Below are 57,671 nucleotides of genomic sequence, written 5' to 3'. Positions count from 1 at the left end.
AAGCGCAGAATATTTTCACTGCGCTCGGTATAGCGCCCAAACCAATAGAGATTCTCAGCGGCGCGACTGGTCACTAAGCGCTTACGCATCATTTTTTCAGGGGCTTGAATCGGATGCTGTAAATGTTGTCCTTGCTCTTGTGAGGGTTGCGGGCTTCGAACCCATACATCCGCACTACTACCGCCTCGTTGCATAGAAGCAATACCTGAATCAGTGCTTGCGATACGGGCAAGTCCACCAGGCAATACTTGCCAGCTATTAGAACCATCACTCAGGGCAAAGACTCGCAACATATACGAGTGGGGCTCAATCAAAGACGCATCATTGAGGTTAAAGGCATTTGACCAGGTTGGCATTTGTGCCAAGGGAATGTAGGTTTGCACAGTGTGCTCATCAGGCTGTCTGGTAATACGCCCAACCCATTCATCTAACTGAGCCTGATTTAGATCGCAGCCTAAAGCGGATTCGTAACTTTGATGACCTGTGCCATTCGGAAAGGTCGGCTTAATGGCGCTATGCCCTAAATTCGGAATGGCAGCCTCAAGTGCAGCGCGTTCACCACACCACCAGGTATCCATTGCTGGAAGCTGCACTTTTTCATTTAAAAGTCTCTCGCTAATCGACGGCAAGAATCCCAGTAGAGCGGGGGATTCTAGGAAAGCTGAGCCAGGAGCATTTGCCAGTACAACATTACCAGCGCGTATCACTTGCAATAGACCGGGGACGCCTAGAGTGGAATCAGAGCGCAGTTCTAATGGATCTAAAAACTCATCATCCAAACGCTTAAGCAAAATATGTACAGGCTCTAAACCGCGTACCGTTTTCAAAAACAAATGTTGGTCGCGTACGGTTAAGTCACCACCCTCAACCAAAGTTAGGCCGAGATAACGAGCGAGATAGGCGTGCTCAAAGTAGGTCTCGTTATAAGGTCCCGGGGTAAGGAGGGCGATATGAGCATTAGCACCTGCCGGACTTTCAAGCTTTAATGCATCGATTAAGTCTCTATAGGCATTGGCTAGTGGGGCAATCTGCATGAGCTCATATGCTTTGGGAAATTGCCTTGCAATCAGATTGCGATTTTCCAAAAGATACCCAAGACCAGAAGGTGCTTGGGTACGTTGCGACAGAACTGACCATGATCCATCGGGCGCTCTGGCTAAATCAAAAGCCATGATATGAAGATATTTTCTATTCTTAAGATCGACACCATGCATGGAACGCAAGTAACCAGGATGCCCATGAATTAATGCTGGTGGAATCCATCCTTCCTTCAACAAATTTTGTGGGCCATACACATCCGCCATGATTGCTTCAAGTAAACGCGCTCGCTGCAAAACTCCAGACTGAATTTTTTGCCAAGAATCAGGGCTAATGAGGAGCGGGAATAAATCTACTGACCAAGGGCGCTGCGGACCAAACTCATCGGCATAGACGTTATATGTAATTCCGTTATCCCGAATCTGCCTGTTGAGCTCTTGGGTCCGTTGATCAAGATCGCTTAACCCAGAGGGGCCAAGGGATTCAAAAAAAGTTTGCCATTCGGGCAGTAGCGCCCCCGATTTCCCTCGTAACTCATCAAAGTGTCCCTCTTTGGGTGTGGGTGATAGGCGGTTGATATCCTCCAACAGCGAAGGGTTGCTGGCGTCTTTCAAAGAATGGGTCTGAGCGTTATCCACAAACTATTGTCTCACCGCCGCATATCCAGCGTAAATGGAAATTCCTTACTAGCCGGGAGGTCAATGTTCGCCAGAGCCCCTTCAACAGTTCCAGGGGTATGACCCATCCTAAAGAAGCGGGAAAGGCGGCGACTCTCTGCCTCATAGGCATTGATAGGGAAGTTGTCGTAGTTTCGGCCACCAGGGTGGGCAACGTGATATTGGCAACCTCCAACAGAACGTTTATTCCAGGTATCAATCACATCAAAAATCAATGGAACATGAATACCAATACTCGGGTGCAGACTAGACGGAGGATTCCAGGCCTTATAACGAACGCCTGCTACATACTCTCCCGCAACACCTGTTGGTTGGAGTGGCAAAGGCTCGCCATTGCAGGTGATGGTGTAGCGACTTTGATTTAAGCCGGTAACACGTAATTCAATTCTCTCTAATGAGGAGTCAACATAGCGTGCGGTACCTCCTGCAGCATTTTCCTCGCCCATAACATGCCATGGTTCAAGTGCATTGCGTAAGGTAATTTCTGTGCCCATTGTTTGCACTTGTCCAATGAGCGGGAAGCGGAACTCAAGGTGAGGTGCAAACCACTCAGGCTTAAAGTCGTAACCGTGCTTTTGCATCTCTTGAATGACATCATCAAAGTCCATTTTGATAAATGTTGGCAAGAGACAGCGGTCATGGAGTTCAGTTCCCCAGCGCGTCATTGGTGCCTCATAAGGCTTATCCCAGAAACGAGCTATCAAGGCGCGAATGAGTAATTGCTGAACAATGCTCATATGCGCATGTGGAGGCATTTCAAAAGCACGTAATTCTAGTAGGCCTAAGCGACCCGTTTGACTATCTGGTGAATACATCTTATCAATACAGAACTCGCTGCGATGCGTATTACCGGTGACGTCAATCAGGATATTGCGTAGAGTTCTATCGACCAGCCACGGCGGCATGCTTTGGCCAAACTTCTTGCGATTCTCATGAATTTCTTTCAATGCGATTTCTAATTCGTAGATTTGGTCATTGCGTGCTTCATCCACGCGAGGTGCTTGACTGGTTGGTCCAATAAACATACCACTAAAGAGATAGCTCAGGCTCGGGTGGTTGTGCCAATACAAAATCAGGCTGGCCAAGAGCTCAGGTTTGCGTAAGAACGGACTATCGATCGGTGTTGCACCACCCATCACAAAGTGATTGCCACCACCTGTGCCGGTATGGCGGCCATCTGCCATAAATTTCTCAGCAGAAAGACGAGATTCAAAAGCGGCTTGATATAAGAATTCCGTATGCTCAACTAGCTCGCCCCAGTTATGGGCTGGATGAATATTGACTTCAATAACGCCTGGATCTGGTGTCACCTGTAACAACTTCAAGCGTGGGTCGCGTGGTGGGGTGTATCCCTCCAGCACAATTTGAAACTGCAGCTCTTCAGCAGTAGCTTCTACCGCCTCCAGTAAATTGAGATAGTCTTCAAGACGAGCGAGTGGGGGCATAAAGACATACAGCACGCCTGACTTACCGCCATGCTCATTCTCAGCCTTAGGTCCATTGGAGCGCATTGGATCACGCGCTTCTACGCACATCGCTGTTCTGGTAACCCATGCAGCTGATTCTTGACGTTTTGGATGTCTTACTTCTTGCGACTGACTCCAAATCGTTTTGCCAGACGCTGTAAATTCTTTGGGAGTTGGTTGTTGTTGGTGAACAATTGACGCTTGACTATTTAATGGCGGTCTGGGAGCAAATGGATCTTGCTCAATGAGATAAGGGTAGTCGGCTTTACTAACCCAGGGTAGGGACTCCAGGGGGAGTCGATAGCCCATGGGGGAGTCACCTGGTAGCAGATAGAGACGATCATCACGATATTCCCAGGGACCCGTTTTCCAAGCGGTGTCTAGATAGTTCTTTCCTTCATTCGCTTCGATAGGGAGGACGTAGCCCACCACGGAATCTAATTTCTGGGTGAAGACCCGCTTTAAGCGAGTGCGCTCCATCTCATCGTCTAGGTTTGATTTGAAGGGGTCAACGTTGACAGGTAGCTTGGATTCCCGCCAGAGGTAATAAAAAACATCCTCATAAGCGGGTTCGATAAATTTATCTGCTAAACCTAATTTTTTGGAAAGTGTGTAGACAAATTTTTCAGCATCTTTACTGGTGTACTTCGTAGGCTGGCGTTCATCGGCGAAGAGTTTGGGATTTTTCCAAATAGGCTGTCCATCAGCCCTCCAGTAGATTGACAAGGCCCAACGAGGGAGTTGCTCTCCTGGATACCATTTGCCTTGACCAAAATGAAGGAAGCCACCATCGCCATATTCTTTGCGCAGTTTTTCTACTAAATCGGTTGCGTAACCCCGCTTCGTTGGTCCTAATGCATCTACATTCCATTCGCGTTCATCACGTCCATTAACAGAAACAAAGGTAGGCTCACCACCCATGGTCAAGCGAACGTCGCCCGCAACCAATTGCTTATCAACTTGATGACCCAGATCGACAATCGCTTGCCACTGTTCTTCGGTATATGGTTTGGTTACTCGAGGCGCTTCATAAATGCGAGTAACCTCCATGGAGTGAGCAAATTGCACTTCACATTCGTCAACACCACCTTCAATCGGGGCTGCGCCTGAAGGTTCGGGGGTACAGGCAACAGGAATATGGCCTTCGCCAGCAAATAGGCCGGAAGTCGGGTCTAAGCCAATCCATCCTGCACCTGGCAAATACACCTCGCACCAGGCGTGTAAGTCCGTGAAATCTACCTCTGTTCCACTCGGTCCATCAAGTGCTTTGACATCTGGCTTGAGCTGAATGAGATAGCCTGAAACAAAGCGCGACGCGAGTCCGCAAAGACGCAAGAGATTCACCATTAACCAAGCAGAATCGCGACAAGAACCACTGCGAAGTTTTAATGTCTCTTCTGGGGTCTGAACTCCAGGCTCCATTCGAATGGTGTAGCTAATATCCTTGTGAACTTTTTGATTGAGCGCAACCAAAAAATCGATCGTGCGCATCTTGCTGCGATCAACCGTTTTAAAGTATTTGTTGATGCCGTCATTTCGCTTTTTACCTAGGTAAGGGCGCAACTCTTTCTTCAGATCTTGGCTGTAGGTAAAGGGGTAGTCTTCAGCATCTGGCTCTAAAAAGAAATCAAATGGGTTGTATACGGCCATCTCCGTAACAAGATCGACCGTTACTTTAAAGCGTGTCGTTGGTTCAGGAAAAACCAAACGCGCTTGATAGTTTGAAAATGGATCCTGTTGCCAGTTAATGAAATGACCTTCAGGCTCAATCTTGAGAGAGTAAGAAAGAATATGGCTGCGGCAATGAGGTGCCGGTCGTAGACGTATTACCTGCGGTCCCAGTTTTACTGGGCGGTCATATATGTATTCGGTGACGTGGTGTAGGGCGGCGTGTATAGACATGACTCAAAGTCTATAAGTTCACCACAAGGGTGCATTATTACGACGCACAAGATGGGTGCGTAAAGGTGAGGTATGCCCAGATTTGGGCAGAACACGTCAAAAACAGGGCATTTAGCTAACTATCGCTGTTTGAGGAGGAATAAGTTGTAGTTGTACCTCATTTGAAAGCTCTTATGCCTAAGCAGACTACCTTGACGATTAGTAGCAAAAATTACTCTTCATGGTCATTACGCGGTTGGTTGATGCTCAAGCTTTCTGGCCTCCCTTTCCAGGAAGTGCAGGTGCATCCGGATGATGTGGATAACCGGGCTGAACTCTTACTCTTGTCACCATCCATTCTGGTTCCTCGTTTAGATCATGACGGCTGCAAAGTATGGGACACCATGGCCATTGGCGAGTATCTTAATGAATTAAACCCTAAAGCCCAATTGTTACCCAAGGATCCGGCAGCAAGAGCGCATTGTCGATCTATCTGTGGCGAGATGCATTCCGGCTTCTCTGCTTTGCGCGCTTCTTTACCCATGAATGTCAAAGCAAAGTTTGAGTCATTCAAGGTTTGGTCAAAAGCGCAAATTGATATTAATCGTGTTCTAGTCATCTGGCAGGACTGCTTAACAACATACGGCGGGCCTTTCTTATTTGGCCAGGAGCCCACATTAGCTGACGCCATGTTTGCGCCAGTGGTCACAAGATTCTTGACGTATCACGTAGAGCTGGACAAGGCGAGCAGGGATTACTGCACGCACATCATGGCGATGCCTGAGATGAAGGAATGGGTGATGGGCGCCCTCGAAGAACCCGATGACATTGAAGAACTTGAAGTGGAGTTTTAAAAATGAACGCACCCGTAAACTTTAAAAGTGATACCGAGTTTTCTCATGTAAAACCCGCTGATACTCAGTTTTTACCAGGCGGCCTAAGAGATTTTTTTCTCTATAAAGATTTGGGTGTCGCTAAGGCCACTAAGGGCAAGGTTATTGCTCATCTTGTGAAGGCCAATAAGCCACCAGAGAATGGTACTGGTTGGCACTATCACGTAGCAGAGTTCCAAATTGTCATTATGACTAAAGGTTGGGCCAAGTTTATGTATGAAGATAAGGTCACCTTAGTTGAGGCGGGCGATGTTGTTCATCAAATGCCGGGCATCACCCATTTCCTCTTTGACTATTCGCCCGATATGGAATATCTCGAGATAGTGGGCCCTGCGGACTTTGGAACCATCCCAGTTTCTGTTGCTCCAGCCGAGGTGCCAGGGGTAACCCCATGGAAGTAGTCAAAAACAATGTGCTGGCATCAGACTTTGCGGTCTTGTTTCAGCGGATTATGACGATTGCTGAGGAGCTCGATGGTATGAAGAGTTACTACCGCGAGCTTTATCAAAAGATAGAGGCTGGCGAAGTTGCCTCAGAGGACGAAGAGTTGCCAGACCTTCTCAAAACTTTTAATGTTGCTGGTTTCGTGAATTTATCCATCGTTGCAGCACGTGCAGCACAAACCGCAGCCATTATTGCCAATGATGTGTCTTTGAGTAGGGTATTTGACCCAGCACTCAAAACTACAGAACGAGCATTGCGTCATATAGAAAGCGGTGCCCATAGATGATGTACAAAGCTTATCAAACCTTTGCTAATTTGCATAATCCGGTTCGAATGTTTGCAAAAGCGTCAGAGCGCGTCTCTACTAATTGGTTTGGAAACTTTTCTCTTAACCCTATGCAGCGATTAGCTGCGCACTACGAGCAAATTTCTTTGCTTGGGTTTACGCACACAAGACCTGATTTTAAAATTCAATCTGTCATAGATTCATTTGGGGTGGAGCAGCCTGTTACAGAGGAATTAATTTACTCAACGCATTTTTGTAACTTGATTCGATTTTCAAAGCCCAACATTTCTGGTCAACCGAAAATCCTCTTAGTCGCTCCAATGTCAGGACACTTTGCTACTTTGTTAGCGGGAACCATTAAGACACTTCTAACTGATCATGAAGTTTATGTAACTGATTGGTTGAACATTCGTGACATTCCATTGAGCTGTGGTGACTTTGACTTTGATGCTTATGTCGAGCATATCATTAACTTCTTGCAGGTGATCGGACCGCAAACCCACCTGATGGCGGTATGTCAGCCAACAGTAGCCTGCTTAGCAGCCACAGCCATCATGTCTGAAGACAAGAGTCCCTATGTCCCGGCAAGCTTGACCTTGATGGCTGGGCCGATTGATGTCAGTCAAAGCCCAACAAAGGTCAATGAATTAGCTACCAGCAAACCCATGTCTTGGTTTGAAGAAAAGCTCATCGGGGTTATTCCAAATCAATTCAATGGCACTGGTCGAAAAGTCTATCCAGGTTTCTTGCAGCTTATGGCATTTATGAGTATGAATCCTGATCGCCATGCAGAATCCTTCAGAAAGCTATATGAGTATCGCGTTAATGGTGAGGATGAGAAGGCGGATGTGATTCATGATTTTTATGAAGAATATTTTGCAATTATGGATTTGTCGGGGCCTTTCTATTTAGAAACCATTAAAAAAGTATTTATGGATCGCGATCTAGCTAATGGAACTTTGACATACCAAGGCAGGCTAGTGAATCCAAAGCTGATTAAGAAAACCTTTTTGCTCACCGTTGAAGGTGAGCGAGACGATATCTGTGGCATTGGACAAACTTTAGCGGCGCAAGATCTCTGTTCTGGCCTGCCTGGATACAGGAAGTCACATCACTTACAAGCGGGCGTCGGCCATTACGGGGTATTCAATGGGAAGCGCTGGGAAAGCCAGATTTATCCAGTAGTTCGCAACCACATTCAGTCAGCACTTTAATCAGGAGGAAATATGGTCGTCTATATCACTCGAAATATCATTGCCAGAATGCGTCGCAATGATGGTACGGATAATGGCTGCAAACCTCTCAATCCTGGAAAGTATGAAGCCAACAAGACCAATGATGGGGCGCTGGAAATTCTTCAGGATGCTGGTGAGCCAGTTTATCTTTTACCCTTTATCTGGTGGGAAAAGATGGAGCTGGGTGATATTTTGATTGCAGCCTAAAAAGACGTAAACATAAACTTAGAGGCAGCGCATTGAACTATCAATACATCAAAACAGAGCAGGCTGATTTAATCGCCACAATTCGGTTTAATCACTACGAAAAGCGTAATGCATTAAGTGAGCGCTTGATAGAAGAGATGCATCATGCTTTAGAAGAGTTTGGTAAGCAAGATGTGCGGGTCTTGGTGCTGAGATCAGATCAAAAGAATAAAGTTTGGTCTGCAGGCCATGATGTGATGGAATTGCCTAGATCAGAGCGGGATCCTTTGCCCGCTGATGACCCAGTTATGGTCTTGCTTCAATCCATCAGAGCCTTTAGGGCGCCGGTGATAGCCATGGTAGATGGGTCAGTATGGGGCGCTTCGACTGATTTAATCATGAGTTGCGATATTGCCATTGGTGACCATGACTCCACCTTTGCAATTACACCGGCCAAGTTAGGGCTCCCCTATACCGCGAGCGGAATTCTGCATTTCATGTCACGCATGCCCTTGAATGTCGTCAAAGAGATGTTTCTGACTGCTGACCCTATTGGCGCTGATCGTGCCTTGCAGATTGGCATCCTGAATCATCTCTACGTCTCCGGTGAATTAGAGCTAAAAACTTACCAAATGGCTCGAACCATTGCTTCGCGTTCACCCCAGGCTAACTCTGTGCTCAAAGCCCAAGCGCAAATGCTCTCTGATGCTGCAGTCATGAATCCTGCCGTATTTGAACACCTACAATCCTTGCGCAAGAATGTGTATATGGGAAGTGATTACCGAGAGGGTATTACCGCCTTCCTAGAAAAGCGCGACCCAGTATTTGGTCAGGCCAAATAAAGCAACGCTAATAACACTCAGGGAAAAGCTTAAAATAGGGCTCCTATCTATGGGGCGCTATGAGCACACAAGTTAATTCAGAGGGAGTCTCAGCATCGCGGGTGTATTTGCCTGCAGATCAAACTCATCTGAATTTGCTGGCATTTTTTGTTGCTCAGTTTCCGCACATTAGCGAAGTAGAGTGGATCGATCGCTTTCATGAAGGGCTTGTTCTCGACCAAGAAGGCCATGCCCTTAATGCAAGTGACGCCTATATGCCCAATACTCACTTGCTGTACTTCAGGCGACTAGCTCGCGAGCCAGAGATCCCATTTGAAGAGCAGATCCTCTATCAAGATGAACATATTCTGGTTGCAGATAAACCCCATTTCTTGCCTGTAACGCCAAGCGGACTTTACTTACATCAAACTTTATTAAATCGACTTAAGAAAAAAACAGGCATCCAAACACTCAGCCCGATACATCGAATTGATCGTGATACTGCAGGGCTAGTTATCTTTTCAGTTAACCCAAGTGAAAGAGCTCAATACCAAAATTTATTCAGGGATAGGGCAGTCAAAAAGGTGTATGAAGCAATAGCACCGTATTCTGAAGAATTAGAAAAACAGCTTCCAATCACTTATCAAAGCCGCATTCAAGAATCGGAACATTTTCTGCAAATGCAAGAAATTGAAGGTGAGCCAAACTCAGATACCTTGATTGAGCTCATAGCAACAAACAGGCCATGGGCTAAGTATCGACTTACCCCGGGTAGCGGCAAAAAGCATCAACTGCGTTGCCATCTCAATTCCCTCAATATCCCCATGAAGCATGATCAGATCTACCCCATACTTACGCCTTACCAAGAATATGATTTGGACTTTTCAAAGCCATTACAACTGCTTGCCAAAGAGATAGGGTTTATTGATCCTATGGATGGGTCAAAAAGAGCTTTTAATAGTCTTCAAGACCTAGTACTTTAGTCCTAAATCCCTTGATTTTGGATGTTGGGGGTGCTTTAGGCACTAAAAATAGGCATAAAACCTAGCACGATATTAGCTCTCAAGCTAACATGTTACCCATGATGTCTAAACCTCGTTACCGCTGGCTATTAAATCGATTGAGGCACAAGCCAACCGGTCTGGAAGAGTGCAGCCCCGACCTCATTGTGGAATATGTAAAAGCAACCGGTGCAAAAGTCTTTTATCGTTCCAATGAATATCCACGCTGCCCGCAATTAAGTCGTGACTTTAGTAAGCTCGTCAAACATAAATTGGTAGCGCGTAAAAGATCGTTTCTATATGACCTCAATGGATTTATGGTGTCTCCAAGATCGACCTATGTGTATCGATTAACGCCTGCGGCTGCAAATTCGCTCACTTGGGTGGATCGAGAGTGACACAAGTGAATAACATCGAAAGTCTGTTCGGGATCAAGCCAAAAATTGCCGTGCTGCTTGGATTTGGTTTGCTGTTAGTGATTTTAATGATCGATGTCTTATCGCCCGATGATTACCGATTGGTTTTGCTCTACTTATTTCCTGCAGCAATCATTGCATTAAATGCGAAGTCAATGAAGGTAGTCATCGCAGCTCTGATTATCGCTACCTTATTTGAAAATTACTTTCTCTTTAGGGATGGGTATTTCCCCGTCTTCTTTACCAAGATAGAAGTATTAAACATTGCCATTCGTTTTCTGGCAACCCTATTAATCATGTGGCTTGCCAGGTCGCTCAGACGTAGTCAACTGCGCGTAAATCTTCTAGCGAATACCGATTCATTGACGGGTTTATGGAATAGGCGCTGGGCTCGCATCATGATAGAGCAGGCGATTGCAAGGCTAGAAGAGGCCCAGGAAGTATTTTCTGTCGCGCTGATTGACGTAAATGACTTCAAAAAAATTAATGATGTTCGAGGGCATTTGGTAGGCGATCAGGTTTTGACAAAGATCGCACATACCTTGATGGAATTTACAGTCGAGAATATTATGTTTTTCCGCTTGGGCGGCAATGAGTTTTTGATTGTTGCATCGAAGGAAGATGAGCAGCAAATGCATCAGATATGTGGCGATATTGTTAAAACAGTTGATCAGACGATGAGTGACTCCGGATACCCAGTTAGCTTAAGTATTGGCATGGCTACATATAGCGATACAGCCAGATCCGTCTCAGAAATCCTGCATGAAGTAGATCTAGAGATGTATCGCCATAAAACTGAAGGTAAAAAGCCTCAATAAAACCCTTCTGTAGGAATGCTGTAGACCTAGGCTTTCAGGGCAGAAAAGCTTTGGGCCTGGGAGCGATGCCAATACAGCTCAAATACTCTTGGTAGATTCAGACTCGGATCTATGTGCTCAGCCTTGAGTAGCAGGCCAGCAGGCATCTCAGGAAGCAGGAAAGAGAGAAGTCGAACTTCATGTTTGCTAATACGCCTGATGATATGAGGGGCATCAATTTCACCGGGATGATGTAATCCAGCGGCCTCCACCAGCTCCTTCAAAGTCTTCAGGGTTTCATTGTGGAAGTTGTATACGCGCTCAGCTTTATTTGGCACTACCAATGCTTTCTGACGCAATGCATTCTGAGTGGTGACGCCAGTAGGGCAGTTACCCGTATTGCAAACCTGAGCCTGTATACAGCCAATGGAGAACATAAATCCACGAGCACTATTACACCAATCAGCGCCTAAAGCAAAAACCACAGCCATATCAAAGGCGCTAATGATCTTGCCAGCGCAACCAATTTTGATGTGATCTCGCAGGTTCACGCCTACTAAGGTGTTATGAACTAAGCGAAGACCTTCTTGAAGCGGTGTACCCACGTGATTAGTAAACTCTACTGGCGATGCGCCAGTTCCACCTTCAGAGCCGTCTACTACGATAAAGTCTGGATGAACGCCAGTCTCCAGCATGGCTTTGACAATGCCAAACCATTCCCAGGGGTGACCAACGCAGAACTTAAAGCCAACTGGCTTACCTCCTGAGAGGTCACGTAGTTTCTTCACAAAGTAAATGAGCTCAAGCGGTGTAGAGAAGGCACTATGTGATGCGGGGGAGATGCAGGCTTCCCCTTCCTTGACGCCACGTGCTGCAGCTATTTCAGCTGTTACCTTGGAACCTGGCAGGATGCCACCATGACCAGGCTTAGCACCTTGGCTCAATTTGATCTCGATCATCTTGACCTGAGAATCTAAAGCATTCTCTTCATACTTTTTTTCATTAAAACTTCCGTCGGTATTACGGCAGCCAAAGTAACCGGAGCCAATTTCCCAAATGAGATCGCCACCATGAACGCGATGATATTGAGAGATCGAGCCTTCCCCGGTGTCATGAGCAAAGCCACCCATTTTGGCACCAAGATTTAAAGCCAAAATAGCGTTGGCACTAAGTGATCCAAAGCTCATGGCTGAGATATTAAAGATGCTGGCTGAATATTTTTGTTTGCAATCTTTGCCGCCAATCTCGACCCGGAAATCATGGCTAGGTAAACGGGTAGGGGCTAATGATTGATTAATCCACTGATAGCCAGGGGCCATTACATCCAGAGTGGTACCAAAAGGAATTTGATCCGGTACAGCTTTAGCGCGTGAATAGACTAATGTGCGCTGCTCTTTTGAAAAAGGGGTCTCATCATTGTCACCCTCGATAAAGTACTGGCGAATTTCAGGTCGAATGAATTCAAGCATGAAACGCAAATGACCAATAACAGGGTAGTTCCGAAGAATGGCTACTTTGGTTTGTGAGACGTCATACATGCCCACGAATGATAAAAAGCCAAATAGTAGGAAGAAATTCCAAGCCTGTGGATGCAACTGTAAAGAGACAAAGCTGACAATGGCCCCCAGGATGCAGAGGGAAAATGGAATATATCGGATGGGTAGGTATTTATTGGGTGACATGGCCATAATTAGCTTAAATGTGAATGGTCTGAGTATACGAATTTAATACTAATACAAACAATTTGACATAAATCAAGCCTAATAGCGCTTCTTTAGTGATTTTCAGTAATCCTTAAGCATTGCAGGAGTATTCTGAAAGAGTAGTTAATACTAATCATAGGAAGAATATGTCACTAAACCATGCGGTAATTTGGATTGACCATAAAGAAGCTCACGTAATGTTCTTGAGTGAAGAGGCTAGCGAAGCTGAAGTGATTCGCAGCAAAAGTACCCACACTCATCTGCATCACAAAGCCAATGAAGTTGGTAGTGGAAAAGTCGCTTTAGATTCCAAATATTTGCATTCAGTTATTAATGCCGTGAATGAATCCAAAGAAATTTTGATTCTTGGCCCAGGTTCTGCAAAACTAGAACTCATCAAGCACGCGCACAAACATGATGCCAATATCGCAGAAAAAATTGTTGGTGTAGAAACGGTTGATCATCCTACTGATAAAGAAATTCTTGCTTATGCACGCAAGTTTTTCTATAAAGTAGATCAAATGATTTAAAAAACGAATCAAGGAAATTGAAAATGAAAGAAACTCAAGAACCTTTAGGTCCAGATGGCCTCCCTGGACATGATTATTTTCTAGATGCAGTAAATCATATTGATGAAGCTGTAGCAAACAATACGATTGCTGCTGGCGCTGCCAAAGGCTTGGTATTCAGTTTGGTTGAAACCTTAGGTGCAATGGTAGGTGATCCGGATTTACCGAATCATCTGAAGTCCGGCTATATGGGCGCTTTGGATCTGGCGGTTGAGTTAGAGGCGAAGCTTTCTAAATAAACTATCAAGAGCGTCTAGAGTAAAGGGCAACTTCGGTTGCCCTGTTGCATTTAAAATGGCGATCAATCGCAATTTAATCGAAGTTCATGATCAACACTCCAAAGAAACGCTTAGCAGTCGCCCCCATGGTGGATGGGGGCGATATAGCCATCTAAGCTATATAGATTAAGGCTCTAGATTTTCAAAAACCACTTTAGGGCAAATTTAGGACAAGAATTTAATGCCATATTTTGGTGTAAAAATTCCTTATATCTAGACATCCTAGGAGTTTTTATCAAATGACCCAAGGTCTGCTATTGGCCTTGTGCAGTCATATCCCAGAAGGCACCTAAAAGCATTATTTGCAGGATTTTTATACAAATCCACTCAAATCTTTATAACTTTTTTACACACTTCTTTATAAGATCAAACCATCTAATTGGATAGAGGTGGATATGAGCTTACTGTTTCTCGGCTGCATTTTTATATTTCTTGCGCTGACCATTGGTCTGGCTAAGGGTTGTGCACGATTGAGGGGTGAAAAATGAACTTTATTCAGATCATTAGTGGCTTAGCCGCTGTATTACTTTTAATTTATTTAGTTGCTGCACTATTAAATCCAGAGGACTTCTCATGAGCACCCATGCTATTTTGACAATTGTTCTTTATGTTGGGGTCTTATTGCTTTTAGCGTATCCCCTTGGAGGCTTCATTAATAATGTGATGAGCGGACAAGCAATTGCCTCTAAGAAACCCTTTAGATCAATTGAAGGTTTCATATACAAGGTATGTGGCATTGATCCAGATGTTGAAATGAGCTGGTTAAGCTATGCAATTGGATTAATTACTTTCAATATCCTTGGTGTTTTATTTGTCTTTGGATTGCAGTTATTTCAGAGCGTCCTTCCTCTGAATCCCCAGGGCTTAGCGAGCATTTCCCCTGACTCATCCTTTAATACCGCCATTAGTTTTGCCACGAATACCAACTGGCAAGCCTATGTTGGGGAGGGAACAATGAGTTATCTCACCCAAATGCTGGGTCTCACAACACAAAACTTCCTATCTGCTGCAAGCGGCATTGTTGTCGTGATTGCACTTATTCGTGGCTTTGCTAGAAATAGCATTAAGACAATTGGCAATCTTTGGGTGGATTTAACCCGCATTACCTTATACGTGTTGGTACCCATGGCAGTTGTATATGCAATCTTTCTGGTTGGTCAAGGTTCCATTCAGAACTTTGATGCATACAAGGATGTCAAAACAGTTGAGGTAACTAAGTTTGATGCGCCTAGGCTTGATGCCGATGGTCAACCACTCAAAGATGAAAAGGGCGTAGTTTTAACAGAGCCAGCTTCGACAGATCAGCAAACTTTGCCTATGGGCCCAGTGGCCTCTCAAGAGGCAATCAAGATGTTGGGCACTAATGGCGGGGGTTTCTTTAATGCAAACTCTGCACATCCATACGAAAACCCAACACCTTTATCTAATTTCATTCAGATTCTGTCTATCTTTTTGATTCCAGCTGCATTGTGTTTTACCTTTGGTCGAATGGTTGGAGATAAACGACAAGGATGGGTAGTTTTAGTAACAATGCTGCTCATTTTCTTAACAGTGACTTTTACCGCCGTTCATTTCGAGTCTCAGGCCAATCCAGTTATCGCTAGCCTAGGTGTAGATGGCTCTATGGGAAATATGGAGGGCAAAGAAACTCGCTTTGGAATCGATGATTCCAGTATTTTTGCGAGCATTACAACGCTTGCCTCATGTGGTGCAGTCAATTCAATGCATGATTCTTTTATGCCAATGGGCGGCTTTGTTCCTCTTTGGAACATGATGCTTGGTGAGGTTGTATTTGGTGGCGTAGGGACAGGCCTGTACGGAATGCTGGTCTTTGCGATCCTAGCAGTATTTATTGCCGGGTTAATGATTGGTCGCACCCCTGAATATCTTGGCAAAAAGATTGAGTCCTACGAAATGAAGATGGTCGCAATTGCAATCTTAGTTACTCCTATCTTGGTATTGGTAGGCACAGCAATTGCGGTGATGAGTGCCGATGGGGTTGCGGGAATTGCTAATCCTGGCGCTCATGGTTTTTCTGAGATTTTGTATGCGTTTACCTCGGCCGCCAATAACAACGGTAGTGCCTTTGCGGGCCTCTCAGCAAATACGCCTTTCTACAACAGCTTGTTAGCGATTGCAATGTGGTTTGGTCGTTTCGGAGTCATCGTGCCAGTGCTTACGTTAGCTGGTGCATTTGCAGCCAAAAAGAAAATAGCGGTGAATGAGGGGACTATGCCTACGCACGGACCACTCTTTGTTGTCCTCTTGGCTGGCACCGTGATTTTGGTTGGAGCATTGAACTATGTGCCAGCCCTTGCTCTTGGCCCCATTGTTGAGCAATTAATGCTCCCAGTGATTCATTAATTAATCTCGGAGATAAAAATGACTAAAAGAAAATTAGGCATGTTTGATGCCGAGTTAGTTAAACCAGCCATTGTGGATAGCTTTAGAAAGTTAAGCCCGTCAACTCAATGGCGAAACCCAGTGATGTTTGTTGTCTATATCGGCAGCATCCTGACTACCTTATTGTGGATACAGTCTTTATATGGAGAAGGTGAGGCTTCCTCGAGTTTTATCCTAGGGGTCATGCTTTGGCTTTGGTTTACAGTGCTCTTTGCGAATTTTGCCGAAGCATTAGCAGAAGGTCGCAGCAAAGCTCAAGCAGCATCGCTGAGGGGCTTAAAGAAAGAGACATGGGCTAAGAAGGTAAAAGCGGCCAATATTCCTGAGAATTGGGATAACCGTCCAGCATCAGAGCTTGTCTCCGCAACACAGTTGCGTAAAGGCGATATTTTTATTGCTGAGGCAAATGATGTGATTGCTGCGGATGGTGAGGTTATTGCAGGTGTTGCTTCTGTTGATGAGTCTGCTATTACTGGGGAATCAGCTCCAGTGATTCGTGAGTCTGGCGGAGATTTCTCCTCTGTAACTGGAGGTACTCGTGTTCTATCGGATTGGATCGTTGTTCGTGTAACAGTGAATCCGGGCGAGACCTTCATTGATCGAATGATCTCGATGGTAGAAAACGCTAAGCGTCAAAAGACGCCAAATGAAATCGCTTTAACAATTTTATTGGTGGCGCTAACAATTGTTTTCTTGGTGGTGGTTGCAACTTTACTGCCATTTTCTATGTTTAGTGTTGCTGCAAGTGGCAGCGGATCACCAATTCAGATAACAGTTTTGATTGCGCTATTAGTTTGCTTGATTCCTACAACTATCGCGGGTTTGTTATCTGCAATTGGAGTTGCTGGTATGAGCCGTATGATGGCCGCCAATGTCATTGCAACCTCTGGCCGTGCTGTGGAAGCTGCAGGTGATGTCGATGTGCTCTTGCTAGATAAAACAGGCACTATCACCTTGGGCAATCGTCAGGCATCCAATTTTTTAGCTGCATCTGGAGTAACCGAGGCAGAACTTGCTGATATTGCCCAATTAGCATCATTGGCAGATGAAACCCCCGAGGGCAGAAGTATCGTTATCCTCGCCAAGCAGAAATTTAATATCAGAGAGCGGGAGATCAACTCCATTGGCGCTCAATTTGTGCCATTTACCGCTCAAACTCGTATGAGTGGCGTGGATATGAATGGAGAGCAAATCCGTAAAGGCGCTGCAAGTGCGATTCAAAAACATATTGAATCCTTGGGTGGCCAATTTCCTCAGGAAGTTCTGAAAGCGGTTGATGACGTATCTCGACGTGGCAGCACACCTTTAGTTGTATCGCAAGGTACACGTGTTATGGGCGTAGTTGAGCTCAAAGACATTGTTAAAGGCGGCATCAAGGAGCGCTTTAACGAACTGCGTCAGATGGGTATTCGTACCATCATGATTACTGGCGACAATAAATTGACTGCTGCTGCTATTGCTGCTGAAGCGGGGGTAGATGATTTCCTGGCTGAAGCAACGCCTGAAGACAAGTTAGCATTGATTCGTAAGCATCAGGCTGAAGGCCGTTTAGTGGCGATGACTGGAGACGGAACAAATGATGCTCCAGCGTTAGCGCAAGCAGACGTAGCTGTGGCGATGAACTCTGGTACTCAAGCTGCTAAAGAAGCGGGCAACATGGTCGATTTGGATTCGAACCCTACGAAGTTGATTGAAGTGGTTGAGACTGGTAAGCAAATGCTGATGACCCGGGGATCATTAACGACATTTAGTATTGCTAACGACGTAGCAAAATACTTTGCCATTATTCCAGCGGCTTTTGTGGCGACATATCCGCAGCTTGAGGCATTAAATGTAATGCATCTCTCAAGTCCGTCATCGGCTATTTTGTCTGCGGTGATCTTTAACGCCTTAATCATTATTTTCTTGATTCCATTGGCGCTAAAGGGAGTTGCGTATAAGCCCTTAGGCGCAGCCGCACTCTTGCGCAGAAATATGACGATTTATGGCTTAGGCGGTCTTATCGCTCCATTTATTGGCATCAAGATCATTGATTTAATTATTTCAATCATTTGATCGCTAGACGATATATTAAGGATAGAAAATGAAATCCATCATGAGAAGTTGTTTAGGACTATTTGTTTTGTTAACTGTGATTACTGGTGTTATCTATCCAGTATTTGTCACGGGATTAGCGAAGACGCTTTTTCCAAGTAAGGCGGTAGGAAGCATTGTTTATCAAGGCGATCAGGCTATTGGTTCAGAGTTGATTGGGCAAAACTTTACTGATGTTAAGTACTTTTGGGGTAGGCCATCAGCTACTGGGCCCCAACCCTACAATGCCACCGCATCTAGTGGATCAAATCAAGGCCCATTAAATCCAGCCTTGGCAGATGCTGTTAAAGGACGAATTGAAGCATTGCAGAGCGCTGATCCAGGCAATACATTGCCAATACCTATGGACTTAGTAACCGCATCCGCAAGTGGCTTGGACCCTGAAATTAGTCCCCAGGCTGCGCAATACCAAGCATCACGTGTAGCGAAGGTGCGCAAAATGAGTATTGATCATGTCAATCAACTCATAGCAGCAAATACACAAGACCGCCAATGGGGAATTTTCGGAGAGCCTCGTGTTAATGTATTAAAGCTTAATCTTGCTTTAGATGGAAATTAAACTGCATGCCTGAGTCACGACCAGACCCCGATCAATTACTTGCTCGTATACAGAGCCAAGAAGTTCAGTCTGGTCGAGGTAAATTAAAGATCTTCTTTGGAGCGAATGCTGGGGTAGGTAAAACCTATGCAATGCTTTCTGCCGCTCATGAGCAAAGCAAAAACAAGCGAGTGATTGCTGGTGTCGTAGAGACACACGGTCGAAAAGACACTATAGCAATGCTTGATGGCATAGAAGTTCTACCCTTAAAGGAAATTGACTATAGGGGCAAGAAGCTCAAGGAATTTGATCTTGACCAAGCCCTGATTGAAAAGCCTGATTTAATCCTCATGGATGAGCTTGCTCATTCAAATGCAGCAGGCTCAAGGCATCCGAAGCGCTGGCAAGATGTTGAAGAGCTCTTGGCAGCTGGTATCGACGTCTACTCCACAATCAATGTGCAACATATTGAAACTCTGAACGATATTGTTGGCGGAATTACGGGTGTTAGGGTTTGGGAAACAGTCCCAGACCATATATTTGACTCTGCGGACGAAGTTGTTATAGTTGATCTACCTCCCGACGAGCTGCTGCAAAGGCTTAAAGATGGGAAAGTTTACCTTCCCCAGCAAGCCGAAAGAGCTACGCAAAACTTTTTCCGCAAAGGAAATCTAATTGCGCTACGAGAATTAGCGCTACGTCGCTCGGCAGATCGTCTGGATGGCGAAATTATTAAATACCGTAAAGATAATTCGGTATCCAATGTTTGGAAAACGCGCGAGTCTATTTTGGCTTGTATCGGCCCTGGAGATGAGGCAGAGAATGTTATTAGAAGTGCTGCAAGAGTTGCTGCACAGCTTCAAATTCCATGGCATGCCATTTATGTTGAAACTCCTAAATTGCAAAACCTCTCTCAAAAGTCTAGGGAGCAAATTCTAAAAACCATCTCTATGGCAGAGGAGATGGGGGCAAAAGCAGTAACAGTTGGCGGAACGGATGCAGTTGAGTCCATTATTAATTACGCTAGAGAGCATAACCTTTCAAGGGTCATCGTGGGTACTGGCGCTCTTAGTAGATGGCAAATTTGGAGAAGGGCGTTTTCAGAATCAATCTCTAGACATGCCCCTGATTTAGATGTGCTCAAAATTGCTCAGGGTACAAACTCGACAAGCATTACGCGTGATGGCTTTGATATTGAATCCTTAGTTTGGCAATTAAAAGCTCCTTGGCAATCTTATGCATTGAGCTTGCTAATCTGCGGTATTGCTGGAGTTGTCGCAACACCTCTGAATACCATAGTGGAACTACCAAATATTGCCATGCTGTTTTTGCTGGCAGTCGTTTTGGTATCCGTTAAATTTGGCTTAGGACCATCTTTAATGGCCTCAGTTGTTAATGTACTTGTATTTGACTTCTTCTTCGTGCCGCCACGTTTTTCATTTGCAGTCACAGATGTCCAGTATTTATTTACTTTTGCGGTAATGTTAGTTGTTGGTTTGATTACAGCAAAACTGACTACTGGATTGACTTATCAAGCTAAAGTTGCCAATCGACGCGAGCAAAGGGTGAAATCTCTTTATGAGATGTCTAGAGATTTATCAGGCGCCTTGATGCCAGAGCAAGTGGCTGAGATTAGCCAGCATTTTGTTGAAATTGAATTCAAAGCTAGATCTACCTTGTTATCGGCCGACGATGATAATCAGTTGTTAGAGATTGTTATCGATAAGAAAGCCAATATTCAGGCAGATTTATCTATTGCTCAATGGGCTTTTGATAATTCTAAAGAGGCTGGCAACGGCACTGATTCTTTGCCAGGCGCGCCTTTGCTGTACATTCCTTTGCGAGCACCAATGCGTACTCGTGGAATCTTGGTGATTGATGCTCCAAGTTCTACCCGCTTAAAGTCCCCTGAGCAGCGTAGATTACTCGATACATTTGCTCGTTTGCTGGCAATCTCGTTAGAGCGAATTCATTATGTTTCAGTCGCCCAAAGCTCGACAGTGCAAATTGAATCAGAACGCTTAAGAAACTCTCTGTTATCGGCTATTTCACATGATTTACGAACTCCACTCACTGCATTGGTTGGATTGACTGATGCGTTGGAGATGTTAGATGCACCACTGACTTCCGAGCAAAAAGAGATTGCAGTGCTTTTGCGTGAAAAAGCTTTAAAAATGAGTTCACAAGTAAGTAATCTATTAGATATGGCCCGACTTCAGTCTGGTACGGTCCAATTAAATAAACAATGGTTTCTGATTGAAGAGGCAATTGGTGCCGCCATCAAGGCTGTTGAGTCGGCGAGTGAAGGTAGGCATGTCACAGTGACGTTACCTCCTGATTTGCCCCTATTAAATTTTGATGCGGTTCTGATAGAGCGTGTCTTTATTAATCTTCTAGAAAATGCTTATAAATACACCCCTAAAAACAGCAGCGTATCTATAGGTGCTTCAGTCGCTTCTCCACACTCTGTCGAGATTTGGGTGCAGGATAATGGACCTGGTCTTCCCAGGGGGAAAGAGGAAGATATTTTTAGAAAATTTGAGCGAGGCAATAAAGAAGGTGCAATTTCTGGTGTTGGCCTGGGGCTCACTATTTGCAGGGCCATCATTGAGGCGCATGGCGGCAAGATCACTGGAAAGACAATGGAAGGTGGCGGTGCGCGGTTTACCTTTAGCTTGCCCCGGGGTAATCCCCCTAAAATTGATGTTGAAGATCAGTAGAAGTTGATAAGGTAGCTAGATGTCACAACCAATTCCCGTCGCAATCGTTATCGAGGATGAGCCAAATATTCGTAGGCTTATCAAGATGGCCTTAGAGGCAGAGCAATTTCAGGTATTTGAGGCGGCTACCGTTTCTCGTGGACTAATAGAAGCGGGCTCACGTCAACCGGATGTAGTGTTAGTTGACTTAGGTCTGCCTGATGGTTCGGGCATTGACTTCATTCGAGATATTAGAACTTGGTCGGACGTGCCAATTATTGTGGTTTCTGCAAGAACCCATGAGGATGACAAAATCGAGGCCCTAAATATTGGCGCCGACGATTACCTATCAAAACCCTTTAGTCCTGGGGAGCTAGTGGCTAGGGTCCGAGCGCAGCTACGTAGGCGTTCGATGGCATCCGATAAGGGTGAGACGGTTTTCATATTTGGAAATATCAATGTTGATTTGACAACAAGGATCGTAAAGCGGGAAACGGAAGTTCTTCATTTAACCCCCATTGAGTATCGTTTACTAGCATTTTTGGTTACACACCCTAACATAGTATTAACTCATAGACAGCTATTGCTCGGAGTCTGGGGGCCTAACGATGTTGAGAATCATCACTACGTTAGGATTTACATGGGGGCGGTTCGTAAAAAAATTGAAGATGATCCCGCACAGCCAAAACATGTTGTTACTGAAACTGGTGTTGGATATAGGTTTCTCTTCTAGGCTGGCTTACCATGACAGTTCGCTATGGGTCTAGCAGCCGCTTTAATGATCACAAGTATGATGAATTTAGGACAAATTTAGGACAAATTGCTCTGATAGTTTTTAGAAATATGTAAATAAGTAGTGCAACTTGAGTTTTTCTTGATACATTTTTATTTCTACAATCATCTCTCTTGAAGATTCCAGAGATCAGGTTTTATTTGGCTTCCAGCCAAAACACACTAAAATAATCAGTAATAAATTATTGATAAAAAGTGTCTGTGGAAAACAAGAAAAAGAAGAGATTGTGCACTGCACCAATGATGGAGTGGACTGATCGCCATTGCCGTTCTTTTCATCGCACGCTCACTAAAGAGGCTGTTCTTTATACAGAGATGGTTACTTCTGGTGCCTTGATGCATGGAGATGTCCCGCGTCATTTAGATTATTCACCAGAACAGCACCCCGTCGTTTTGCAATTAGGCGGCTCAGAGCCCGGCGACTTAGCAAGGTCTGCCGAACTAGCTCAACAGTGGGGTTACGATGAAATCGATCTCAATTGCGGTTGCCCCTCAGAGCGCGTGCAACGTGGTGCCTTTGGCGCCTGCTTAATGGCTGAGCCTAATTTAGTTGCAGACTGTGTGCGCTCTATGAGGGGAGCGGTTGATATTCCGATCTCCGTAAAGCATCGTCTGGGCTTGGACTCGATGGATGCCGCAAATTCTGAAGCTGATTACCAATTTGCGCTGAACTTTATTCTTGCTGTTGCCGATGCTGGTGCCAGTCAGGTAACCATTCATGCACGTAATGCAGTGCTTAAAGGTTTATCGCCAAAAGAGAATCGCAGCAAACCACCGTTGCGTTATGAAGTAGCTGCAAAGCTCAGAGTAGATGCGCAGAAGCAATTTCCGAATCTCAAAGTATTGCTTAATGGTGGTTTGGAAACTAATGAACAAATTGCTGGCCACTGGGATGACTTTGATGGTTTCATGGTGGGAAGGGCTGCATATCATTTTCCTGCGTTGCTCTTAGGTTGGGATGACATGATCAACACGGATGGCGATGCTGCTGGATATCTTTTTAGTGAAACCGAGTGGCACCGCATTCAGATTGCCTTGGTTAAACAAGTGCAAGCTTGGTTTGATGAATGCCAAGCCAAAGGCAAGCCTTTTTATATTGGGGCTTTTACAAGACATATCCTCGGCTTGGCTCATGGCCGGGCGGGATCACGGTATTGGCGCCAACGCCTCTCTGATCATCACGCTTTAGCTAAAGTTCAGAGTAAAGCCGCCATCTTGGATTTCTTTATAGATGCAAGCCTGTGTCTTGGGGATTGGGCAGCTTTTGAGTTCGACAGTGCCTAGAAACAGGTCTTGAGGGGATGTTTTTGACAGGTTTTTGAGCAAAAAGCTATAATCTAGGTCTTCAGTGGCGGACGTAGCTCAGTTGGTAGAGTCCCAGATTGTGATTCTGGTTGTCGCGGGTTCGAGCCCCGTCGTTCGCCCCACAGAATTAAAGTAAAAAACTCCTCATTGTGACCCTTTTTTACTTTCCGCCATCCGTGTGTAGCCGATGCCGTGAAACAATAGGGAATGACTAATCCTGTTGTAGATTCCTCCGAAATTGAAATTACCCCCGATTACCAAGCGGTAATTGAGGCTATTGAGCGTCACGATCCTTACATCTTCGTTAGCGGTAAAGCGGGCACTGGAAAAACGACCCTCATCGGCTACTTACGAGAAACCATACCGGGTAACGTCGTAGTAGTCGCTCCAACAGGGGTTGCCGCGCTCCAGGTTAAAGGAGTGACCATTCATTCCTTCTTTAGGTTGCCTCCACGACTCATTTTTCCAGAAGAAGATATCAAGCCGCTGCGCGATAAGCGCCTTTATAAAGATATCCGCTTACTCATCATTGATGAGATCTCGATGGTGCGTGCTGATGTCGTAGATGCCATGGATTTATTTCTGCGTGAGAACGGTCCGCAAAAAGGCAAGCCCTTTGGTGGCATTCAGGTGATGTTTGTGGGGGATTTATTCCAGCTGCCACCAGTAGTTTCTAGTGCGGATATGCAAGTCCTAGCAGAGCGTGGTTACGAAGGACCTTATTTCTTTTGCGCTATGGCCTTGCATCGCAAAGACGTCACGATGGTAGAGCTCTCCAAGATCTTCCGTCAGAAGGATGAGCACTTCGCAGGCTTATTAAATCGCATTCGAATTAATCATGACATTGATGAGGCTCTCGATACTCTAAATGCACAGTGCTATCGCAAAGATGCTGAGATAGATGAGCAGACCATTACTCTGACCACTACAAATGCACGAGCAGATCAAATCAATGGTGCTGGCTTGCGCGCAATTACCGTTGAGGGTAAGGTCTACGCAGGTCAGTCAACGGGTAAATTTAATATCGACGAACGCAATTTACCTTCACCCAACAATTTAGTGCTTAAGGTAGGCGCTAAAGTCATGTTCACCGCAACGGATCCTGGATTCCCTAAGCGCTGGGTCAATGGAACGATCGGCGTAGTGCGTGAGTTACTGCCAGATAAGGTGAAGGTAATGGTGCAAAACGAGCCTTATGCAAATACAGTGGAAGTAACAGGTCATCAATGGGAGTCTTATCGTTACGATCACGACATGATGTCTGGAAAGATATCCCCCAGCATCATCGGCACTTATGTTCAGATACCGCTCATGCTGGCTTGGGCTGTAACGATTCATAAGAGCCAGGGCAAAACCCTCGATAAAGTTAAGGTTGACCTATCGTCAGGTGCATTTGCCTCAGGACAAGTTTATGTTGCCCTAAGCCGTTGTAAAACGATTGAAGGCATTTCTCTACAGAGACCGATTGAACCCAGGGATGTGAGCTGCGATCAGGAGATCAAGCGTTTCTATCTGAATTGCTTGTCTTCCAAATAAGGCTATTTTTTCTTATTTGACGTTTGCTGGCTTATGTAATAACATTGTTATTACTATGAAACAGAGCCATAAATCCAATGCTGAAACTACAGCACCACTGCAGGTAGCTATTCGAGCTATTGGCAACTCTAAAGGCGTGGTTATCCCGAAGATTATTCTTGAACAATCTGGAATAAAGGAGATTGTTGAAATGTCAGTCGACGGAGAAAAAATTGTTTTAAGTAAACCTAAAAATACTGTGAGAGAGCATTGGGCTCAAGATGCCCAAAGCCTTGCTAAGGTTGGCGAGGATAAGTTGGTGCTTGGAGATTTTGCAAACGAAGAAGATGGAGATTGGGTTTGGTAAAGAGCAATGTTTCTCGTGGAGAAATTTGGCTTATCAATTTAGATCCTACGATCGGAAGTGAAATTAAAAAAACACGTCCTTGTATTGTGGTATCACCTCAAGAGTTAAATGACCATTTGCGCACCATCATTGTTGCGCCCATGACTAGCAAGGGTAGACCTGCGGGCTTTCGGGTATCTATTACGCATGATGGTAAGAGGGGGCTGATACTTTTAGATCAAATCAGAGCTGTTGATAAAGCGCGCTTAGTCAAGAAAGTGGGCAAGAGCAATCCAAAAACCCTATCTGCCAGTCTTGGCGTGCTACAAGAGGCTTTTGCTATTTAGTTCTTTATTAGAAGCCAGCTGCCAATCCATCTCTACGGTGATCACTGCCAGCAATAAAAGCAGAGTCGGCATCTTCTGAGAGCTTGGCAATTGCTTGTGCGCTACCAAAGTCCAAGCTGTTTGCTGGTTGTACAGCAACCTCATGTCCTAGCGCTTTCAATCCATCAACCACGCTCTGGGGCATTGCCGCTTCCACAGTGAGCTTGCCTACATCATCAATACGCCAGCGAGGCGCATCAGAACAGGCTTGTGGATTGAGGTATTCATCCACAAAGCGCATCACGAATTGAATATGACCCTGCGGCTGCATATTGCCACCCATTACGCCAAATGCCATAGTAGGTTTGCCATTCTTGGTGAGGAAGGCGGGAAGAATAGTGTGGAAAGGGCGCTTGCCTGGCGCAACTTGGTTAGGGTGTCCATCTTCTAATCTGAAGCTCATGCCACGATTATGAAAAGCAATACCGCCCGGGGCTACCACCCCAGAACCAAAACCTTTGAAGTTAGATTGAATATACGAAATCATCATGCCGGATTCATCGGCGGCGCATAGGTAAACAGTGCCACCAGAATGAGGATCTCCAGGCCCATAGCTACCAGCCTTATTGTGATCAATCATGGCTGCGCGACTAGCTAAGTAATTCCGATCTAATAGGGAGCTCACTGGCATTTGCATGGAGCGTGCATCAGAAACGTAGGCATAAACATCAGCAAACGCCATCCGCATGGCTTCAATTTGCAAATGAATGCGTTGCGCTGAGTTAGCAGGGTATTGCTTCACATTGGCTGCTTGCAGAATACCTAAGGCAATTTGAGCGGCGATACCAGATCCGTTTGGCGGAATTTCATGGAGAGTGTAGTCACCATAATCGAAGGCTAAAGGCTCAACCCATTCTGGCTGGTTATCGGCGAAGTCTTGCATAGTGAAGCAACCGCCAGTAGCCCCTGCAAAGTCCACCATACTTTGTGCAAGCGGACCCTTATAAAAAGAATCGCCTTCTGTAGCGGCAATTTCTTTTAAGGTTTTGGCTTGTGCGGGGTATTTCCAGATTTGTCCGGCTTGAGGTGCTTTGCCATCAACTAAGAAGGATTCTGTAAATCCCGGTTGGTTTTTTAGAATCGGAATAGCCTCACGCCATTGACGAGCGATAACAGGTGAAACCGGAAAACCATTTTCCGCATAGTCAATCGCACGTTTAAACAATTGTGCAAACGGAAGCTTGCCAAACTTTCTGGAGAGTTCAATCCAGCCAGCAACCATGCCGGGGACGGTGACTGTATTCCAGCCAATGAGATCCATCGCAGATTTACCAGAAAAATACTCTGGCTTCCAAGCAGCAGGGGCTCGGCCAGAGGCATTTAAGCCATGTATCTTCTTACCATCCCAGAGGATTGCAAAACCATCTCCGCCTATGCCATTCATCGTAGGCTCAACTACAGTCAGTGTGATTGCAGTTGCAAGTGCTGCATCCACTGCGTTGCCACCACTCTGCAGAGCCTCGATACCTGCTTGAGTGGCAAGTGGTTGAGAGCTCGCAACAGTGTTTTTAGCTAGAACAGGGGCACGACTTCCAAAAGGAGGGGATATCAACATAAGAGCTTATCTATTTAACGGCTTAATCTACTTTAACATTCGCTGACTTTACAGCCTTATCCCATTTGCTGGCTTCACTTGCGGTGATTTCAGACAATTTTTCGGAGTTTGCAAACTGAGGATGAATGCCTTGGGCTGCCATACGCGCTTTGAAATCAGGATTCGTGAGAATTTTACGAATTTCTGTTTCTAATTTTGCAATGATTACTGGAGAAGTTCCTTTGGGAACATATACCGCATAGAAGTTTTCCACATCAAACTGATTCATACCATCTTGTCCGAGAGTGGGAACATTGGGCAATAAAGGGGAGCGTTCTGCTGCGGCGATCGCAATCGGGCGTAGCTTACCACTCTGAATATGGGGCAATGAGGCAGTCACACTATCAAACATCATCAGGGTGTTGCCCGCAATCAAATCTGGCAAAGCAAAACTGCTGCCCTTATAGGGGATATGGGTTCCTGTTGCGCCGATACGTTGCATAAACAAAGTGGACTCTAAGTGGGAGAGACTGCCATTACCTTGAGATGCGTAATTAAAGTCACCCTTTTTAGATTTGATAAATGCAATAAGCTCCGGGAGATTCTTTGCTGGAACGCTTGGGTTCACCACAATTAAATGAGGAATTGTTCCAATTAATGCCACCGGAACAAAATCTTTCTGCAAATCAGCCGGCGGATTTTTAAATAGGGCTGAAGAAATCGATTGATTTGTCAGCGCACTAATGTTGATGGTGTAACCATCAGGAGCAGATTTAGCGGCGGCTTGTAGGCCAATCATTCCACCGGCGCCAGGTTTATTTTCGACAACGATGGATTGACCCAATGCTTCGGCTAAAGGCGCAGTCACACTACGCGCAAAAATATCAGTAGATCCGCCTGCAGGAAAGGACACAATCGCAACAATCGGTTTTTTAGGCCAATCTGTATCGGAGGCGGCAAGCGCCAAGTTACTTAAAGTCAACAGTCCTAAGGAGCCAAGGATGAGGGATTTGAAATAGCGCATTTAATGATCCGAGAGTGAGATGAGTAATATAGTATTGGAAATTCAGAATCTAGTTTTAAAAAGATCAAATAGAGAAACGCATGACAACAATGACTAAAACAACCAGCGGAATTGATATGTCAGCTTATTGGCTGCCATTTACACCTAACCGCTACTTTCAGCACCATCCGAAGATCATGCAGTCAGCTAAGGGAGCTTACTACTTTGATGATCAGGGTCGTAAGCTATTTGATGGCTTATCTGGGCTGTGGTGCTCTCCATTGGGGCATGCTGATCCACGTATTGGTGCAGCGATTCAAAAGCAGTTTGAAACGATGGATTATTGCCCTGCATTTCAGATGGCTAGTGAAACAACTTTTAGCTTGGCTAGTCGAATTGCAAAGATGGCGCCGGAGGGATTGGACAAAGTATTTTTCACCAACTCTGGTTCTGAGGCGGTTGATACTGCATTGAAGATTGCCATTGGTTATCACCGTGTAATGGGTAATGCATCCCGTATTCGACTGATTGGTCGAGATCGCGCTTATCACGGTGTTGGTATTGCCGGTATATCCGTAGGTGGCATGGTCGCCAATCGCAAAATGTTTGCCAGCATGATGATGCCCGGTGTAGATCATTTGCCGCACACGTTAAATCTTTCGCAGATGGCTTTCTCAAAAGGGCAGCCTAAGTGGGGAGCACATTTGGCAGAAGAGTTAGAAAAGATTGTTGCTCTTCATGATGCCAATACGATTGCTGCTGTCATCATGGAGCCTGTACAGGGATCAACCGGAGTAATAGTTCCACCGGATGGCTATTTACAAAAGATTCGTGAGATCTGTACTAAGCACGGTATTTTGCTGATCTTTGATGAGGTGATTACTGGCTTTGGGCGCTTAGGCGCAAACTTCGGTGCCGATCGTTTTGGTGTAACGCCCGACATGATTACGTTTGCCAAAGGAATTACCAATGGTGTTATTCCCATGGGCGGGGTGATTGTGCGTGGCGATATTTATGACAACATTATTTCGAATGGTGGTCAAGAGCAGGCGATTGAATTTTTCCATGGCTATACCTACTCAGGTCATCCAATACCGGCAGCTGCAGGCCATGCAGTGCTCGATATCTTTGAGTCTGATGATTTGGTCAATCGGGCTCGAGCACTAGAACCTGTTTTAGAAAATGGACTTCATGCCCTAAAGGGTAAGTCTGGCATTTTGGATATTCGTAACTTTGGTTTATCTGGCGCTGTTGAGCTTGATCCTGTGCCAGGAAAGCCAGGTCTACGTTCCATGAAGGTGCTGGAGGCCTGCATCGAAAGAGGTGCTTTAGTAAGGGTGGCTGGTGACGCTATTGCCGTAGGCCCCCCATTTATATCCAAGCCTGAAGAAGTGGAATTTCTGTGTAGCGTTTTAGGTGATGCTATTGATGAGGCGATGAAGGTTAATTAACCGCGTAAATATTAGGCTTTTAATTGGCTTGAATTATTGTATAGCTACGCTATACAATATGGTATGATTAAATCGTTTAGGCATAAAGGATTGCAGTTATTTTTTGAAACTGGAAGCCGTGCTGGCATTCAAAGTTCGCATGCTCCTCGTCTTTCAAGACAATTATCCAGATTGAATGAGGCCCGTAATTGGGAGGATGTGAATATTCCTGGCTGGCGATTACATTCCTTAGGTGGAAAACTGGTTGGCCACTTTTCAATTTCAGTTAGTGGAAACTGGAGAATTACTTTTAGGTTTGAAGGCGAAGATGTAGTGTTGGTCAATTATCAGGACTACCATTGATGATAAAAATGAGAAAAATGCACAACCCCCCGCATCCAGGACTCACCTTGCGTGATGATATTCTCCCTGCTTTAGGGATTACTGTTACTGCCGCAGCTGATCAGCTTGGTGTGACTAGAGCCGCTTTATCTCGAGTATTAAATGCTAAAGCTGCAATTTCGCCTGAGATGGCATTGAGAATTGAGGCATGGTTAGGCGTTGAAAATGGTGGCAGTGCAAGTATTTGGTTGGCCCAACAGTCTGCTTATGATTTGTGGAAAGCTAGAAAGACTATTAAACCTAAAGTGAAGCACATACAAATACCGGATTTACTGGCCGCCTAATTATTGGCGACTCAATTAGCGATTAAATAAGTGATAGATCACAGGAATCGCTACCGCACTAACAACGCCATTCATGCCCATCGCTAGGCTGGCGTATGTTCCTGCTTCAGGATGAATGCTAAACGCACGTGAGGTGCCGATACCATGAGCGCCAATGCCAATCGCAAAACCTCTTTGCCACCAAGCTTTCATACCCAATGCGTTCAATACAAAGGGTGCCAAGATAGCACCTAGTATTCCGGTGCTCACGGCAAAGATGGCCGTTAGAGTGGGTGAGACGCCAATACGTTCTGCAATACCCATGGCAATTGGTGCTGTGACTGATTTGGGATACATTGCCCCAGTAATGCTGGAGTCCGCCCCGAGCATAGTAGCAATACCTACCGCACTAATGATTGAAACCAATCCGCCCGTGCATAGCGAAGCAATCAAAGGGATTGATCTCCCCTTAAGGCTACTTAATCCCCTATAGATGGGGATTGCTAAAGATACTGTCGCCGATCCCAATAGAAAGTGAATAAACTGAGCGCCCTCAAAATAGGTTGAGTAGGGCATTTCAATAAATTGAATCGTACTTGCCACAATCAGAATGGCAATTGCTACTGGATTTGCTAATGGATTCTGATGACTAGCCTTATAAATGCTGAGTCCAATTTGATAGGCCGCTAGCGTAATAAACAGGGCAAAAAGCGGGCTTCCTGATAGGTAAACCCAAATCTCAACGATGGAGTGCTTTTCACTCATGAGATTCTTTCCTGCTCAATAAACGGGCGACTAACGCACTAGAGGCAATAGTGAGGATGACGCTACCGATGAGAGCGCTAATAATGGCCCATGCATTTGCTTTAAGCTGGGGCAAGAAAAGCACCACGCCAACGGCAGCTGGAACAAAGAGAAGTCCAAGGTACTGACTAAAGCCATCACCCACCATAGCTAAGTCGGCATTAATTCCTTTGCGCAAAACAAGCCACAGCACCAAGAGAACCAAACCAATGACCGGTCCAGGGAGGGTCGGCAAAAGGAACTTGGAAACGAGTTCGCCCAAACTTTGAAAGAGAAGGATTTGTACGAGACCAAAAATCATGTGCTTATCTTACCGCTTGCGTGAATAGAGTGCCCAGATATCCATCCTAGTGCCAGAGGCACCAAAGAGGGGGTTTTTCTAGAGTCTCACCATAACCTCCTGAGTTAAATTTATTGTGTACGGGGATGCACCGATGATCCCAGTCAATATCTTGTAGACAAAACCTTGCTACACTGGTTCGAAAATAGCAGTTCATATTAATAAACAGGAGATTCAACATGAAGTCACTCGTATCTGGCTTGCTTCTTGCTTTGTGTTCCAGCCTTTCTTTTTCTGTATCGGCTAAAGATACGGTCAAGATTGCCTACATTGGGCCGTTGACCGGAGGTGTTTCTGCAAATGGGATTGGCGGTCGTAATTCTGCTGATCTAGCAGTTCGCCTCAAAAACCAAGACCCGAATGCTAAATATAAGTATGAATTGGTTATTGCAGATGATGAGTGCAAGCCAAACGTAGGTGTTCAAGTGGCTACGAAAATTGCGTCAGATAGCTCTATCATCGCAGGTGTAACCCATTACTGTTCAGCAGTCGCAATGAGCACTGTCGATGTTTATCATAAGTTTGGATTACCAGTGATGGTGTGGGGTGCTGTTCTACCTGAAATCACTTATGGTAATGACTATAAAGAGATTCATCGCGTAAACGGTACGATGATTAATCAAAATGAAGTGGCAGCAAAATTCTTAACTGGCTTAGGCTACAAGAAGTGGGTCATCATTCATGACACTACCGATTACGGCAAAGGTCACAATAAGTATTTCTCTCAGTTCCTCACTAAAAATGGCGGTCAGATCTTGGGCACCTTTGGTGTCACTGCCGATCAACAAGATTTCACGGCTGAATTAACCAAAATCAAGCAGTTGAATCCTGAAGTGGTTTACTTTGGCGGTCTCACACCAATTGGTATTCGTATCCGCACACAAATGGATCGCTTGGGTATCAAGGCCGTATTTGAAGGAACCTCTGGAATTAAGTCTGATGCTTACATCGAGGGCCTGGGTAAATTATCTGAAGGCTCTTTGTCCTTCATCGAAGGCGCGCCATGGGAAAAACTCCCAGGTGGACTTGAGTTCATTGCCAAGTATTCACAACAAAAGTATCCGGATGCGCCTGAAGCCTACGGTCCTTTTGCCTATACCGCTACTAATTTGATCATGGCTGCAATTGAAAAGGCAGGCCCTAATCGTAAGAAGGTAATGGAAGTTTTAAACAATACCCAAAACGTAGAAACGATTATTGGCAAAGTCAGTTTTGATGATCATCGTCAAAACATTGTTCCTTTGATCTCTAAGTATGTTGCGCAAGATGGCAAATGGGTTCTCTGGGAAGATAGTCTCTATGCTAAGAAGCAGCGTAAGTTAGGTCAGTAATTGAAATCGTAGTAGAAGAGGGTAATTTTGCATGTCATTTGATATTTTTTTGCAGTACTTGCTCAATGGTTTGATGTTGGGTGTAATTTATGCAATCGTGGCAGTTGGATTTACCCTCTACTTCGGTGTTTTAGATGTCATTAAGTTTTCTCATGGTGACATCCTCATGGTGGGGGCCTTTGCTGGCCTCACCGCTTATATCGGTATAGCCGAGACCTTTACTTCTCCTTGGCTACAGCTTCTAGTGTTAATAGTAGTGAGTCTGGCTGTTGCAGCCTTTCTTGGCGCAGTCATTGCGCGCTACCTCATTCTGCCTTTGCAGAAAGCGCCCCCAATCAACACCTTATTGGTAACTTTGATGTTGGGCCTAGCGCTGCGTGAATTAGTCCGTTTGTTTTATCCAAATGGATCGAATCCAAAACCTTTTCCAAAGTTACTGCCTGTAGACGGCATTGCTCTCGGTGAATTTACGTTGCGCTCCGACAGTCTTATCTTGCTTATCACCGGCGTCTTAATCATTATTGCCGTTCAACGCCTGATCACCAAGAGCAAGATTGGCTTAGCTATTCGTGCGGTTGCACAAGATAGCGAAACAGCACGCATTATGGGCATTAACTTCCATCGAATTGTCTTGATCACATTTATGTTGGGTTCAGCTTTGGCTGCACTAGCTGGCCTAATGAACGGCCTGTATTACAACGAAGTCAACTTCAGTATGGGTTTATTGCTAGGTGTAATTGGCTTCTCGGCCGCTGTAGTAGGTGGCTTAGGAAATTTCTATGGAGCAATTGTGGGAGGGTTTTTATTTGCAGGACTCCAAACGATTGGCGCTGTTTTGTTACCCGCCATCATGCCGAGCGTTCCTAGCGCCTATAAGGATGTCTTTGCATTTGCAGTAATTATCATCATCATGGGATTAAAGCCTACAGGCTTGATTTCTGAAAAATCCAGCGAGCGAGTTTAAATATGAAGTTATTAATATCTGCCTTCATTGCCTGTCTGGTCTACACCATTCTGTTATTAGGTTCTGAAAACCAGTTAGAAGTTGGCGCTCTCGTAATCCTTGCATTTGCAACTAGTTTGGTTGGTAAAAAATTAGGGTTGATGGATAAGCTTGCGCTTGCCGTAAGAGAGCATCCGCAGTTTCCTGCTTATGCCTCGATTGCAGGCGTGCTTATAACCATGCTGGTGTTCCACAATTCTCACTTTGCGCTGTTGATGCTCGCTACAGTGCTGATCTATTCCATTGTTTGCCTTGGCTTAAACATTCAATTTGGTTATATCGGCATCGTGAACTTTGCAGGCGCCGCTTTCTTTGGTATCGGCAGTTATACCGCTGCAATATTGGCGACGCACACAGCGATCCCGCATTTGCTGGTTCTATTTATCGCTGCTAGCATCTCTGCCTTAATTGGTTCTATCTTGATTTATCCTGTATTGAGAACTCGCGGGCACTATGCAGCATTAGTGACTATTGCATTTGGCATCCTATTCCGAAATTTCTTGGAAGTGAATGACACTCTGGGCGGCCCACAGGGATTGAAGATCCCTCCGCTCACTATTTTTGGCTGGAATTTATCTGATGGCTTGGACATTGCTGGTTTTGAGCTGTCTTTTTACATCCCTTATCTACTGATCGCATTAATCTTATTAATCGCTAGTTTCAGAATTACCCGGAACTTAGAGCGCTCATGGATAGGCTTAAGTATGGATATGGTCCGTACTGATGAAATTGCAGCTTCTACTTTTGGTGTGAATATTGCGCACTGGAAGGTGGTGGCATTTACATTGGGTAACTTCATTGCTGGTATGGCGGGAGCGCTCTATGGAATGATGACTGCCTATGTTGCCCCCAATAACTTTACCTTTGCCGACTCTTTGATTTTGGTATCGATTGTGATTTTGGGCGGCATTGGTAATCCATGGGGAATCATTCCTGCGGCAGCCATTGTGGTGATTCTTCCTGAGAAGCTTCAGTTTATTCAGGAATACCGCTTCTTGCTATATGCCATCGTGGTGATCTTGATCTTGCTATTCCGTCCCGATGGTTTACTGCCAAGGCGGATTCGTGAGTATTTCCCGGGTAACAAAGCGGGAGGTCAAAAATGAGCTCATTACCATCATCCAAGAAGCAGATTCTGGTCGCAGAAAAACTCACCATGCGTTTTGGTGGTGTGACAGCATTAGATTCATTAGATCTTCATGTGAACGAGGGTGAGGTATTGGGATTGTTGGGCCCCAATGGTTCTGGCAAGACCACCTTTTTTAACGTGATTACCGGTCTGTACCGGGCAAGTTCAGGAAGTGTCGCATTCCGCGGTGAGAATTTGACTGATGCCACTGCTCAGCAAGTGTATTTGCATGCGATTACTCGTACGTTTCAGCGCTCACGCTTATCTTTACCGCTGACTGTCTTTGACAACATCGCCATTGGTGATAACCGTCGATTAAATTCCGGGCTTTTCTTCAATTTGTTTCAACGAGAGAAGTTCAAACAAGAATACGAAGGCTTGGTTGAGCAGGTGAGACAGTTGCTTCTCACATTTAACCCTAAGTTAGCAGACAAAATATTTGAGCCAGTTGCTAGCCTCCCCATGATTGATCGCCGCCGTATTGAAATCTGCAGAGCCTTGATCAGTCAACCTGATTTACTGCTTTTAGATGAGCCTTCAGCTGGCATGACTCACGATGAGACCGCTGAAGTAATGGATGATATTTTGCAGGTACGCAGCAAGATTAAGCCATTCACCATTATTTTGATTGAGCATGAAATGGGTTTAATTCAGCGGATGACTGAGCGTTGCATTGTTTTGAACTATGGCAAGAAGATTGCTGAGGGCACTTACGATGAGATTGTGAATAACCGCGAAGTGCAAGTCGCTTATTTGGGGCAAGAATAATCATGGCCTTATTAGAAATTGAACACATCTATACCGCGTACGATCGGATTGATGTACTTGAAGATGTATCCATCAAAGTCGAGAAGGGTGAAATCACCTGCATACTCGGCGCTAATGGTGCTGGTAAATCCACTTTAATTCGCTCCATCCTGGGCTTGACTCCAGCCAATCGTGGAAAAATTATTTTTAATGGCGTGGATATTGCCCATTTACCAACACATCGCATTATTGAGGCGGGGATTGCATGCGTTCCTGAGGGGCGTCGTGTGTTTCCACGTATGACGGTGGATGAAAATCTATCCGCCGGAGCTTATTTGGTGACCGACAAAAAGGTTATTGAAGAGCGTCGTGAGCATGTAAAGCATTTATTTCCGCGCCTTGCAGAACGTTCCAATCAGTTGGCGGGCACCATGTCGGGTGGTGAGCAGGCAATGCTGGCCATTAGTCGCAGCCTCATGAGTTCGCCTGAGTTGCTGATATTTGATGAACCTTCACTGGGCCTGTCACCGTTGTTTGTAAAAGAAAACTTTAAGATCATTAAAGAAATCAATCAAATGGGGACCACAGTTTTATTGGTTGAGCAGAATGTTCGACAAACCTTGGCAATCGCCCATCGTGGATATGTCATTACTAAAGGCCAAGTGGTGGCTGAGGGAAGCGCCACAGCATTGGCTGAGAACGCTGAAGTACAAGCAGCTTATTTTGGATAAATACAGATGACAACCAACATTCCTGATCCAATTAAATTAACTCAAGAGCTGATTCGCTTCAATACGATTAATCCCCCGGGTAATGAAGATCAAGTCTGTGAATATCTAGCCAAACTCTTAGAGTCCGTTGGCTATGAATGTCGCAAGATTGAATTTGCTCCACATCGAATGAGTCTAGCGGCCAAAATCGGCGCCTGTTCCGATCAAAAGCCTAGTATCTGCTTTACTGGGCATGTAGACGTTGTTCCTTTAGGTGCTCGCACTTGGAAATACGAACCCTTTGCTGGCATTATTGAAGATGGCAAGTTATATGGACGCGGCTCTAGTGATATGAAGAGTGGCGTAGCTGCTTTTGTTGTTGCGGCTATGAAAATGGCTGACTCAGCCAAGCAGGGCGCCGGTGTGAGCATGATCATTACCGCAGGAGAAGAGACGGGTTGCGAAGGTGCCTTTCATTTGGCAGCTAACCAGGAAATATTGGATTTTCTGGGCCCTGCTGGATGCTTTATTGTGGCTGAGCCAACCGCTAATGAACCTTTGCTAGGTCATAAAGGGGCTTACTGGTTAAAAGCCTCCACCGATGGTGTCACAGCACATGGCTCGATGCCTGAGCGTGGAGACAATGCGTTCTATAAGCTAGCTAAGGCGGCATTAACTTTAGAAAAATTTTCTTTTGATACTCCGGTTCATGAGTTGATGGGGCAGGGCACCCTTAATGTGGGTACTGCTAAATCAGGCATTAATATCAACTCGGTTCCTGATGCAGCAGAAATGACGCTGGATATTCGTACGGTTGCAGGGCAAAGCCACCAACATATTTACGGCTGCCTATGCAAAGCGCTAGGCCCTTCAGTACGGCTGGACACCATCATCGATATCGAAGGTGTGTTCACGCCCTCTACAGATCCCTGGATGGCAAGCGTGTTTGATTTTTGCGAAAAGATTAATGGGGTTCGCCCAGTTGAAAAGACCGTGTCTTACTTTACCGATGCTTCAGCATTAAAGCCCGCAATCGGCAATCCACCTACCGTGATTCTGGGGCCGGGCCAGCCAGAAATGGCTCATCAAACCGACGAATTTTGTTATGTCGACAAGATTACAGATGCGACCCAGTTATTTTCTGAATTAATCCTTGATTGGCAGACTCACTAGACCTTTGTCCCCAATATATGTTGCATTGCAATATATTAATTCTTAGTTAAGATAGGCGCACGATAAGAAGGGGTAATGAAGTTACCCCTGAAACCATAAAAAGAATTTTTAGGAGAGCACTGATGGCTGAATTAAATGTCAATGGCAAAAAATACAAGGTGGACGTAGATCCAGAAACCCCATTGCTTTGGGTGATCCGCGAACAAGTAGGATTAACCGGCACTAAGTATGGATGTGGAGTAGGTCAATGTGGTGCTTGCACCGTGTTATTTGAAGGTCAGGCCATTCGTAGTTGCTCAATTCCAGTAGGTGCTGCTGAAGGTAAAAAAATCGAGACCATTGAAAGTTTAGAGAGGAGTGGTCAGCTTTCTAAGGTTCAAAAAGCGTGGGTAGACAATCAAGTGCCTCAGTGTGGTTACTGTCAGTCTGGCATGGTGATGGCAACCACTGCTTTGTTAAGAAATAATCCAAAGCCTACCGATGCACAAATCGACGAGTCCATTACTAATATCTGCCGCTGTGGCACATTCCAGCAAGTACGCGCAGCGATTCATGCGGCTAGCAAGGCTTAAGGGGAAAGACATGACTACAAACACAAATATTTCTCGTCGCCACTTTGTTATTGGTTCTAGTGCTATTGCGGCTGGCTTGGCTATTGGCTTTGATTTTGCTTTTATATCTACTGCAAATGCTGCAATGGGCACTGGTACAACAGCTATGGCTCCCTTATCAACCCCAGAAATTGGTATCTGGGTTGTAGTTAAGCCAAACGATGATGTCGTTGTCCGGATCGTTCGCTCAGAAATGGGTCAAGGAACCATTACCGGTTTGGCGCAGATGGTTGCTGAAGAACTTCAATGCGACTGGAAAAAAGTAAGTTATGAATATCCATCGCCTGCTGAAAGCTTGGTGCGTAAGGCGGCTTGGGGCAGTTATTCTACTGGCGGAAGTCGTGGTATTCGTACCTCTGAGCAGTATGTTCGTAAAGGGGGTGCCGCCGCCCGCATGATGCTTATTCAGGCTGCCGCTACTCAATGGAATGTACCAGCCTCTGAGTGTGTTGCCATGAACAGCGTTATTACACACACACCATCCGGTAAGAAAACGACTTTTGGAAAAGTTTCTGTTGCTGCATCCCAGTTGGAAGTTCCTAAAGAGATTCCATTAAAGGATCCAAAAGAGTGGAAGCTCATTGGTAAGCCAGTCAATCGTATTGATGGTGTTGCTGATAAGGTTACGGGCCGTCAGGTTTACGCAATTGATTTGAAGATGCCTGGTATGTTGGTCGCAACTATCAAACAGTGCCCAGTATTTGGTGGCAAGGTTAAGGCCTACGATTCTGCAAAAGCCATGAATGTGAAGGGCGTTAAGAAAGTGGTTCAAGTCGGCGATAATGCTGTTGCCGTTATTGCTGATACGTTTTGGCATGCTAAAACTGGTCTTGAGCAGGTAAATATTACTTGGGATGAGGGAGCAAATGCTGCCGTTTCGAGCGCATCTATTAAGAAAAACCTAGAAGAAGGTTTGACCGCAAATGACGCTTTTGTCGGAAGCGCTAACGGTGATGTGAAAGCTGCCTTTGCTAGTGCGTCTAAAACAATGGAGGCGACTTATTTCTATCCATTTTTGAGTCACGCAACCTTAGAGCCACAAACTGCTACAGCGAAGTGGACTCCAGAGATGTGTGAGGCATGGGTTCCAACTCAAGATGGTGAGGCATCATTAGCAGCATTGATAGCGGCTGCTGGGTTGCCCGCTGAAAAATGTAATGTCTATAAAGTCAACCTTGGTGGAGGCTTTGGCCGTCGTGGTGCCTTTCAGGACTTCACAACTCAAGCGGTAAATATTGCAAAGCAAATGCCGGGTACACCTATCAAGTTGATTTGGACTCGAGAAGAAGATATGACACATGATCACTATCACCCAGTGATGATGTGTCAGATGTCTGCGTCCATCGATGATAAGAAAAATGTTACCGGTTTAAATATGCGTTTATCAGGCCAATCCATCTTGGCTGCAGTTCGCCCAGCAGTTGTAGCCTCGAATAAAGGTAAGGATCCTGCAGCCTTTCAGGGTGTAGATGAGACCGGTGAGCATGGCATTACTTATAAATTCCCAAATTTAAATATTGATCACGCTATGCGTAACACTCATGTCCCGCCAGGTTTTTGGCGTGGCGTGAATGTGAATCAAAATGCTATTTTCTTAGAAACGTTTATGGATGAGTTGGCGGAAGCCACCGGTGTTGATGCCATAGAGTTCCGTCGTCAGCACATGCAGGATTATCCACGTGCGATTGCAGTTCTCAATGCAGTTGCTGATGGCATTGGCTGGACTAAGCCAGCTGCGCCTGGAGTATTTCGTGGCGTCGCACAGATGCATTCTTATGGAAGCTATGTAGCTGCCGCTTGCGAACTCTCAGTGAGCAATGGTACTGATGTGAAAATTCATCGTATCGTAGCAGCAACTGATCCAGGTTATGCAGTGAATCCAGCGCAAATCGAGCGTCAAGTTGCCGGCTCATTTGTTTATGGCTTATCTGCTTTGTTCGAAGAAGAGATCACGATCGAAAAAGGCGCTGTTGTTCAGAAGAACTTTGATACCTTTAACTCGATTCGCCTTTCTCAAATGCCAAAAGTCGAAACCATCATCATTCAAGGTGGCGGTAAAGAGTGGGGCGGTGTTGGTGAACCAACCATTGCGGTAGCTGCCCCAGCAGTACTTAATGCATTCTACCGGGCAACAGGCAAACGCTTGCGCACAGTGCCCTTGAAAAACAGCAGCATTAAGTTGGTCTAAGAGTTAGTTCATAGTGAAATTGTGTCGATGAGAAAGAGGATTGCACTAGCATTTTCATTGCTAGTCATCCTCAATCTCAATGCTGTGCACGCTCAAGTGATTACGGGAGATTCGATTTTCGAATCCCTTTCTTCTGAGGCGGGCAATCCACTACGTGGCAGGGCAATCGTGGCAAGTCGTCAAACGGGTTTGTGCTTGTTGTGTCATAGCGGTCCCTTTCCAGAAGAGCGCTTTCAAGGGAACTTAGCTCCTGAATTGAAGGCGAGCGTAGCAAGGTTAAGTGTGCCTCAATTAAGAGCGCGCATTGTGAATGCAGCACACTTCAACCCCCAAACAATCATGCCGGCCTATTATCAAACGGGGCATCTCAATCGTGTAGCTCCTAAATTTGTTGGTCAAACCATACTGAATGGCCAAGAGATCGAAGACGTGGTCGCTTTTTTAATGACTTTGAATAATCAAAACTAACTGAACTCTAGATGAAAAATATTAGTCAGTATCGACGGCAATGGCTTAAGCAAGTTCAAGGTCTTGGGCTGATAGCCCTAGGCTTACTAGCAAATCCTTTAATAGCCTTTGCTAAAAAACAAGAGGCTGATGAGGCTATTAAAAAGATTGTTGGTGGAGCCACCATTCAGGAGGGTAAAGTTACCTTAACAATTCCTCCGCTGGTGGAGAACGGTAATCTAGTGGTTTTGAAGGTCAGTGTAGATAGCCCCATGACTGCCAATGATTACGTTAAGACCATCCATGTGATTGCCGAAGGCAATCCTTTGCCGAATATCTTTACCGTTTACTTAACCCCTCGATCGGGTACTGCCAATATTACGACGCGCGTCCGTTTGGCTGATAGTCAGAAGGTATGGGCTATTGCGCAAATGAGTAATGGTAGTTTTTGGCAGGGTTCCGCCGAAACCCTAGTAACCCTTTCTGCATGTACAGAGGTGGTATGAGTAAAACTTCCCGTACATCCATCACGATGCCGACGACGGCCAAAAAAGATTCCATTATTGAGATTCGCGCAATTGCGCAGCATGATATGGAGTCAGGTTTTCGATATACCGAGGGTGGTAAGCCCATTCCTCGCGACATCATTCGTACCTTTACCTGCACCTACAACACTGTGGAAGTGTTTAAAGCGGATTTCTATTCAGGAATTGGGGCTAATCCCTTAATCATCTTTACCACTATCGCCGTTGAGTCGGGAACCCTTGAATTCAGGTGGATTGGGGATGATGGGTACGAGGCGTTAAACCAGTCTCACATTACTGTTTCGTGAAAAAAAAGACATCTCTTTTTCTGAGCAGTCTTTATCTCACGCTTGTTGGCTTCATATGCATGGGTGTGGCTAAAGCAATCCCGCCATCACAACAATCGAGTTATGAATTAATGTCTGCCGAGAACAAGGCAATGCAGGATGACCCTTCACTCAATCCGGCAATGTTCTGGGTTGGTGATGGTGAAAGTTTATGGCAACAGAAGCTTGGTCCGCAAAATAATTCTTGTAGCACCTGCCATGGTGATGCGAAAGAATCCATGCGGGGTGTAGCGACACAATATCCGAAAGTGATAAAAGGCAAACTCCAGACACTGGAAGGCCAAATCAACCAGTGTAGAGTCGGCACTCAATCAGCCCCCGCCTTAGTCTACGAGAGCAAAGATCTCTTAGCCTTAACTGCCTTTATTGCATTTCAGTCCAAGGGTATGCCAATTGTAGTTAATGAAAACTCTGTTAACGCACCTTTCTTAAAAAAGGGTAGGCGGTCATTCAATGAGCGCATGGGACAGCTCAATTTATCTTGTGCGCAATGTCACGAGGATAGGGCGGGTCTAAAGCTTGGCGGAAGCTCAATACCGCAAGGACACCCCAACGCCTATCCCATATATCGCTTAGAGTGGCAAACCCTGGGCTCTTTGCAAAGACGTTTGCGCAACTGCATGAGCGGAGTTAGGGCGCAACAATTTGAGTATGGTTCGCCAGAGATGGCGCAGTTAGAGCTATTTCTGATGTGGCGAGCTAGAGGCCTACCCCTAGAATCTCCCGGAGTGAGGCCTTAGCAAAATGTTTTTCTGACTTAGTCGGAAAAGACTACTGAAGTTGCTCCATTAATGAGGACGCGATCGTGTAGGTAGTAGCGTAAAGCCCTTGAGAGAACTGAGCGCTCTAAATCTCGACCCTTACGTACTAAATCATCTGGTGTATCGCCATGGGTAACGCGGGTCACGTCTTGTTCAATGATCGGACCCTCATCCAGATCGCTGGTCACAAAATGGGCGGTAGCACCAATCAGTTTGATGCCGCGCGCATGTGCTTGATGGTAAGGTTTGGCACCCTTAAAGCTAGGTAAGAATGAGTGGTGCACGTTAATGCAGCGGCCAGATAGCTTGGTTGATAAATCATCCGACAAGATTTGCATGTAGCGCGCCAAAATCACCATGTCTACCTTAGACTCTGCAACAATTTCAAGAAGTCTCGCCTCTTGCGCTGGCTTGGTTTCAGGCGTGACTGGTAAGTGGTAGAAAGGGATGTCCGCAAAATCAATGCTGGCATAGACGTCACGAGGATGGTTGGAGACGATGCCGCAGATAATCATTGGCAATTCACCAATGCGCCAGCGATAGAGGAGGTCTACCAGGCAATGGTCTAACTTGGAGGCCATGATTAATACGCGCTTAAGATCCTTTACTGCACGCAAATCCCAAGTAAGTTCAAAACGCTTTGCAATTTCCACAAAGCCCGCTCTAAGTGACTCTACATTCGCAGGACAGCTAAAGCTGACGCGCATAAAAAAGCGCTTTGACGCTTTGTCATCAAACTGTTGAGCTTCTTCAATGTCGCCACCTAGTTCAAATATATAAGTGGAGACCGCGGCAACAATGCCAGGTTTATTGGGGCAAGTGAGGGTGAGATAGTAGTTTTCGGTGGTCATAATAAGTCGCTAGTGAATTGCTTATAAGTGGTAATTTTAGTCTGTTATCCCGCTGTTAGGGATTAGGTGATTCAGTTATTGCTGGGCGGATTTTTGAATCGAATCCGCAGGCCCCAAAAAGAGCTCGCTATTGTCGGTAATCGAAGGCAGTACAACCTCGATGCAGATGGGCTTTGAGTCAATCACATTAAAGAAGCTACATTCTTTTTTGGTGGCGGCAGATGCAGCGTGCTCCAAGGGGGATTTGCCTGTTACTGCTGTAGAGGCAAGGCTAACTGCTGTTCCAGGATTGGCTACGGCGGCAGTTCCAACAGCGCTGGCAGCTGCCGTACTGGAGCTACTTAAAGCGGCTAAAGGGGCAGCGCATCCGCTAATAAAAAAAACCGATATACCTAAGACTGCTAAGACAATCGCCTTCAGCGTTAATAAACCTGTTTTACTTTGTCCGGCAAGCAACGTTAAAGACTCCGGCTGGCCAAGATCCATTCTCAATGGTTTCAAAAGAGCTATCTGGAGTTTTTTGTTCTTCTACCACTTTGCCTTTGCCCATGTTCCCGGAAAAGACTTTAAATTCGATGGGGCGATATTTCACAGCACTGCAATCAAATTCGTTAAGACCAATAATAGAATTTACATTTTCTTTAGTTTTAGGATTTTGACCTGGCTTTTTAAAATCCAGCATCGACATAATCTGAGTCGGATTACCTTGTTTTTGAAGGGTTGCGGGATCTACGAAAACAGTAAATAGATCTGTTTTACCAATTTCTTGCCACTCTGCAAGTGCGTTACCTGAGCAAGTTAAGACAGCGCTTAAAAGGATGAGGGAAGAGATCTTTTTCATAGAATGCCTTTATGGTGACCAATCAGAATATGACCTTATTTTACCTAGCATGGGTTGATAAGGTGATATTTTTGTTATCTTTCACCCTATTTGCAGACTTTTACTTGGTGCTTAATTCTAGCTGGCGACCGGTCTTTTCTGGCCTCATCTGCAGGGGAAGGTACTCATTGTTTGCCCACAATGAGTTCATATTGCGATACAGCTTGCTTTGTACCCATCCTGATTGACCTGTCTGATACACAAAGAGTGATTTCTCAAGATCCGATAAATCATAAATTGTCCGTAAGCTTGACGCTTGCAATGTCTGATAGGGATTCTCCGTCTGAATCAGCTCAAGTTGTCCCATATTGACGGAAAAGCCATCCCCAGGGAAAGGGGTTTGGATATTAAACAAGATTCCTAGTAGCGGCACCTTGCTCAGTGGACGATGTTCAGAGATGGCGATATGGGCCTTACCCCAGACCCAAGTCTTGGGATCGTCACCATACTTTTTACTTAAGTAATCTAAGGCTTTATCAAGCGCCTTATTGGATGACTCCTGACAAGATTCAATCTTCTCGGTTTTAGGATCATCACACCAGGGGCTATTGGGATTTTTTACTTGGTGTATTAGTGGGGCGCGGTAGTTGCGTGCTCCATAATTTTCAGTAAACAGATAACTTAATCTAGAGAAGAGATTGCGAGTCAATTGGTCTGCCCAAGCGTTAAAGATAAGTGCGCCTACGCTATCTACTTTCATATTGCCATCAAAGCTTTTACCAATTTCCATTGCTTGCGCACTTAAGGGATGAGAGCTTTGGCTGGCCTTAAATAGTTCTAATAATGGTGTCGCCCCAAGCGATAGGGTATCGCCTTGCATAGCCTTCATATCGTCAGTCGAATGAATGCTTTTGGATTTGATGAGATCAACAATTCGGTCATAACGTGTTGGCAATTCCCAGTCGCCCGTTAAAGGATTGGGATCATTGACTGCAATAATTTTTTGATTAGCGGTTGCTATCCAGCCCTGTTCGGGATTATTGATAGAGGGGAGCTGCTCAAAAGGCACATAGTCGTTCCAGTCATACTGACGCTCCCAGCCTGGTGCTGGGGCTACGCCATAGAGGCCCTGGTGCAAGATCCTTTTGGGGGCGACCCCAGCTGCCTGATAAGCAATATTGCCTTCGGCATCCGCCATCACGACGTTTTGCATCGGGGCGTAATTTTTCCGTAGGGCTTGTTTAAATTGATCAAGATCAGCCGCATGATTCATATCCAATAATCCGATGACTGATTGGTTTTCAAGATCAAGTGCTGTCCAGCGTAAGGCAAGAGCAAAGCGATCCGTGTCAATCGTACGTTTGGCCTTTGCATAGGAATCAGAGATAACAGGCCCATGTCGTGTTTCTTTTACCAAGAAAGTCAGTGATGGGGATCCTTTGATATCAATAATCTCTTGATGCACTTTAAATGGGAGTGGTCCATCAGGACCTCGATACATGCCTGGATTCTTTGAGTCAATTTGCTCAATATATAAATCTTGAACATCGGCTCCGGTATTGGTAAAGCTCCATGCAAATTTATCCGTTCTACCCAAAACCACTGCAGGTATTCCGGGGAGAGTACCGCCGATCACATTTAATCCAGGGGCTTCTAGATGGGCAAAGTACCAGACAGCCGGTGCGGAAAGTCCCAGATGAGGGTCGTTAGCCAATAAGGGCTTACCAGAAGCGCTTAACTTGCCGCCCAAAGCCCAATTATTGGAGCCAATACCATCTCTTGCCCCCATTTGATCTAACTGACTCAACTCAGTTGCGGGTAAGTTCTTGGGCTTACTCTCAATGGGACCTGGAGCGGGATGAAAGACCTGCAGATCTCTATAGAGCTTGGAAAAATCCATATTGCTGACAGGCTCATCATTTTCATATGGCTCAATCACCTCCCAAACTTGTTTGGTGCTCAGGTATTGAGAGAGTTCAAGCCTTTGCAATTCTCTCTGCCAATTGCCACCTAGGTCATAAGCCATCATCAGCATCCAAGCAACGCTATCCGTCGGAGACCAATGGCCTGGTTTTGAACCTGTTAAGAAATATTCAACCGGGAGAGCCCAACCCAATTGTGCATTGCCAGCATTGACACCATCGGCATAGGCTTGCAATAGAAGTTTGGCAGAAACAGGGTAGCGATCAAATTGACGCTCAGCTGCACGTTTGATACCGAGGGTGCGCACAAAGCGATCAATTTTTACAGTGTCATGACCCAGGATTTCGGAAAGTCGACCACTTGCAATGCGTCGATTCATTTCCATTTGCCAGGAGCGTTCGCTGGCATGTAGGTAGCCTAAGGCAAAGTAGGCGTCTGCCTGGCTTTTTGCATTGATATGCGGAACATCAGACTCATCAAAGGTAATGGCAACAGAATCACCCAGACTTTTAATTGTGCGTTTCCCGGAGATATTGGATTGGGCAGAATATAAATAGGCAAGAGTGACTGCTAAGCCAGTAATGAGACATAGCCCTATAAGCCACAGTCCAGCCCGTAAAAGCTTGCCGAGCCCCGATGATTTAGCCGGTAAATTCATGGAGATATTTTAGATGCTTTATTCGTCACGCCCTTGGATTGCGGGGCAAAAGGGGCTCCAGGGTCTTATTAGTGGCTTGCGTGCTAAAATTTCGCTTGTCTTGATTTATTTAGCACGGCTTTATTGTTGATGCGAGCCCGAGTGGTGAAATCGGTAGACACAGCAGATTTAAAATCTGCCGACTCAAAAAAGTCGTGCCGGTTCGATTCCGGCCTCGGGCACCAAAGACACTTCTACATCGTTTATGAATTTACCTAAACTTCTCATTTGCTCAGGCTTGATCTTTTCATCTCTTGCATGGGGCGTTGATGTTCTCGAATTTAATTGCAAGCGCTCGGAAAAGGGCTACACCGAAGAGTATGAGATGAAATTGATGCTCTCCTCGGGCGCTCAAAAGGCCAAGATCTTTTTGGATGGTCGCGACCTAGATCAGTCAGATATGTATGGAACACAAGTCGTCAAGAGCATCATCTTGGCGCGACCCAATATTTTAATATTGATCGAGGCAAATTTTCAGCCTGAAGAAATTATGGGGGTTTCTTATCCTGCAGGTAATGTCATTACCAACATTACGCTTGACCCAGTAACCGGTAAGTTCAAGAAGGTCGAGAAAATACAGGGTGGTATCTTGGGTGCAACTATTGGAAACGGCACCCACACTAGTGAAGAGACTTGTTTTCCCTCAAAAGCGCCATACAAGATTAAATAAAAAATGGTTTTGCTGCGCCCCAATTACTAGCTTTTATAGTCTGCTGGGACTATGGTTGCAAGTAAAAGTCATAGTACTTAGTTTTTTTTGGGATAATTATCCGAGTATTACCTATTCCCTACCGGGCGCTTCTTACAACATACATGCTAGAAAGCAATGCCAATGAAGAGCTTTCGATACCTATTACAGATCCTTTTTTTTGGGGTAATAACGTCATGCTTGCTATCCTGTAGCGGTAGTGGAGGAGGTTCATCTTCTTCATCCTCATCTGGAGCGCCTAATATTTTGTACGTCATCATGGATGATGTGGGTATTGACCAGATGGAATCATTTGGATATGGCGGCGATACGCCACCGAGCATGCCTAATATCACTGCTATTGCTCGTAAGGGCGTCCGTTTTCGGAATACCTGGTCTATGCCGGAATGTTCAAATGGACGTGCTTCTTTCTTTGCTGGGCGCTATCCATTCCGCACTAATATTTATCAAGCTATTGGTGGAAACGATCTAGCCAATTCTCAACTCACTCCTTACGATGTTACTGTTCCCAAGCTTCTAAAGAATGCCAATTATGAAAGTGCCATGTTTGGTAAATTTCACTTGGCTGGTCCGGATAACAACCAGGCCGGATACAACACTCCCGCTCAGTTAGGATGGGATTATTTCTACGGCTGGATCGGTGGCTTACCTGGATCGCTGGACTCCACTGCAGGAGGTATTGCTGCCAGTGGTACATATAAATGCGGTTTTGTACCTAGCTCAGTCGCTACTTCGGGCGCTTGCTATTACGCTAATAGCAGTTGTAAGGCAATGTCCCAAACATCTCTAGCTCAAGATGCTGCCGGACTGCAGTGTTTAGATTCGGGCGGTATTTTTGTTCCAAATCAATCTTGCGGCACACCCCCTGCAAATCTTAACTTTAATGAGCAAAATGCTTATTATGTTTCTCCGCTACTTATTATTGAAAATGGCCAAGAAGCTGTCCAAGTGCCGCTGACTGATTCTCGTGCACGAGGCTATCGCACACGCATTGAAGCGGATGCAGCGATTAAGTGGATTAACGGGAAAAAAGATTCAGCTAAACCATGGATGGCTACAGTAAGCTTTAGCTCAGCCCATACACCGTGGCAGCAGCCCCCTAAGAAATTAATACCAGTAGGTAATGTTGCTGGTGCAGATTTGCTTGATTGCACAAATAGCAATGATGGTCGAGTGATTCAGAATCAGATGACCGAGGGTCTTGATTCTGAGTTTGGACGGATTATGATTGAAACTGGTCTGGCTACACGCGGTGCTGACGGATCGTTAGTCTACGATCCCAAAGCTAGCAATACCGTTATCGTCATTGTTGGCGATAACGGAACGCTTGGCAACGCCGTTAAACTCCCGTTTAATGCGCAGGAAGCCAAAGGCACCGCTTATCAAACTGGCGTGTGGGATCCACTGATTGTTGCTGGTCCAATGGTGGCGGCTCCCGATCGAGAGGTTGATCATATGGTTAATATGGTTGATCTGTTTCAGTTTTTTGGAGAGTTGGCCGGTTTAGATGCTCATGCATTGGTTCCCAGGACGATTGACTCGGTTGGACTGCTGCCTTATCTGACAAAGCCAGATCAATCGAGCTTGCGAACCATTAACTTTACCCAAGGTGGCTATAACATCCAAGCAAATGGGGGGCGGAATGCGCCATGTGTGTTCTCTGCGTCCTCTTGCTCTCAAGTCCCCATTTCTAAGAGCGTTTGTCAGGATAATGGCGGCGTATGGTGGGGCTCTGGATATACCGATCCGACGGTTATACCAAATAGCGGGGTTGGTTACACTTCATGCTATGCAGTAAATCAGGCGAAATATATTGCTGGCGGCAATAGCATGACTGCTCCAGCACCAAACGCACAAGTGAAGATAAATCCTGAAAAATCAACCGCAATTCGAAATACTAAATACAAGCTGATTCAAAACTACACTCAGACATTTGCGCCCGGGACAACCGCCCCTAATTCACTTGTGTCGTATGAGCTCTATGAAATCAATCAGGCGGCGCCTGTGCCAAAGCTTGATGATCCTAGTTTAGCCATCTCAATTCCATATGCCGGTGAAGCATTGGCGGCTTATAACGATTTATACGCGAAGCTTCAAAGTTTGCTGATCTCTGAGCCATACTGTCCTGGCGATGGTAATAACGATGGTGTAGTAAATGCCGAAGATTTATCTAATTGGCAGAAGATATATAGTATTGCGACTTCTTCAAATATCTGGTCTAGCGTTTATAACTTTATGGTGAGCGGTGTTTGGAATGGCATAACTAGCACTACTGATGAGCAAACTATTAAGCAAAATCTAGGCAATACTTGTCCAAAAACTTACAGTATTTATTAGCCCCTAGATGAAGTTAACAAAGCGCTCAACACTCCTCCTCGGGGGAGTGCTATTCACATTGGCTATGAGCGCTATCGCTTATAGGCTCATGGGTTCTGCCGACCCCAAGGCCCCAGTGGTGACTTTGAGTGATGGTGTGGCTGCGCCAAAAGGGATGGCTTGGATACCTGGCGGTGAGTTCATGATGGGTAGCGACCATAAATTGGCTCAGAGAAACGAACGTCCGGCTCATATGGTTCGCGTTCGTGGATTTTGGATGGATCAAACTCATGTCACTAATGATCAATTCGCGCAGTTTGTTCAAGAGACGGGATATCTCACTACCGCAGAGAGAAAGCCAGATTGGGAAACGATCAGAGTGCAATTGCCTCCAGGCATTCCCAGGCCACCAGACAGCGCCCTCGTCCCAGGTGCAATGGTATTTGTAGGAACTGACCACCCCGTAAATCTTAATGATGCATCACAGTGGTGGCAATTTGTTCCAGCCGCTAGTTGGCGCCATCCGCAAGGTCCAAAAAGTGATATTGAAGGCAAGGGCGACTACCCTGTGGTGCAAATCAGTTTTGAAGATGCCCAGGCCTATGCTAGTTGGATAGGAAAACGTCTTCCTACCGAGGCGGAGTGGGAGTTTGCAGCCCGTGGTGGCCTTAATCAAGCAACCTATGCTTGGGGTGATCAGCTAATGCCTGAGGGAAAGCCTCGGGCAAATTACTGGGATGTAAGAAAACAACTATTTCCAGTGGCCGGAAATGACCAAGCTAATTCCGCGCGAATTAAAGTTGGTACCACGCCTGTTCGATCCTTTCCGCAAAATGGTTATGGGTTATACGACATGACAGGTAACGCATGGCAATGGATCGCAGATTGGTATCGAGCCGATTATTTTGTTATCCAGCATCAGCAAAGCGGAAAGAGCGTTATTGATAATCCGCAGGGCCCAACCGATAGTTTTGACCCATCAGACCGAACTGCGCCAATCGATGCCCCTAAGCGTGTGATTCGTGGCGGCTCATTCTTGTGCAACGAGGATTACTGCATATCTTATCGACCCAGCGCCAGAAGGGCGCAAGATCCTTATAGCGGCATGTCTCACGTCGGATTTAGGTTGGTTAAGGATTAATAAACAATGTCTAATTGGAAAAATAAAACCACCCTGAGATAGTTTTATTTATTAAGAGGTGGAGGCTTTTTTAAGAGCCCGATTTAATTGGGTTCAGTCACAAACCCTAATTTAGTTAATCCCGCACGGCGCGAAGCTGCCAGTACCTGTGCTACATATTCATACTTCACGGATTTATCAGCTCGCAGATTGATCTCTGGTTGAGGATCTTTCTGAGCAGCTTTTTCTGCATAGCCATCAAAGGTCTTTAAATCAATGGGGGTACTGTTCCAAAAGATTTGACCATTGGCATCAATTGATAGCTGAACTGACTCAGGCTTTACTTCATTGCGAACGCTATTAGCCTTTGGAAGCTCAACCTTTACTGCTTGCTGAATCACAGGCAGGGTGATGATGAAAATAATCAACAGTACCAACATGACGTCCACCATCGGCGTCATGTTGATTTCCGACATGATGTTGTCGTCGTTTTGGTCGTCTTGGATATGAAAAGACATGACTATTCTCCGGAGTTAACGCGGGCACCAGTAACGAAGTAGGCTAATAGATCATTGCCAAAGCGATTGAGGTCAGCTACAAACAATTTATTGGCGCGATTAATTGCGTTAAAACTCAATACGGCAGGGATAGCAACTGCAAGACCAAGGGCAGTCATGATGAGCGCTTCGCCAATGGGGCCAGCCACTTGATCAAGTTGTGCGCTTCCTGAGCTGCTGATGGCAATCAGGGCATGGTAGATGCCCCACACGGTGCCAAACAAACCAATAAATGGAGCAATAGCGCCAGTAGATCCTAAAAAGGTTAAGCCCTTCTGTAATCCCGCTGCAATGCTGTCAACGCTGTTCTTAAGGCTTCTTGCCATCCACTCTGAATAGTTCAGTGTTTGCAGTAATTCACGGTGATTGGTGGATTGACTTTGGTGGTGCGCAGATGCTTTGGTTGCTGACTTCGCAATTTGGTAGTAAGGGTTGATAGCATGGTTGCTAAATGCTTGTAGGCCTTGATCAAACGAAGTAGCGCGCCAGAATTGCTCAAGCTCAGTTTTGAGTTTACGTAGATTGCGTAAATCCCAAAGTCGAGTTAGGAAAATGACCCAAGTCACTATAGAGCAGGTCAGTAGGGCAATTGCCACAAATCGAGTAATCGCATCGCCTTCAAGCCAGAGATTTGCTATGCCAAATGGTGTATTCATATTGATTAATTCTTGAGATTAAATTTGATTAAAAGATTGGTGGAAATTCTTTGGGGCGAGCCATTTACTAAAAAAGGTTTAAAGCGATAACGTCTACCGATGTCAGTTGCAGCGCGATCTAGTCTGGGGAGGTTGCTAGATTGCAGTAATGCTACATCCTCTACGTTGCCGCCCTCATCAATAATTAAACGCACTACTACTGTACCTTGTTCCCCAGAGCGTTTAGAGAATGACGGATAGTAAGCATCTGCATCAGGCTGATAAACCACAATCAGTTTACCAATGTCAGTCTGAATAGGTGTACCGCTAGCACCCCCACTAGTAGCAGGGGCTACAGCAGCATTTTGTTGTGGTGCATCGGATTTGCTTTGAACTTGGTTCGCAGGCGTTGGCGGCTGTGCCTGTGTGGGGCTAGGCTTTTCTGAGGGCTTAACCTTTGGCGTTTCTTTAACCGCTTTCTTCTCTTCTTTTGGTTTAGGCGGAGTGGCAGCAGGTGGTTGTTGAGTTTTAGAGGCTTCAGGACTAACTAAATTTGCCATGACGCGCTCATCATCCATTTGCGGCGGGCGCTGACTAAAGTGCAAAAACTCGAGAGCAGGGAGTGCATGCAAGAGCATCACGATGCCAATAATGATTCGTTCAGTTTTGTTGAACGGAATATAACCATCTAATTTTTTCAGGAAAGTGCTCATCGCACTTCACCTAGGATATTTGCTTCTATAGAATGCAAAGTTAAATCGGCAGACATGAGATCTTGCGCCATCGACATCAGAATAGTCTCATCTTTGCTGCTGATAAACAACATCGATCCATGTTCTTTGCCATCGCTCTTTATATTGAGAGACTCTAGCTGTCTCTTCAGTTGCCTTACTACGGCATCACTAGTATCAATTATTATAATTGATTCACCGAGGAGCTTGCGAATGGCTTTTCTTAAAAAAGGGTAGTGCGTGCAGCCTAAGACCAAGGTATCAGCGCCTGCATCTTGAATGGGCTCAAGATGTTTTGCTAGCAACTCTAAGGTTTCTTCGCTATCCGCTTTACCAGACTCTATCAGCGGCACCAATCCTGGGCCAGCTTGTTTGATGAACTGACAATCATTTGGCAGGGTATTTAATAACGCATTGAACTTATCGCTCTTGAGAGTCGCCTCAGTAGCAAGGATGCCAACTATATTATTTTGCGATTGCATGGCTGCTGGCTTAATGCCTGGCTCAACCCCAATGATCAGAACAGAGGTTGACTCCCGAATTTGTTTAATCGCTTCAGCGGTTGCAGTGTTGCAAGCAACTACGATGGCGTCACATCCTTTGCTAGCTAGATAGTTGCAAAGAGCGAGGCTGCGCTTTGCAATCCACTCGCTTGATTTTTCGCCGTAAGGCGCGTTGGCTGAATCAGCAAGATAAATATAGTCATGCTGGGGCAGCTGACGCAGAGCCTCATCCAATATGGATAAGCCTCCAACGCCAGAATCGAAAACCCCGATGAGTGCCAATGTGGACTATGCTTGCTCTGTAATGAAGTTGTTAGGGTGTTAAGCAATCTTCACTGGAATGCCGGCAATCTTCGCTTGCCATTCACGGGGACCTTCATTGTGCATCGAGATGCCTTCTGAGTTCACTGCAACAGTTACTGGCATGTCTTTGACATCAAACTCGTAAATGGCTTCCATGCCTAAATCGGCAAAGCCAACTACTTTAGAAGTTTGAATGGCTTTAGATACCAAGTACGCAGCGCCGCCAACAGCCATTAAGTAAGCTGACTTATGTTTCTTGATGGCTTCAATCGCTTCTGGTCCTCGCTCAGCTTTACCAATCATCGAGATCAAGCCAGTTTTGGCAAGCATCATCTCAGTAAATTTATCCATACGAGTTGCAGTAGTAGGGCCTGCTGGGCCAACTGCCTCATCACGTACTGGATCAACTGGGCCAACGTAATAGATCACGCGGTTTTTAAAGCTCACTGGCAACTCTTCGCCTTTAGCGAGCATGTCTTGAATGCGCTTATGAGCGGCGTCACGACCAGTCAAAATCTTGCCGTTCAGTAATAGCGTTTCACCTAACTTCCAACCAGCCACTTCTTCAGCAGTGAGGGTGTCTAAATTCACACGCTTGGATTTTTGAACGTCTGGTGTCCAAGTTACATCTGGCCAATCTGAGAGTGAAGGGGCTTCGAGTTTTGCAGGACCATCGCCATGTAAATGGAAATGAATGTGACGAGTCGCCGCGCAATTCGGAATCATGGCTACTGGCAATGAAGCAGCATGCGTTGGGTAATCCAAGATCTTGATATCGAGCACAGTGGCTAAACCACCTAGGCCTTGAGCGCCGATGCCGAGTTTGTTTACTTTTTCATAGAGTTCGAGTCGTAGTTCATCAACGCGATTTTTAGGTCCACGCTCAATGAGTTCTTGAATATCTACGGGACCCATCAGTGCTTCTTTAGCCATGAGCATGGCTTTTTCTGGTGTGCCGCCAATACCAATGCCGAGGATGCCTGGAGGGCACCAACCTGCGCCCATTGTAGGAACGGTCTTGAGAACCCAATCCACAATGGAATCAGAAGGGTTGAGCATGACCATCTTGGCTTTGTTTTCTGAGCCACCACCTTTAGCCGCACAAATCACTTCAACATCATCGCCCGGGACGATTTCATAGTGGATCACGGCTGGGGTGTTATCACCGGTATTTTTTCGTTTGCCTGCTGGATCTGCCAACACTGAAGCGCGCAACATATTGTCAGGGTTAAGGTATGCGCGACGCACGCCTTCATTCACCATATCTGTGACGCTCATGGTTGCATCAGGCCATTGAACATTCATGCCGATTTTGAGAAAGACCACAGCAATGCCGGTATCTTGGCACATCGGTCTATGACCTTCGGCGCACATACGGCTGTTGGTCAAAATTTGAGCAATCGCATCTTTGGCACCATGACCTTGTTCCAATTCATAAGCCTTGCCCATGGCGGTAATAAAGTCCTTGGGATGGTAGTAGGAAATGAATTGAAATGCGTCCGCAACGCTTTGAATCAGGTCGTTTTGTTTGATATTGGTCATGGTTATCTGCTTATTTCCACATTATTAGTAAGGTTTGCCCTATTTTAAGGGTTTGCCATAGAGCAAATCCCCAGTGTTTTCACTTATCTTCTAAGGTCTTGAGACTCTAAATATGCCATTTTGCGACATTTTCTCGCATTTGTTGTTGATTTTAGATTATTGATTATTAGATAGAGGGCTGTGAAGCATGGAACCATTAAAGCAAGAAAACCGCGTTTTTAACCCACCTGCAGACTTTGTAAAGGGTGCGGCCATTCCAGGTATGGAGGCTTATAACAAGCTCTGTGCTGAAGCCAATTCAGATTACGACGGTTTTTGGGGTCGTCTTGCAAAAGAGAACCTCTATTGGAAAAAGCCTTTTACCAAGGTTTTAGATGAATCCAAGGCGCCTTTCTACAAATGGTTTGAAGATGGCACCACTAATGCTTCATACAACTGTTTGGATCGCCAAGTTGAAGCCGGCTTTGGTGATAAGACAGCCATTATTTTTGAGGCAGATGACGGTACAGTTACTAAAGTAACTTACAAAGAGATGCTCGAGCGTGTTTGCAAAATGGCAAACGCATTGCGCAAGATGGGTGTTAAGTCTGGCGACAGCGTCATCATTTACATGGCAATGACGATTGAAGGCATTGTTGCTATGCAGGCATGTGCGCGTATTGGCGCAATTCATTCTGTAGTGTTTGGCGGTTTCTCTGCCCAAGCATTGCGTGACCGCATTATGGACGTGGGCGCAGTTGCAGTGATTACTGCTGATGGCCAGTTCCGCGGTGGCAAAGCATTGCCACTCAAAGCAATTTGTGACGAAGCGCTTTCCACCGGCGAATGCCCTAAGGTTAAGCATGTCATCGTGAGCAAGCGTACTGGTACTGATATCACGATGCAAGCAGGGCGTGACGTTTGGATGCAGGAGATCGTAGCCAATGAAGCGACAACTTGTGAGCCAGAGTGGGTAAGCGCTGAGCATCCATTATTTATTCTTTATACATCCGGTTCAACCGGTAAGCCAAAGGGCGTGCAGCACTCAACAGGTGGCTACCTTTTGTGGGCCATTCTCACAATGAAGTGGACTTTCGACATTAAGCCTAATGACGTGTTCTGGTGTACTGCCGACATTGGTTGGGTAACGGGTCACTCTTATATTACTTATGGCCCACTCGCAGTCGGCGCTACTGAGATCGTATTTGAGGGTGTGCCAACCTATCCAAATGCTGGCCGTTTTTGGGACATGATCCAAAAACATAAAGCCTCTATTTTCTACACAGCACCAACTGCAATTCGTTCATTGATCAAGGCATCCAGCAATGATGAAGCAGTGCATCCAAAGAGCTACGATTTGTCATCACTGCGCCTTCTAGGTTCTGTAGGGGAGCCAATCAATCCAGAGGCATGGATGTGGTACTACGAGCATGTTGGTAATTCAAAGTGCCCAATCGCAGATACGTTCTGGCAAACAGAAACTGGTGGTCACATGATTTCACCATTACCAGGCGCAACCCCAATGATTCCTGGTTCATGCACATTGCCATTGCCAGGTATTCAGGCGGCGATTGTGGATGAGGCTGGTGTAGATGTTCCTAACGGTCAAGGCGGTATCTTGGTTGTGAAGCGTCCATGGCCTTCTATGATTCGTACGATTTGGAATGATGCAGATCGTTTCGTGAAATCCTATTTCCCAGAAGAATTGGGCGGTACCTTGTATCTGGCAGGTGACGGTGCAATCCGTAACAAAGAGACTGGCTACTTCACGATTACTGGTCGTATCGATGATGTATTGAATGTTTCTGGTCACCGCATGGGAACCATGGAAATTGAATCTTGCTTAGTGGCTAATCCTTTAGTTGCTGAGGCAGCAGTTGTAGGTCGTCCTGACGAGCTGACTGGTGAAGCCATTTGCGTATTTGTTGTTCTGAAGGGCGGACGCCCAACTGGTGATGAAGCCAAGAAGCTTGCTACTGAGCTACGTAACTGGGTAGGTAAGGAGATCGGCCCGATCGCTAAGCCTAAGGATGTTCGTTTTGGTGATAACTTGCCTAAGACCCGTTCTGGCAAGATCATGCGCCGTCTATTACGTGTGATTGCTAAAGGCGAAGAGGTGACTCAAGACACCTCCACCCTGGAAAATCCACACATCTTGGATCAGCTCAAAGAGTCTCTCTAAGCAGCCAAATCAGGATTTAGACCAAATCCTTTCGGCAATCGTATAATCATCGGTTCCGGAAGGGTGGATGAGCGGTTTAAGTCACACGCCTGGAAAGCGTGCGTAGGTTAATAGCCTACCGCGGGTTCGAATCCCGCCTCTTCCGCCATGTATCAAGAAAACCACCTTCGTGAACTGACCCCCAAAAGTTGGACATCAAGTCCAACCAAGGGGGTTTTGTTTTATGAGCAAATACAGTACGCAGTTCAAGCTAAAGGTAGTTAAAGAGTATTTAAAGTTTGGCGGTC

At 45.6% G+C, this 57,671-nt stretch carries 56 protein-coding genes and 3 tRNA genes (1 of these 59 running past the window's edge); 43 read left to right on the top strand and 16 right to left on the bottom strand.

Annotated features, from left to right (window positions below):
* A protein-coding gene (locus ICN40_RS10255) for a circularly permuted type 2 ATP-grasp protein (protein WP_255561321.1) crosses the window boundary here: on the bottom strand, window positions 1-1,625 show its 5' portion. The gene continues 937 nt to the left of window position 1, outside the view; 1,625 of the gene's 2,562 nt are visible here — the first part of the coding sequence; its start codon is at window positions 1,623-1,625; the stop codon falls past the left edge of the window.
* Between the two features lie 62 nt (window positions 1,626-1,687).
* Window positions 1,688-5,083 (bottom strand): DUF2126 domain-containing protein, encoded by a 3,396-nt coding sequence (locus ICN40_RS10250; RefSeq protein WP_216243844.1) that lies wholly within the window; start codon window positions 5,081-5,083, stop codon window positions 1,688-1,690.
* A 173-nt stretch (window positions 5,084-5,256) separates the two neighbouring features.
* Between ICN40_RS10250 and ICN40_RS10245 the strand changes: the two genes are divergently transcribed.
* The 9 genes from ICN40_RS10245 to ICN40_RS11860 all read left to right on the top strand — a co-directional run bounded on the left by ICN40_RS10245 (window position 5,257) and on the right by ICN40_RS11860 (window position 11,162).
* Window positions 5,257-5,916: a glutathione S-transferase family protein gene (locus ICN40_RS10245; RefSeq protein WP_216243842.1), complete on the top strand. Its 660-nt coding sequence runs from the start codon at window positions 5,257-5,259 to the stop codon at window positions 5,914-5,916.
* A 2-nt stretch (window positions 5,917-5,918) separates the two neighbouring features.
* Window positions 5,919-6,356 carry a cupin domain-containing protein gene (locus ICN40_RS10240; protein ID WP_072583493.1) on the top strand — a complete coding sequence of 146 codons (438 nt, stop codon included), beginning with the start codon at window positions 5,919-5,921 and terminating at the stop codon, window positions 6,354-6,356.
* Window positions 6,347-6,685 (top strand): hypothetical protein, encoded by a 339-nt coding sequence (locus ICN40_RS10235; RefSeq protein ID WP_072583494.1) that lies wholly within the window; start codon window positions 6,347-6,349, stop codon window positions 6,683-6,685. The genes ICN40_RS10240 and ICN40_RS10235 overlap by 10 nt, the downstream gene beginning before the upstream one ends.
* Window positions 6,682-7,899, top strand: a complete 1,218-nt coding sequence (locus ICN40_RS10230; RefSeq protein WP_216121441.1) for a polyhydroxyalkanoate depolymerase — start codon at window positions 6,682-6,684, stop codon at window positions 7,897-7,899. Before ICN40_RS10235 ends, ICN40_RS10230 begins: the two co-directional genes overlap by 4 nt.
* A 12-nt stretch (window positions 7,900-7,911) precedes the next feature.
* Window positions 7,912-8,127: a hypothetical protein gene (locus ICN40_RS10225; RefSeq protein ID WP_216121443.1), complete on the top strand. Its 216-nt coding sequence runs from the start codon at window positions 7,912-7,914 to the stop codon at window positions 8,125-8,127.
* A 32-nt stretch (window positions 8,128-8,159) separates the two neighbouring features.
* Window positions 8,160-8,948: a methylmalonyl-CoA decarboxylase gene (scpB, locus tag ICN40_RS10220; RefSeq protein ID WP_216121445.1), complete on the top strand. Its 789-nt coding sequence runs from the start codon at window positions 8,160-8,162 to the stop codon at window positions 8,946-8,948.
* Between the two features lie 59 nt (window positions 8,949-9,007).
* Entirely contained in the window at window positions 9,008-9,910 is a 903-nt protein-coding gene (locus tag ICN40_RS10215; protein ID WP_216243841.1) for a pseudouridine synthase, read from the top strand.
* A 98-nt stretch (window positions 9,911-10,008) separates the two neighbouring features.
* Window positions 10,009-10,326 carry a hypothetical protein gene (locus tag ICN40_RS10210; protein WP_216243839.1) on the top strand — a complete coding sequence of 106 codons (318 nt, stop codon included), beginning with the start codon at window positions 10,009-10,011 and terminating at the stop codon, window positions 10,324-10,326.
* Window positions 10,327-10,331: 5 nt separating this feature from the next.
* Window positions 10,332-11,162 carry a GGDEF domain-containing protein gene (locus tag ICN40_RS11860; protein ID WP_216243837.1) on the top strand — a complete coding sequence of 277 codons (831 nt, stop codon included), beginning with the start codon at window positions 10,332-10,334 and terminating at the stop codon, window positions 11,160-11,162.
* A 26-nt stretch (window positions 11,163-11,188) separates the two neighbouring features.
* Here ICN40_RS11860 and ICN40_RS10200 read toward each other — a convergent pair whose 3' ends face one another.
* Window positions 11,189-12,829 carry an FMN-binding glutamate synthase family protein gene (locus tag ICN40_RS10200; RefSeq protein ID WP_216243836.1) on the bottom strand — a complete coding sequence of 547 codons (1,641 nt, stop codon included), beginning with the start codon at window positions 12,827-12,829 and terminating at the stop codon, window positions 11,189-11,191.
* 161 nt (window positions 12,830-12,990) lie between these two features.
* On the opposite strand from ICN40_RS10200, the gene ICN40_RS10195 reads away from it, so the two are divergent.
* The 13 genes from ICN40_RS10195 to ICN40_RS10135 all read left to right on the top strand — a co-directional run bounded on the left by ICN40_RS10195 (window position 12,991) and on the right by ICN40_RS10135 (window position 25,730).
* Entirely contained in the window at window positions 12,991-13,374 is a 384-nt protein-coding gene (locus ICN40_RS10195; RefSeq protein ID WP_215320084.1) for a translational machinery protein, read from the top strand.
* Window positions 13,375-13,397: 23 nt separating this feature from the next.
* Window positions 13,398-13,652, top strand: a complete 255-nt coding sequence (locus ICN40_RS10190; RefSeq protein ID WP_215320082.1) for a hypothetical protein — start codon at window positions 13,398-13,400, stop codon at window positions 13,650-13,652.
* A gap of 523 nt (window positions 13,653-14,175) precedes the next feature.
* Window positions 14,176-14,268 carry a K(+)-transporting ATPase subunit F gene (gene kdpF / locus ICN40_RS10185; protein ID WP_215277305.1) on the top strand — a complete coding sequence of 31 codons (93 nt, stop codon included), beginning with the start codon at window positions 14,176-14,178 and terminating at the stop codon, window positions 14,266-14,268.
* A complete protein-coding gene (gene kdpA, locus ICN40_RS10180) occupies window positions 14,265-16,055 on the top strand; it encodes a potassium-transporting ATPase subunit KdpA (protein ID WP_216243835.1) in 1,791 nt (596 codons plus the stop codon). The genes kdpF and kdpA overlap by 4 nt, the downstream gene beginning before the upstream one ends.
* A gap of 18 nt (window positions 16,056-16,073) precedes the next feature.
* Complete coding sequence (gene kdpB, locus ICN40_RS10175) at window positions 16,074-18,149, top strand: potassium-transporting ATPase subunit KdpB (RefSeq protein WP_216243834.1); 2,076 nt, start codon at window positions 16,074-16,076, stop codon at window positions 18,147-18,149.
* Window positions 18,150-18,177: 28 nt separating this feature from the next.
* The gene (kdpC, locus tag ICN40_RS10170; RefSeq protein ID WP_216243833.1) at window positions 18,178-18,747 is read left to right on the top strand and encodes a potassium-transporting ATPase subunit KdpC; all 570 of its coding nucleotides are present in this window, start codon (window positions 18,178-18,180) and stop codon (window positions 18,745-18,747) included.
* A gap of 5 nt (window positions 18,748-18,752) precedes the next feature.
* A complete protein-coding gene (locus ICN40_RS10165; protein WP_216243832.1) occupies window positions 18,753-21,446 on the top strand; it encodes a DUF4118 domain-containing protein in 2,694 nt (897 codons plus the stop codon).
* A 19-nt stretch (window positions 21,447-21,465) separates the two neighbouring features.
* Window positions 21,466-22,158, top strand: coding sequence for a response regulator (locus ICN40_RS10160; protein ID WP_216243831.1), 693 nt, complete (start codon window positions 21,466-21,468; stop codon window positions 22,156-22,158).
* A gap of 260 nt (window positions 22,159-22,418) precedes the next feature.
* On the top strand, window positions 22,419-23,501 hold the full coding sequence (gene dusA / locus ICN40_RS10155) for a tRNA dihydrouridine(20/20a) synthase DusA (RefSeq protein ID WP_308281781.1): 1,083 nt from the start codon (window positions 22,419-22,421) through the stop codon (window positions 23,499-23,501).
* A gap of 67 nt (window positions 23,502-23,568) precedes the next feature.
* Window positions 23,569-23,644 (top strand) — tRNA-His (locus ICN40_RS10150).
* Between the two features lie 85 nt (window positions 23,645-23,729).
* On the top strand, window positions 23,730-25,058 hold the full coding sequence (locus ICN40_RS11825) for an ATP-dependent RecD-like DNA helicase (RefSeq protein WP_216243827.1): 1,329 nt from the start codon (window positions 23,730-23,732) through the stop codon (window positions 25,056-25,058).
* A 55-nt stretch (window positions 25,059-25,113) separates the two neighbouring features.
* Window positions 25,114-25,404: an AbrB/MazE/SpoVT family DNA-binding domain-containing protein gene (locus tag ICN40_RS10140; RefSeq protein WP_255561308.1), complete on the top strand. Its 291-nt coding sequence runs from the start codon at window positions 25,114-25,116 to the stop codon at window positions 25,402-25,404.
* On the top strand, window positions 25,398-25,730 hold the full coding sequence (locus ICN40_RS10135; RefSeq protein WP_216860768.1) for a type II toxin-antitoxin system PemK/MazF family toxin: 333 nt from the start codon (window positions 25,398-25,400) through the stop codon (window positions 25,728-25,730). Before ICN40_RS10140 ends, ICN40_RS10135 begins: the two co-directional genes overlap by 7 nt.
* Window positions 25,731-25,737: 7 nt before the next feature.
* On the opposite strand, the gene ICN40_RS10130 is transcribed toward ICN40_RS10135, so the two are convergent.
* Entirely contained in the window at window positions 25,738-27,324 is a 1,587-nt protein-coding gene (locus tag ICN40_RS10130) for a gamma-glutamyltransferase family protein (RefSeq protein WP_216243824.1), read from the bottom strand.
* A 22-nt stretch (window positions 27,325-27,346) separates the two neighbouring features.
* Window positions 27,347-28,327 (bottom strand): tripartite tricarboxylate transporter substrate binding protein, encoded by a 981-nt coding sequence (locus ICN40_RS10125; protein WP_216243823.1) that lies wholly within the window; start codon window positions 28,325-28,327, stop codon window positions 27,347-27,349.
* Window positions 28,328-28,416: 89 nt separating this feature from the next.
* On the opposite strand from ICN40_RS10125, the gene ICN40_RS10120 reads away from it, so the two are divergent.
* The 3 genes from ICN40_RS10120 to ICN40_RS10110 all read left to right on the top strand — a co-directional run bounded on the left by ICN40_RS10120 (window position 28,417) and on the right by ICN40_RS10110 (window position 30,422).
* Entirely contained in the window at window positions 28,417-29,757 is a 1,341-nt protein-coding gene (locus tag ICN40_RS10120) for an aspartate aminotransferase family protein (RefSeq protein WP_216243994.1), read from the top strand.
* Window positions 29,758-29,820: 63 nt separating this feature from the next.
* Window positions 29,821-30,099, top strand: a complete 279-nt coding sequence (locus ICN40_RS10115) for a type II toxin-antitoxin system RelE/ParE family toxin (protein WP_215357080.1) — start codon at window positions 29,821-29,823, stop codon at window positions 30,097-30,099.
* 8 nt (window positions 30,100-30,107) lie between these two features.
* A complete protein-coding gene (locus ICN40_RS10110) occupies window positions 30,108-30,422 on the top strand; it encodes a HigA family addiction module antitoxin (RefSeq protein WP_216243822.1) in 315 nt (104 codons plus the stop codon).
* Between the two features lie 15 nt (window positions 30,423-30,437).
* Here the strand turns inward: ICN40_RS10110 and ICN40_RS10105 are convergent, their stop codons facing one another.
* Window positions 30,438-31,166, bottom strand: coding sequence for an LrgB family protein (locus ICN40_RS10105; RefSeq protein ID WP_216243821.1), 729 nt, complete (start codon window positions 31,164-31,166; stop codon window positions 30,438-30,440).
* Entirely contained in the window at window positions 31,159-31,506 is a 348-nt protein-coding gene (locus ICN40_RS10100; RefSeq protein WP_072583529.1) for a CidA/LrgA family protein, read from the bottom strand. Before ICN40_RS10100 ends, ICN40_RS10105 begins: the two co-directional genes overlap by 8 nt.
* A 218-nt stretch (window positions 31,507-31,724) precedes the next feature.
* Between ICN40_RS10100 and ICN40_RS10095 the strand changes: the two genes are divergently transcribed.
* From ICN40_RS10095 to soxA, 12 genes are all read left to right on the top strand, one after another.
* Window positions 31,725-32,876: a branched-chain amino acid ABC transporter substrate-binding protein gene (locus tag ICN40_RS10095; RefSeq protein WP_216122558.1), complete on the top strand. Its 1,152-nt coding sequence runs from the start codon at window positions 31,725-31,727 to the stop codon at window positions 32,874-32,876.
* A gap of 31 nt (window positions 32,877-32,907) precedes the next feature.
* Window positions 32,908-33,840 carry a branched-chain amino acid ABC transporter permease gene (locus ICN40_RS10090; RefSeq protein WP_216122556.1) on the top strand — a complete coding sequence of 311 codons (933 nt, stop codon included), beginning with the start codon at window positions 32,908-32,910 and terminating at the stop codon, window positions 33,838-33,840.
* A 2-nt stretch (window positions 33,841-33,842) separates the two neighbouring features.
* Window positions 33,843-34,985 (top strand): branched-chain amino acid ABC transporter permease, encoded by a 1,143-nt coding sequence (locus tag ICN40_RS10085; protein ID WP_216243820.1) that lies wholly within the window; start codon window positions 33,843-33,845, stop codon window positions 34,983-34,985.
* Window positions 34,982-35,776: an ABC transporter ATP-binding protein gene (locus ICN40_RS10080; protein ID WP_216243819.1), complete on the top strand. Its 795-nt coding sequence runs from the start codon at window positions 34,982-34,984 to the stop codon at window positions 35,774-35,776. Before ICN40_RS10085 ends, ICN40_RS10080 begins: the two co-directional genes overlap by 4 nt.
* Window positions 35,777-35,778: 2 nt before the next feature.
* A complete protein-coding gene (locus tag ICN40_RS10075) occupies window positions 35,779-36,486 on the top strand; it encodes an ABC transporter ATP-binding protein (RefSeq protein ID WP_216243818.1) in 708 nt (235 codons plus the stop codon).
* Between the two features lie 6 nt (window positions 36,487-36,492).
* Window positions 36,493-37,638 carry a M20 family metallopeptidase gene (locus ICN40_RS10070; protein WP_216243817.1) on the top strand — a complete coding sequence of 382 codons (1,146 nt, stop codon included), beginning with the start codon at window positions 36,493-36,495 and terminating at the stop codon, window positions 37,636-37,638.
* Between the two features lie 122 nt (window positions 37,639-37,760).
* Window positions 37,761-38,210, top strand: a complete 450-nt coding sequence (locus tag ICN40_RS10065; protein ID WP_216243815.1) for a (2Fe-2S)-binding protein — start codon at window positions 37,761-37,763, stop codon at window positions 38,208-38,210.
* 10 nt (window positions 38,211-38,220) lie between these two features.
* Complete coding sequence (locus ICN40_RS10060; RefSeq protein WP_216243813.1) at window positions 38,221-40,437, top strand: molybdopterin cofactor-binding domain-containing protein; 2,217 nt, start codon at window positions 38,221-38,223, stop codon at window positions 40,435-40,437.
* Window positions 40,438-40,464: 27 nt separating this feature from the next.
* On the top strand, window positions 40,465-40,905 hold the full coding sequence (soxX, locus tag ICN40_RS10055) for a sulfur oxidation c-type cytochrome SoxX (RefSeq protein ID WP_216243811.1): 441 nt from the start codon (window positions 40,465-40,467) through the stop codon (window positions 40,903-40,905).
* 11 nt (window positions 40,906-40,916) lie between these two features.
* Window positions 40,917-41,390, top strand: a complete 474-nt coding sequence (locus ICN40_RS10050; RefSeq protein ID WP_216243809.1) for a SoxY-related AACIE arm protein — start codon at window positions 40,917-40,919, stop codon at window positions 41,388-41,390.
* Window positions 41,387-41,716 carry a thiosulfate oxidation carrier complex protein SoxZ gene (locus ICN40_RS10045; RefSeq protein ID WP_216243807.1) on the top strand — a complete coding sequence of 110 codons (330 nt, stop codon included), beginning with the start codon at window positions 41,387-41,389 and terminating at the stop codon, window positions 41,714-41,716. The genes ICN40_RS10050 and ICN40_RS10045 overlap by 4 nt, the downstream gene beginning before the upstream one ends.
* Window positions 41,713-42,495: a sulfur oxidation c-type cytochrome SoxA gene (gene soxA / locus ICN40_RS10040; protein ID WP_308281780.1), complete on the top strand. Its 783-nt coding sequence runs from the start codon at window positions 41,713-41,715 to the stop codon at window positions 42,493-42,495. The genes ICN40_RS10045 and soxA overlap by 4 nt, the downstream gene beginning before the upstream one ends.
* A gap of 17 nt (window positions 42,496-42,512) precedes the next feature.
* Here soxA and purU read toward each other — a convergent pair whose 3' ends face one another.
* The 4 genes from purU to ICN40_RS10020 all read right to left on the bottom strand — a co-directional run bounded on the left by purU (window position 42,513) and on the right by ICN40_RS10020 (window position 46,768).
* Entirely contained in the window at window positions 42,513-43,367 is an 855-nt protein-coding gene (gene purU / locus ICN40_RS10035) for a formyltetrahydrofolate deformylase (RefSeq protein ID WP_216243805.1), read from the bottom strand.
* A gap of 75 nt (window positions 43,368-43,442) precedes the next feature.
* Window positions 43,443-43,853 (bottom strand): hypothetical protein, encoded by a 411-nt coding sequence (locus ICN40_RS10030; protein ID WP_216243803.1) that lies wholly within the window; start codon window positions 43,851-43,853, stop codon window positions 43,443-43,445.
* Window positions 43,804-44,208 (bottom strand): surface-adhesin E family protein, encoded by a 405-nt coding sequence (locus ICN40_RS10025; protein ID WP_216243801.1) that lies wholly within the window; start codon window positions 44,206-44,208, stop codon window positions 43,804-43,806. Before ICN40_RS10025 ends, ICN40_RS10030 begins: the two co-directional genes overlap by 50 nt.
* 100 nt (window positions 44,209-44,308) lie before the next feature.
* Window positions 44,309-46,768 carry a penicillin acylase family protein gene (locus ICN40_RS10020; RefSeq protein ID WP_216243799.1) on the bottom strand — a complete coding sequence of 820 codons (2,460 nt, stop codon included), beginning with the start codon at window positions 46,766-46,768 and terminating at the stop codon, window positions 44,309-44,311.
* A gap of 135 nt (window positions 46,769-46,903) precedes the next feature.
* On the opposite strand from ICN40_RS10020, the gene ICN40_RS10015 reads away from it, so the two are divergent.
* The 4 genes from ICN40_RS10015 (at window position 46,904) to ICN40_RS10000 (ending at window position 50,973) form a co-directional block, all read left to right on the top strand.
* Window positions 46,904-46,992, top strand: a tRNA-Leu gene (locus ICN40_RS10015).
* A gap of 20 nt (window positions 46,993-47,012) precedes the next feature.
* Window positions 47,013-47,477 carry a hypothetical protein gene (locus tag ICN40_RS10010; RefSeq protein ID WP_255561307.1) on the top strand — a complete coding sequence of 155 codons (465 nt, stop codon included), beginning with the start codon at window positions 47,013-47,015 and terminating at the stop codon, window positions 47,475-47,477.
* 219 nt (window positions 47,478-47,696) lie between these two features.
* A complete protein-coding gene (locus ICN40_RS10005; RefSeq protein ID WP_255561306.1) occupies window positions 47,697-49,853 on the top strand; it encodes a sulfatase-like hydrolase/transferase in 2,157 nt (718 codons plus the stop codon).
* Between the two features lie 64 nt (window positions 49,854-49,917).
* Entirely contained in the window at window positions 49,918-50,973 is a 1,056-nt protein-coding gene (locus ICN40_RS10000; RefSeq protein ID WP_216243988.1) for a formylglycine-generating enzyme family protein, read from the top strand.
* Between the two features lie 83 nt (window positions 50,974-51,056).
* Here ICN40_RS10000 and ICN40_RS09995 read toward each other — a convergent pair whose 3' ends face one another.
* The 5 genes from ICN40_RS09995 to ICN40_RS09975 are packed head-to-tail and all read right to left on the bottom strand — an operon-like array spanning window position 51,057 to window position 55,223.
* Window positions 51,057-51,470: a biopolymer transporter ExbD gene (locus ICN40_RS09995; RefSeq protein ID WP_215361198.1), complete on the bottom strand. Its 414-nt coding sequence runs from the start codon at window positions 51,468-51,470 to the stop codon at window positions 51,057-51,059.
* A gap of 2 nt (window positions 51,471-51,472) precedes the next feature.
* Entirely contained in the window at window positions 51,473-52,165 is a 693-nt protein-coding gene (locus ICN40_RS09990; RefSeq protein ID WP_216243795.1) for a MotA/TolQ/ExbB proton channel family protein, read from the bottom strand.
* 5 nt (window positions 52,166-52,170) lie between these two features.
* Window positions 52,171-52,857, bottom strand: coding sequence for an energy transducer TonB (locus ICN40_RS09985; protein ID WP_216243793.1), 687 nt, complete (start codon window positions 52,855-52,857; stop codon window positions 52,171-52,173).
* Window positions 52,854-53,660 (bottom strand): glutamate racemase, encoded by an 807-nt coding sequence (murI, locus tag ICN40_RS09980; protein ID WP_216243791.1) that lies wholly within the window; start codon window positions 53,658-53,660, stop codon window positions 52,854-52,856. The genes ICN40_RS09985 and murI overlap by 4 nt, the downstream gene beginning before the upstream one ends.
* Window positions 53,661-53,699: 39 nt before the next feature.
* Window positions 53,700-55,223, bottom strand: a complete 1,524-nt coding sequence (locus ICN40_RS09975; protein ID WP_216243787.1) for a fumarate hydratase — start codon at window positions 55,221-55,223, stop codon at window positions 53,700-53,702.
* Between the two features lie 187 nt (window positions 55,224-55,410).
* Between ICN40_RS09975 and acs the strand changes: the two genes are divergently transcribed.
* Together acs and ICN40_RS09965 are read left to right on the top strand one after the other, a co-directional pair.
* Window positions 55,411-57,384, top strand: coding sequence for an acetate--CoA ligase (gene acs / locus ICN40_RS09970; RefSeq protein ID WP_216122531.1), 1,974 nt, complete (start codon window positions 55,411-55,413; stop codon window positions 57,382-57,384).
* A 57-nt stretch (window positions 57,385-57,441) separates the two neighbouring features.
* A tRNA-Ser gene (locus ICN40_RS09965) sits at window positions 57,442-57,532 on the top strand.
* Window positions 57,533-57,671 lie beyond the last annotated feature (139 nt).

The organism is Polynucleobacter sp. Fuers-14, assembly GCF_018882045.1.
Classification (GTDB): domain Bacteria; phylum Pseudomonadota; class Gammaproteobacteria; order Burkholderiales; family Burkholderiaceae; genus Polynucleobacter.
Note: the sequence above shows the minus strand (reverse complement) of the source record. Positions and strands in the feature narration are given on the sequence as shown.

Excerpts from the sequence above, each read along its gene's own strand:
- ICN40_RS10250 (WP_216243844.1), bottom strand. The coding sequence starts at position 5,083 with ATGTCTATACACGCCGCCCTACACCACGTCACCGAATACATATATGAC.
- ICN40_RS10245 (WP_216243842.1), top strand. The coding sequence starts at position 5,257 with ATGCCTAAGCAGACTACCTTGACGATTAGTAGCAAAAATTACTCTTCA.
- ICN40_RS10240 (WP_072583493.1), top strand. The coding sequence starts at position 5,919 with ATGAACGCACCCGTAAACTTTAAAAGTGATACCGAGTTTTCTCATGTA.
- ICN40_RS10235 (WP_072583494.1), top strand. The coding sequence starts at position 6,347 with ATGGAAGTAGTCAAAAACAATGTGCTGGCATCAGACTTTGCGGTCTTG.
- ICN40_RS10230 (WP_216121441.1), top strand. The coding sequence starts at position 6,682 with ATGATGTACAAAGCTTATCAAACCTTTGCTAATTTGCATAATCCGGTT.
- ICN40_RS10225 (WP_216121443.1), top strand. The coding sequence starts at position 7,912 with ATGGTCGTCTATATCACTCGAAATATCATTGCCAGAATGCGTCGCAAT.
- ICN40_RS10215 (WP_216243841.1), top strand. The coding sequence starts at position 9,008 with ATGAGCACACAAGTTAATTCAGAGGGAGTCTCAGCATCGCGGGTGTAT.
- ICN40_RS10210 (WP_216243839.1), top strand. The coding sequence starts at position 10,009 with ATGATGTCTAAACCTCGTTACCGCTGGCTATTAAATCGATTGAGGCAC.
- ICN40_RS10200 (WP_216243836.1), bottom strand. The coding sequence starts at position 12,829 with ATGGCCATGTCACCCAATAAATACCTACCCATCCGATATATTCCATTT.
- ICN40_RS10195 (WP_215320084.1), top strand. The coding sequence starts at position 12,991 with ATGTCACTAAACCATGCGGTAATTTGGATTGACCATAAAGAAGCTCAC.
- ICN40_RS10190 (WP_215320082.1), top strand. The coding sequence starts at position 13,398 with ATGAAAGAAACTCAAGAACCTTTAGGTCCAGATGGCCTCCCTGGACAT.
- kdpF (WP_215277305.1), top strand. The coding sequence starts at position 14,176 with ATGAACTTTATTCAGATCATTAGTGGCTTAGCCGCTGTATTACTTTTA.
- kdpA (WP_216243835.1), top strand. The coding sequence starts at position 14,265 with ATGAGCACCCATGCTATTTTGACAATTGTTCTTTATGTTGGGGTCTTA.
- kdpB (WP_216243834.1), top strand. The coding sequence starts at position 16,074 with ATGACTAAAAGAAAATTAGGCATGTTTGATGCCGAGTTAGTTAAACCA.
- kdpC (WP_216243833.1), top strand. The coding sequence starts at position 18,178 with ATGAAATCCATCATGAGAAGTTGTTTAGGACTATTTGTTTTGTTAACT.
- ICN40_RS10165 (WP_216243832.1), top strand. The coding sequence starts at position 18,753 with ATGCCTGAGTCACGACCAGACCCCGATCAATTACTTGCTCGTATACAG.
- ICN40_RS10160 (WP_216243831.1), top strand. The coding sequence starts at position 21,466 with ATGTCACAACCAATTCCCGTCGCAATCGTTATCGAGGATGAGCCAAAT.
- ICN40_RS11825 (WP_216243827.1), top strand. The coding sequence starts at position 23,730 with ATGACTAATCCTGTTGTAGATTCCTCCGAAATTGAAATTACCCCCGAT.
- ICN40_RS10140 (WP_255561308.1), top strand. The coding sequence starts at position 25,114 with ATGAAACAGAGCCATAAATCCAATGCTGAAACTACAGCACCACTGCAG.
- ICN40_RS10130 (WP_216243824.1), bottom strand. The coding sequence starts at position 27,324 with ATGTTGATATCCCCTCCTTTTGGAAGTCGTGCCCCTGTTCTAGCTAAA.
- ICN40_RS10125 (WP_216243823.1), bottom strand. The coding sequence starts at position 28,327 with ATGCGCTATTTCAAATCCCTCATCCTTGGCTCCTTAGGACTGTTGACT.
- ICN40_RS10120 (WP_216243994.1), top strand. The coding sequence starts at position 28,417 with ATGACTAAAACAACCAGCGGAATTGATATGTCAGCTTATTGGCTGCCA.
- ICN40_RS10115 (WP_215357080.1), top strand. The coding sequence starts at position 29,821 with ATGATTAAATCGTTTAGGCATAAAGGATTGCAGTTATTTTTTGAAACT.
- ICN40_RS10110 (WP_216243822.1), top strand. The coding sequence starts at position 30,108 with ATGAGAAAAATGCACAACCCCCCGCATCCAGGACTCACCTTGCGTGAT.
- ICN40_RS10105 (WP_216243821.1), bottom strand. The coding sequence starts at position 31,166 with ATGAGTGAAAAGCACTCCATCGTTGAGATTTGGGTTTACCTATCAGGA.
- ICN40_RS10100 (WP_072583529.1), bottom strand. The coding sequence starts at position 31,506 with ATGATTTTTGGTCTCGTACAAATCCTTCTCTTTCAAAGTTTGGGCGAA.
- ICN40_RS10095 (WP_216122558.1), top strand. The coding sequence starts at position 31,725 with ATGAAGTCACTCGTATCTGGCTTGCTTCTTGCTTTGTGTTCCAGCCTT.
- ICN40_RS10090 (WP_216122556.1), top strand. The coding sequence starts at position 32,908 with ATGTCATTTGATATTTTTTTGCAGTACTTGCTCAATGGTTTGATGTTG.
- ICN40_RS10085 (WP_216243820.1), top strand. The coding sequence starts at position 33,843 with ATGAAGTTATTAATATCTGCCTTCATTGCCTGTCTGGTCTACACCATT.
- ICN40_RS10080 (WP_216243819.1), top strand. The coding sequence starts at position 34,982 with ATGAGCTCATTACCATCATCCAAGAAGCAGATTCTGGTCGCAGAAAAA.
- ICN40_RS10075 (WP_216243818.1), top strand. The coding sequence starts at position 35,779 with ATGGCCTTATTAGAAATTGAACACATCTATACCGCGTACGATCGGATT.
- ICN40_RS10070 (WP_216243817.1), top strand. The coding sequence starts at position 36,493 with ATGACAACCAACATTCCTGATCCAATTAAATTAACTCAAGAGCTGATT.
- ICN40_RS10065 (WP_216243815.1), top strand. The coding sequence starts at position 37,761 with ATGGCTGAATTAAATGTCAATGGCAAAAAATACAAGGTGGACGTAGAT.
- ICN40_RS10060 (WP_216243813.1), top strand. The coding sequence starts at position 38,221 with ATGACTACAAACACAAATATTTCTCGTCGCCACTTTGTTATTGGTTCT.
- soxX (WP_216243811.1), top strand. The coding sequence starts at position 40,465 with ATGAGAAAGAGGATTGCACTAGCATTTTCATTGCTAGTCATCCTCAAT.
- ICN40_RS10050 (WP_216243809.1), top strand. The coding sequence starts at position 40,917 with ATGAAAAATATTAGTCAGTATCGACGGCAATGGCTTAAGCAAGTTCAA.
- ICN40_RS10045 (WP_216243807.1), top strand. The coding sequence starts at position 41,387 with ATGAGTAAAACTTCCCGTACATCCATCACGATGCCGACGACGGCCAAA.
- purU (WP_216243805.1), bottom strand. The coding sequence starts at position 43,367 with ATGACCACCGAAAACTACTATCTCACCCTCACTTGCCCCAATAAACCT.
- ICN40_RS10030 (WP_216243803.1), bottom strand. The coding sequence starts at position 43,853 with ATGGATCTTGGCCAGCCGGAGTCTTTAACGTTGCTTGCCGGACAAAGT.
- ICN40_RS10025 (WP_216243801.1), bottom strand. The coding sequence starts at position 44,208 with ATGAAAAAGATCTCTTCCCTCATCCTTTTAAGCGCTGTCTTAACTTGC.
- ICN40_RS10020 (WP_216243799.1), bottom strand. The coding sequence starts at position 46,768 with ATGAATTTACCGGCTAAATCATCGGGGCTCGGCAAGCTTTTACGGGCT.
- ICN40_RS10010 (WP_255561307.1), top strand. The coding sequence starts at position 47,013 with ATGAATTTACCTAAACTTCTCATTTGCTCAGGCTTGATCTTTTCATCT.
- ICN40_RS10000 (WP_216243988.1), top strand. The coding sequence starts at position 49,918 with ATGAGCGCTATCGCTTATAGGCTCATGGGTTCTGCCGACCCCAAGGCC.
- ICN40_RS09995 (WP_215361198.1), bottom strand. The coding sequence starts at position 51,470 with ATGTCTTTTCATATCCAAGACGACCAAAACGACGACAACATCATGTCG.
- ICN40_RS09990 (WP_216243795.1), bottom strand. The coding sequence starts at position 52,165 with ATGAATACACCATTTGGCATAGCAAATCTCTGGCTTGAAGGCGATGCG.
- ICN40_RS09985 (WP_216243793.1), bottom strand. The coding sequence starts at position 52,857 with ATGAGCACTTTCCTGAAAAAATTAGATGGTTATATTCCGTTCAACAAA.
- ICN40_RS09975 (WP_216243787.1), bottom strand. The coding sequence starts at position 55,223 with ATGACCAATATCAAACAAAACGACCTGATTCAAAGCGTTGCGGACGCA.
- acs (WP_216122531.1), top strand. The coding sequence starts at position 55,411 with ATGGAACCATTAAAGCAAGAAAACCGCGTTTTTAACCCACCTGCAGAC.